General features: G+C 62.5%; 50 protein-coding genes, 1 tRNA gene and 2 pseudogenes (1 of these 53 only partly in view). 29 read left to right on the top strand and 24 right to left on the bottom strand.

Annotation, left to right across the window (positions count from 1 at the left end):
* Positions 1-574, bottom strand: partial view of a 4-hydroxyphenylpyruvate dioxygenase gene (hppD, locus tag NKH37_RS31210; RefSeq protein WP_353005560.1) — the 5' portion only. The gene continues 542 nt to the left of window position 1, outside the view; only the first 574 of its 1,116 coding nucleotides appear in the window; it begins with the start codon at positions 572-574; its stop codon lies beyond the left edge, outside the window.
* A 153-nt stretch (positions 575-727) separates the two neighbouring features.
* Here hppD and NKH37_RS31205 point away from each other — a divergent pair, with 153 nt between their 5' ends.
* Positions 728-1,195 carry an Lrp/AsnC family transcriptional regulator gene (locus tag NKH37_RS31205; protein ID WP_352816030.1) on the top strand — a complete coding sequence of 156 codons (468 nt, stop codon included), beginning with the start codon at positions 728-730 and terminating at the stop codon, positions 1,193-1,195.
* 12 nt (positions 1,196-1,207) lie between these two features.
* Here NKH37_RS31205 and NKH37_RS31200 read toward each other — a convergent pair whose 3' ends face one another.
* The 4 genes from NKH37_RS31200 to aztA form a co-directional block, all read right to left on the bottom strand.
* Positions 1,208-1,546 carry a protein tyrosine phosphatase family protein gene (locus NKH37_RS31200; RefSeq protein ID WP_023674411.1) on the bottom strand — a complete coding sequence of 113 codons (339 nt, stop codon included), beginning with the start codon at positions 1,544-1,546 and terminating at the stop codon, positions 1,208-1,210.
* A gap of 186 nt (positions 1,547-1,732) precedes the next feature.
* Positions 1,733-2,659: a zinc ABC transporter substrate-binding protein AztC gene (gene aztC / locus NKH37_RS31195; RefSeq protein ID WP_023717198.1), complete on the bottom strand. Its 927-nt coding sequence runs from the start codon at positions 2,657-2,659 to the stop codon at positions 1,733-1,735.
* A 22-nt stretch (positions 2,660-2,681) separates the two neighbouring features.
* On the bottom strand, positions 2,682-3,557 hold the full coding sequence (aztB, locus tag NKH37_RS31190; RefSeq protein WP_353005566.1) for a zinc ABC transporter permease AztB: 876 nt from the start codon (positions 3,555-3,557) through the stop codon (positions 2,682-2,684).
* The gene (aztA, locus tag NKH37_RS31185; protein WP_353005559.1) at positions 3,557-4,369 is read right to left on the bottom strand and encodes a zinc ABC transporter ATP-binding protein AztA; all 813 of its coding nucleotides are present in this window, start codon (positions 4,367-4,369) and stop codon (positions 3,557-3,559) included. Before aztA ends, aztB begins: the two co-directional genes overlap by 1 nt.
* 224 nt (positions 4,370-4,593) lie before the next feature.
* Between aztA and NKH37_RS31180 the strand changes: the two genes are divergently transcribed.
* Positions 4,594-4,938, top strand: a complete 345-nt coding sequence (locus NKH37_RS31180) for a RidA family protein (protein ID WP_352481272.1) — start codon at positions 4,594-4,596, stop codon at positions 4,936-4,938.
* 180 nt (positions 4,939-5,118) lie between these two features.
* Here NKH37_RS31180 and hutC read toward each other — a convergent pair whose 3' ends face one another.
* Positions 5,119-5,880, bottom strand: a complete 762-nt coding sequence (gene hutC / locus NKH37_RS31175; RefSeq protein WP_353005557.1) for a histidine utilization transcriptional repressor HutC — start codon at positions 5,878-5,880, stop codon at positions 5,119-5,121.
* Positions 5,877-7,229, bottom strand: a complete 1,353-nt coding sequence (locus tag NKH37_RS31170) for a formimidoylglutamate deiminase (protein ID WP_353005556.1) — start codon at positions 7,227-7,229, stop codon at positions 5,877-5,879. Before NKH37_RS31170 ends, hutC begins: the two co-directional genes overlap by 4 nt.
* A gap of 98 nt (positions 7,230-7,327) precedes the next feature.
* On the opposite strand from NKH37_RS31170, the gene hutI reads away from it, so the two are divergent.
* The 9 genes and pseudogenes from hutI to NKH37_RS31125 all read left to right on the top strand — a co-directional run bounded on the left by hutI (position 7,328) and on the right by NKH37_RS31125 (position 26,967).
* Complete coding sequence (gene hutI / locus NKH37_RS31165) at positions 7,328-8,578, top strand: imidazolonepropionase (protein ID WP_353005555.1); 1,251 nt, start codon at positions 7,328-7,330, stop codon at positions 8,576-8,578.
* On the top strand, positions 8,575-10,110 hold the full coding sequence (hutH, locus tag NKH37_RS31160; RefSeq protein ID WP_353005554.1) for a histidine ammonia-lyase: 1,536 nt from the start codon (positions 8,575-8,577) through the stop codon (positions 10,108-10,110). Before hutI ends, hutH begins: the two co-directional genes overlap by 4 nt.
* 490 nt (positions 10,111-10,600) lie before the next feature.
* Positions 10,601-11,410, top strand: a complete 810-nt coding sequence (gene hutG, locus NKH37_RS31155; RefSeq protein ID WP_352481267.1) for an N-formylglutamate deformylase — start codon at positions 10,601-10,603, stop codon at positions 11,408-11,410.
* A 32-nt stretch (positions 11,411-11,442) separates the two neighbouring features.
* Positions 11,443-13,113 (top strand): urocanate hydratase, encoded by a 1,671-nt coding sequence (gene hutU, locus NKH37_RS31150; RefSeq protein WP_352791652.1) that lies wholly within the window; start codon positions 11,443-11,445, stop codon positions 13,111-13,113.
* An 8-nt stretch (positions 13,114-13,121) separates the two neighbouring features.
* Entirely contained in the window at positions 13,122-13,709 is a 588-nt protein-coding gene (locus tag NKH37_RS31145) for a HutD/Ves family protein (RefSeq protein WP_352640025.1), read from the top strand.
* A 268-nt stretch (positions 13,710-13,977) separates the two neighbouring features.
* Positions 13,978-22,548 carry a glycoside hydrolase family 94 protein gene (locus NKH37_RS31140; RefSeq protein WP_353005553.1) on the top strand — a complete coding sequence of 2,857 codons (8,571 nt, stop codon included), beginning with the start codon at positions 13,978-13,980 and terminating at the stop codon, positions 22,546-22,548.
* A 364-nt stretch (positions 22,549-22,912) separates the two neighbouring features.
* Positions 22,913-24,682: a glucan ABC transporter ATP-binding protein/ permease gene (locus tag NKH37_RS31135; protein WP_023717211.1), complete on the top strand. Its 1,770-nt coding sequence runs from the start codon at positions 22,913-22,915 to the stop codon at positions 24,680-24,682.
* Positions 24,683-25,278: 596 nt separating this feature from the next.
* Positions 25,279-25,939 (top strand): annotated as a pseudogene (locus NKH37_RS31130) (glutathione S-transferase family protein).
* 263 nt (positions 25,940-26,202) lie between these two features.
* On the top strand, positions 26,203-26,967 hold the full coding sequence (locus NKH37_RS31125; RefSeq protein ID WP_352481263.1) for a heme ABC transporter permease: 765 nt from the start codon (positions 26,203-26,205) through the stop codon (positions 26,965-26,967).
* Between the two features lie 242 nt (positions 26,968-27,209).
* Here the strand turns inward: NKH37_RS31125 and NKH37_RS31120 are convergent, their stop codons facing one another.
* Positions 27,210-28,268 carry a D-TA family PLP-dependent enzyme gene (locus tag NKH37_RS31120; RefSeq protein ID WP_352587891.1) on the bottom strand — a complete coding sequence of 353 codons (1,059 nt, stop codon included), beginning with the start codon at positions 28,266-28,268 and terminating at the stop codon, positions 27,210-27,212.
* A gap of 145 nt (positions 28,269-28,413) precedes the next feature.
* Here NKH37_RS31120 and NKH37_RS31115 point away from each other — a divergent pair, with 145 nt between their 5' ends.
* The gene (locus NKH37_RS31115; protein ID WP_352750459.1) at positions 28,414-29,100 is read left to right on the top strand and encodes a D-lyxose/D-mannose family sugar isomerase; all 687 of its coding nucleotides are present in this window, start codon (positions 28,414-28,416) and stop codon (positions 29,098-29,100) included.
* Positions 29,101-29,843: 743 nt separating this feature from the next.
* On the opposite strand, the gene NKH37_RS31110 is transcribed toward NKH37_RS31115, so the two are convergent.
* From NKH37_RS31110 to NKH37_RS31085, 6 genes are read right to left on the bottom strand one after another with little or no spacing between them, the layout of a single operon-like run.
* Positions 29,844-30,710, bottom strand: coding sequence for an RDD family protein (locus NKH37_RS31110; protein WP_353005552.1), 867 nt, complete (start codon positions 30,708-30,710; stop codon positions 29,844-29,846).
* Entirely contained in the window at positions 30,697-31,728 is a 1,032-nt protein-coding gene (locus NKH37_RS31105) for a stage II sporulation protein M (protein WP_352999645.1), read from the bottom strand. Before NKH37_RS31105 ends, NKH37_RS31110 begins: the two co-directional genes overlap by 14 nt.
* Positions 31,725-33,035 carry a DUF58 domain-containing protein gene (locus tag NKH37_RS31100; RefSeq protein ID WP_353005551.1) on the bottom strand — a complete coding sequence of 437 codons (1,311 nt, stop codon included), beginning with the start codon at positions 33,033-33,035 and terminating at the stop codon, positions 31,725-31,727. Before NKH37_RS31100 ends, NKH37_RS31105 begins: the two co-directional genes overlap by 4 nt.
* Entirely contained in the window at positions 33,032-33,988 is a 957-nt protein-coding gene (locus tag NKH37_RS31095) for an AAA family ATPase (protein WP_352816007.1), read from the bottom strand. The genes NKH37_RS31100 and NKH37_RS31095 overlap by 4 nt, the downstream gene beginning before the upstream one ends.
* Complete coding sequence (locus NKH37_RS31090; protein WP_352789671.1) at positions 33,975-35,174, bottom strand: DUF4350 domain-containing protein; 1,200 nt, start codon at positions 35,172-35,174, stop codon at positions 33,975-33,977. Before NKH37_RS31090 ends, NKH37_RS31095 begins: the two co-directional genes overlap by 14 nt.
* Positions 35,171-35,797 (bottom strand): DUF4129 domain-containing protein, encoded by a 627-nt coding sequence (locus tag NKH37_RS31085; protein WP_352789668.1) that lies wholly within the window; start codon positions 35,795-35,797, stop codon positions 35,171-35,173. The genes NKH37_RS31090 and NKH37_RS31085 overlap by 4 nt, the downstream gene beginning before the upstream one ends.
* A 149-nt stretch (positions 35,798-35,946) precedes the next feature.
* On the opposite strand from NKH37_RS31085, the gene NKH37_RS31080 reads away from it, so the two are divergent.
* Positions 35,947-36,729, top strand: coding sequence for a hypothetical protein (locus NKH37_RS31080; protein WP_352816005.1), 783 nt, complete (start codon positions 35,947-35,949; stop codon positions 36,727-36,729).
* Positions 36,730-36,789: 60 nt separating this feature from the next.
* On the opposite strand, the gene NKH37_RS31075 is transcribed toward NKH37_RS31080, so the two are convergent.
* Genes NKH37_RS31075 through NKH37_RS31065 form a run of 3 tightly spaced genes read right to left on the bottom strand, consistent with a single transcriptional unit; the run spans position 36,790 to position 39,526 of the window.
* Entirely contained in the window at positions 36,790-37,563 is a 774-nt protein-coding gene (locus NKH37_RS31075) for an N-formylglutamate amidohydrolase (protein WP_353005549.1), read from the bottom strand.
* Entirely contained in the window at positions 37,563-38,882 is a 1,320-nt protein-coding gene (locus NKH37_RS31070; protein WP_353005548.1) for a type I glutamate--ammonia ligase, read from the bottom strand. The genes NKH37_RS31075 and NKH37_RS31070 overlap by 1 nt, the downstream gene beginning before the upstream one ends.
* A complete protein-coding gene (locus NKH37_RS31065) occupies positions 38,879-39,526 on the bottom strand; it encodes a cysteine hydrolase family protein (protein WP_353005547.1) in 648 nt (215 codons plus the stop codon). The genes NKH37_RS31070 and NKH37_RS31065 overlap by 4 nt, the downstream gene beginning before the upstream one ends.
* Before the next feature lie 152 nt (positions 39,527-39,678).
* Here NKH37_RS31065 and NKH37_RS31060 point away from each other — a divergent pair, with 152 nt between their 5' ends.
* The 4 genes and pseudogenes from NKH37_RS31060 to NKH37_RS31045 all read left to right on the top strand — a co-directional run.
* Positions 39,679-40,401 (top strand): LuxR family transcriptional regulator, encoded by a 723-nt coding sequence (locus NKH37_RS31060; RefSeq protein ID WP_352938641.1) that lies wholly within the window; start codon positions 39,679-39,681, stop codon positions 40,399-40,401.
* 86 nt (positions 40,402-40,487) lie between these two features.
* Positions 40,488-41,183, top strand: a complete 696-nt coding sequence (locus tag NKH37_RS31055; RefSeq protein ID WP_353005545.1) for an acyl-homoserine-lactone synthase — start codon at positions 40,488-40,490, stop codon at positions 41,181-41,183.
* A 383-nt stretch (positions 41,184-41,566) separates the two neighbouring features.
* Positions 41,567-42,187 (top strand): hypothetical protein, encoded by a 621-nt coding sequence (locus tag NKH37_RS31050; protein WP_353005544.1) that lies wholly within the window; start codon positions 41,567-41,569, stop codon positions 42,185-42,187.
* Between the two features lie 610 nt (positions 42,188-42,797).
* Positions 42,798-43,043: pseudogene (locus NKH37_RS31045) on the top strand (DUF2971 domain-containing protein); the annotation flags it as partial.
* Positions 43,044-43,208: 165 nt separating this feature from the next.
* Here the strand turns inward: NKH37_RS31045 and NKH37_RS31040 are convergent.
* From NKH37_RS31040 to NKH37_RS31030, 3 genes are all read right to left on the bottom strand, one after another.
* Positions 43,209-43,430 (bottom strand): hypothetical protein, encoded by a 222-nt coding sequence (locus tag NKH37_RS31040; RefSeq protein WP_353005567.1) that lies wholly within the window; start codon positions 43,428-43,430, stop codon positions 43,209-43,211.
* Between the two features lie 320 nt (positions 43,431-43,750).
* Positions 43,751-44,890: a tyrosine-type recombinase/integrase gene (locus NKH37_RS31035; RefSeq protein ID WP_353042219.1), complete on the bottom strand. Its 1,140-nt coding sequence runs from the start codon at positions 44,888-44,890 to the stop codon at positions 43,751-43,753.
* A complete protein-coding gene (locus NKH37_RS31030) occupies positions 44,890-45,501 on the bottom strand; it encodes a hypothetical protein (RefSeq protein ID WP_353042217.1) in 612 nt (203 codons plus the stop codon). Before NKH37_RS31030 ends, NKH37_RS31035 begins: the two co-directional genes overlap by 1 nt.
* A gap of 189 nt (positions 45,502-45,690) precedes the next feature.
* Between NKH37_RS31030 and NKH37_RS31025 the strand changes: the two genes are divergently transcribed.
* The 10 genes from NKH37_RS31025 (at position 45,691) to NKH37_RS30980 (ending at position 54,118) form a co-directional block, all read left to right on the top strand.
* The gene (locus NKH37_RS31025; protein WP_352777752.1) at positions 45,691-45,885 is read left to right on the top strand and encodes a helix-turn-helix domain-containing protein; all 195 of its coding nucleotides are present in this window, start codon (positions 45,691-45,693) and stop codon (positions 45,883-45,885) included.
* A gap of 21 nt (positions 45,886-45,906) precedes the next feature.
* On the top strand, positions 45,907-46,218 hold the full coding sequence (locus tag NKH37_RS31020) for a hypothetical protein (protein ID WP_353042214.1): 312 nt from the start codon (positions 45,907-45,909) through the stop codon (positions 46,216-46,218).
* A 24-nt stretch (positions 46,219-46,242) separates the two neighbouring features.
* Positions 46,243-47,829 carry a DNA primase family protein gene (locus tag NKH37_RS31015; protein WP_353042212.1) on the top strand — a complete coding sequence of 529 codons (1,587 nt, stop codon included), beginning with the start codon at positions 46,243-46,245 and terminating at the stop codon, positions 47,827-47,829.
* 799 nt (positions 47,830-48,628) lie between these two features.
* Complete coding sequence (locus tag NKH37_RS31010; RefSeq protein ID WP_353042210.1) at positions 48,629-50,413, top strand: phage tail tape measure protein; 1,785 nt, start codon at positions 48,629-48,631, stop codon at positions 50,411-50,413.
* A gap of 83 nt (positions 50,414-50,496) precedes the next feature.
* The gene (locus tag NKH37_RS31005) at positions 50,497-50,631 is read left to right on the top strand and encodes a hypothetical protein (RefSeq protein WP_353042208.1); all 135 of its coding nucleotides are present in this window, start codon (positions 50,497-50,499) and stop codon (positions 50,629-50,631) included.
* A gap of 376 nt (positions 50,632-51,007) precedes the next feature.
* Positions 51,008-51,394, top strand: a complete 387-nt coding sequence (locus tag NKH37_RS31000) for a hypothetical protein (RefSeq protein ID WP_353042206.1) — start codon at positions 51,008-51,010, stop codon at positions 51,392-51,394.
* Between the two features lie 186 nt (positions 51,395-51,580).
* Positions 51,581-51,985: a hypothetical protein gene (locus tag NKH37_RS30995; RefSeq protein WP_353042204.1), complete on the top strand. Its 405-nt coding sequence runs from the start codon at positions 51,581-51,583 to the stop codon at positions 51,983-51,985.
* Positions 51,982-52,542: a hypothetical protein gene (locus NKH37_RS30990; RefSeq protein WP_353042202.1), complete on the top strand. Its 561-nt coding sequence runs from the start codon at positions 51,982-51,984 to the stop codon at positions 52,540-52,542. The genes NKH37_RS30995 and NKH37_RS30990 overlap by 4 nt, the downstream gene beginning before the upstream one ends.
* A 26-nt stretch (positions 52,543-52,568) precedes the next feature.
* On the top strand, positions 52,569-52,964 hold the full coding sequence (locus tag NKH37_RS30985) for a hypothetical protein (protein ID WP_353042200.1): 396 nt from the start codon (positions 52,569-52,571) through the stop codon (positions 52,962-52,964).
* 161 nt (positions 52,965-53,125) lie between these two features.
* Entirely contained in the window at positions 53,126-54,118 is a 993-nt protein-coding gene (locus NKH37_RS30980; protein ID WP_353042198.1) for a hypothetical protein, read from the top strand.
* A 52-nt stretch (positions 54,119-54,170) separates the two neighbouring features.
* On the opposite strand, the gene NKH37_RS30975 is transcribed toward NKH37_RS30980, so the two are convergent.
* Genes NKH37_RS30975 through NKH37_RS30965 form a run of 3 tightly spaced genes read right to left on the bottom strand, consistent with a single transcriptional unit; the run spans position 54,171 to position 55,346 of the window.
* Positions 54,171-54,545 (bottom strand): hypothetical protein, encoded by a 375-nt coding sequence (locus NKH37_RS30975; protein ID WP_353042196.1) that lies wholly within the window; start codon positions 54,543-54,545, stop codon positions 54,171-54,173.
* 55 nt (positions 54,546-54,600) lie between these two features.
* Positions 54,601-55,113 (bottom strand): hypothetical protein, encoded by a 513-nt coding sequence (locus tag NKH37_RS30970; RefSeq protein WP_353042194.1) that lies wholly within the window; start codon positions 55,111-55,113, stop codon positions 54,601-54,603.
* Positions 55,110-55,346, bottom strand: a complete 237-nt coding sequence (locus NKH37_RS30965) for a helix-turn-helix domain-containing protein (protein WP_353042192.1) — start codon at positions 55,344-55,346, stop codon at positions 55,110-55,112. The genes NKH37_RS30970 and NKH37_RS30965 overlap by 4 nt, the downstream gene beginning before the upstream one ends.
* A 94-nt stretch (positions 55,347-55,440) precedes the next feature.
* Here NKH37_RS30965 and NKH37_RS30960 point away from each other — a divergent pair, with 94 nt between their 5' ends.
* Positions 55,441-56,100 carry a hypothetical protein gene (locus tag NKH37_RS30960; RefSeq protein ID WP_353042190.1) on the top strand — a complete coding sequence of 220 codons (660 nt, stop codon included), beginning with the start codon at positions 55,441-55,443 and terminating at the stop codon, positions 56,098-56,100.
* Positions 56,100-56,477 carry a hypothetical protein gene (locus NKH37_RS30955; RefSeq protein ID WP_353042188.1) on the top strand — a complete coding sequence of 126 codons (378 nt, stop codon included), beginning with the start codon at positions 56,100-56,102 and terminating at the stop codon, positions 56,475-56,477. The genes NKH37_RS30960 and NKH37_RS30955 overlap by 1 nt, the downstream gene beginning before the upstream one ends.
* A 240-nt stretch (positions 56,478-56,717) precedes the next feature.
* Here the strand turns inward: NKH37_RS30955 and NKH37_RS30950 are convergent.
* Positions 56,718-56,791, bottom strand: a tRNA-Gln gene (locus tag NKH37_RS30950).
* Positions 56,792-57,057: the final 266 nt, after the last annotated feature.

Raw genomic sequence — 57,057 nt, 5'->3', positions numbered from 1 at the left:
CGAACAGGTCGCGGTAGAAATCCCACCATTTGTCCATCTGGCCGCGATAGACATTGTGGGTCAGGTGGTCGAGATAATAGAAGCCGACGCCTTCCGGCCTGGGATCGCGCTCGCCCAGCCAGTCGAACTCGGCGTCGTAAGCCGAGCCCTTCTCGCCATAGGTTTCGATGAAATAGAGCAGCGATCCGCCGATACCGACGATTGCCGGCACGTCGAGCGACTTGCCGGCGCCTTCATAGGGCGTCGCGCCCTTGGCAACGGCATGATCGAACGCATGCTTGGCATCGACCACACGCCAAGCCATCGAGGCGGCGCAAGGGCCGTGCTTGTCGACGAATTTCATTGCATGCGAGCCGGGCTCGGCATTGACGACATAATTGATGTCGCCCTGCCGCCAGACGGTGATGTCCTTGCTGCGGTGCTTGGCCACGGGCACGTAGCCCATGCGGGTGAAAAGCTCGGCGAGCTTTTCCGGCTCGGCATGCGCGAATTCGACGAATTCGAAGCCGTCGGTGCCGGCGGGATTGGTTTTGCTGATCTTGGCGGGCGGTGCGTCGTGCGGGAAGGGACCCATGGCATTGCTCCGAAATCTGGCCCGAAATCTGGCATTGGCCGCGTCGGCCATATCTGAGCGCAATCATAGCGCGGAGCGAGTGCAAATTGCTTGCATTCAAACGCTTGAAATGGTCTTATCATGCGCGAGTTGTGCACTGCGGAGCGGATATTCATGGATGACGCGCGCATCGACCAGTTTGACCGCAAGATAATGGCTCTGCTGCAGGGCGATGCACGGCTGACCAACAACGATTTGTCGGAACGGGTGAACCTGTCCGCGTCGCAATGCTCGCGCCGTCGCCAGCGGCTGGAGGAAGACGGTTATATCAAGGGCTACCGGGCGGTGCTCGACCGCGACAAGCTCGGCTTTTCCCTGGTCAACGTCATTTCGGTGACGCTCGCCACCCACAACCGCGACAATGCGCGGCGTTTCGGCGAACTAGTGGCGCGGCTGCCGCAAGTGCAGGAAGCGCACGCGCTGACCGGCGAGATGGATTATATATTGAAAGTGGTGACGCCGGACCTGAAGTCGCTGTCGGAATTCGTCAACAGCGTGCTTCTCCCGCACGAATCGGTGCAGCATGTGAAGACGGCGATCGTGCTGGAGACGTTGAAGGAGACCGGCGCGCTGCCGATCTGAGGGCGCGAACGTTCACCCCTTCGACTGCTGGATCAGCCCATAGAGATTGGTGCAGCGGGCGCCGGACCGGCAATAGGCGAACACCGGGCCTTCGAGTTCGTCGAGCGCCTCAGCCTGGTCCTCGACATTCTCGGCCGTGATCTGGCCGCTGATGACGGGGATGTAGCGGAAGGCGAGCCCGGCGCCCTCGACCGCCGCCTTGACGGTGTCGGCCGATGGCTGGCCGGGCTGCTCGTCGTCCGGCCGGTTGCAGATCACGCTCTTGAAGCCGGCGGCCTTGATGGTCGCGACATCCTCGGGCTGGATCTGGCCCGAGACCGAATAGTCCTCGCTGATCTGACGGTATTCCATGGCTGGGGTCCTCGCAATCTGGTTAGCGGCAGTCTTGCCACTCCCTGACCCGGTCGGCAATCCGCGCGAAAAGAAATCCATCCGCGCAGATAGAGATTTCGATGCCGGAAATCCAGCCGGGCTAACGCCGCATGTCGCCAGGACGCATCATGCGCCAGCCCGGCTGGATGAACCGGATCGGTCGGCTCAGCTGCCGAGGATCGCGCCTTTGATCTGGGCGATGTTGTTGTGCATCAGGTCGATATAGGTCGAGGCCGGGCCGTCGGGCTGTGAGAGCGCATCGGAATAGAGCGTGCCGCCCACCTTGATGCCGGTCTCGCTGGCGATCTGCTCGATCAGCCGCGGATTGGTGATGTTCTCGACGAAGATCGCCGCCGCCTTGTCCTGTTTCACCTGGCTGACCAGCTTGGCGACGTCGGCGGCGGAGGGCTCCGACTCGGTCGACACGCCTTCCGGGGCCAGGAACGTCAAGCCGTAGGCCTGCTCGAAATAGCCGAAGGCATCATGCGAGGTGATGACGACGCGCTTCTCTTGCGGGATCGACTGGATCGCTGCCTGTACCTCGCCCTCGAGCGCATCGAGCTTTTGCGTATAGGCGGCTGCATTGGCCTTGTAGCTGTCGCAACCCGCAGCGTCGGCCGTGCAGAAGGCGTCGGCGATGTTCTTCACATAGATCTTGGCATTGGCGATCGACTGGAAGGCGTGCGGATCGGTTGCCGTCTCACCATCGGCGTGGGCGTCGGCCTCGGCGAATTCGGGCTTGAAATTGATCGGCGTGACGCCCTTGGTCAGCACGGCGACGGTCGCCTTGGTTGCGCTGGCGTCGACCAGGCGCTGCAGAAAACCTTCGAAATGCAGGCCGTTGACCAGCACGATGTCGGCCTTGGCCATCGCCACCGCATCGGCTGGGCTCGGCTCGTAGACATGCGCATCCCCGTTCGGCCCGACGATGGTGGTCAGATCGATCCGGTCGCCGCCGACATTCTTGGCGAAGTCTCCGATGATGGTGAAACTGGCGACCACTTTCAACGGCTCCGCGAAAGCCGAAGATGCGCCAAAGGCGGTTAATGTTATAACGCTCACGGCCAAAGCGGCGCGGATCGATTTCAGCATGGACAAGTCTCCTTCGTTGGGATCAGGCAGTTCTGTGGCGGTGATGGATGATGCGGGCGCGCAGGATGCCGCGCGTCCCGAACAGGATCGAGGCGAAATAGACGACGCCGGCGGACAGGATGATGGCCGGGCCGGAGGGCAGCGACGCATGATAGGACAACAGCAGCCCGGCAATGCAAGAGGCAAAGCCGATCACTGTCGCCAGCACGCACATCGGCTCGACGCGCGAGGTCCAGAAGCGGGCCGCCGCTGCCGGCAGCATCATCAGCCCGACCGACAGCAAGGTGCCGAGCGCCTGGAAGCCGCCGACGAGGTTGAGCACGACGAGGCCGAGAAAGATGAAATGCACCGGGCTGCCCAGCCGGCTGACCGAGCGCAGGAACAATGGGTCGAGGCATTCGGCGACCAGCGCCCGCCAGAAGATGGCGAGGCTGGCCAGCGTCACCACAACGATGCCGCCGATCAGCGTCAGCGCCTCGTTGTTGAGCGCCAGCACGGTGCCGAACAGCACATGCATAAGATCGACGCTGGAGCCGCGGATCGACACCATCAGCACGCCGATGGCCAGTGAAATCAGATAGAAGGCCGCCATCGAGGCGTCCTCGCGCTGGATGGTGAAGCGCGAGACGGCACCGGCGCCGAGCGCCACGATGATGCCGGCGATCAACCCGCCGACGGTCATCGGCAGGATCTCCAGCCCATAGAACAGGAAGCCGGCGGCAGCACCGGGCAGGATGGCATGGGCCATGGCGTCGCCGGACAGGCTCATGCGCCGCAGCATCAGGAACACGCCGACCGGGCAGGCGCCGAGCGACAGCATCAGCGAGCCGGCGAGCGCCCGCTGCATGAAGGCGTAGTCGGCGAAAGGAGCTACGAAAAGACCGTAAAGCACGTCCATCATGCCGCCCTCGGCCCGGAGCCGTGATGATGGTCGTGGTCATGGCTGTGCTCGTGGCCACTGTGCTCGTGGTCATGCTCGCCAGGCTCACACCATGGCGCGTTGTCCTCCCAGGCTTCGTGGAAGCGGCGCGCGCGCAACAAATTCTCCGGCCGCAGCGTCTCTCTGGTCTCGCCCCAGGCGACCGGCTGGCGCGCCAGGAGCAGTGTTTCGGGGAAATTCTGCCGCACTAGGTCGAGATCGTGGACGACCACCATGATCGTACGCTCCTCGCCATGCCAGCGCTTGATCAGTGCGATCAGGTCGCCGACGGTCTTCGTGTCGACGGCATTGAACGGCTCATCGAGCAGGATGAGCTCGGCATCCTGCAACAGCACGCGGGCAAACAGCGTGCGCTGCAGCTGGCCGCCCGACAACGTGTCGATCGGCCGCTTCTCGAAACCGCCGAGGCCGACGGCCATCAGCGCCTTGCTGACCGAGTCGCGATCTTCCCTGGTATAGCGGCCGAGCATGCCACGCCGCGGCCACAGGCCAAGCGAAACCAGGTCGACGACCCGGGCCGGAAAGGAGCGGTCGAGCTCGGACTGCTGCGGCAGGTAGGCGGCGCGCACGCCGGGCGCCCGGATCACCGCGCCGGCCATCGGCTTCAGGACGCCAACGATGCCCTTCATCAGCGTCGACTTGCCGGAGCCGTTGGCGCCGACGACCGCCGTCAAGGACCCCTTGCGGATCGTACCATTGAGGTGGTGGATCGCAGGATGGCTGTTATAGCCCAGCGTCAGGTCGCGGAAGGTCAGGCAGGTTTGGCTCATGTGACGATCCATGGGGCGACGATCGGTGCTGCAGGGGCGGATTCGATATGTGATGTTATTACATTAGTCAACAAGCCAATCGGGCGGAATTGCGGCCGGGCCGTCATGTTGTCCGCTTTGGCTTGGCTCAAGAGGTTCCGCTCGAGCGGCCTTGCTCGAAGCCAGCAGCGATCCTAAACAGGCGCAGCCGACAAGAGAAAGCCGGACAAGAGAAGGAATATCCAATGAGCATTCGTCGCATCGATGTGGGCCCGCGCATGAGCCAGATCGTCATCCACGGCAACACCGTCTATCTGGCCGGTCAGGTCGGCAAGCCGGGTGGAAACGTCGGCGCCCAGACAAAAGACATTCTGGCGGCGATCGACGAATTGCTGGCCAAGGCCGGCACCGACAAGACCAAGATCCTGCAGGCGATCATCTGGCTGGCCGACATGAGCACCTTTGCCGAGATGAACGCCGAGTGGGACAAATGGGTACCGCAGGGCAACACGCCGGCCCGCGCCACCGGCGAGGCCAAGCTTGCCGGACCGGAATATCTGGTCGAGATCATTGTCACCGCGGCGATTTGAGCAGCTCCGTAGGTTCCCCCTCATCCGGCCGCTTCGCGGCCACCTTCTCCCCGAGGGAGAAGAGACTGCGCTGGCACCAGCGATCTCCTCTCCCCTCGGGGAGAGGTCGGATTGCCCCGAATGCTCTTCGCAATTCGGTCGGCAATCCGGGTGAGGGGGTCTGACCCTCAGTTGAAATGCTCACCCCTGCGATGGCGTGAACCGCGCCACCAGCGTGTGGCTCTCGGCCGCGTAGGTGAACCGGACATGGGTGACGGGGTGCTCGGCGCTGCATGTTCGCCGCTCGATCACCAGGCACGGCGCGCCGGTCGCGATGTCGAGAGCCGCCGCGATATGCTTGTCGGCTGCAACCGCGCGGATGCGATGCTCGGCCGCACTCCATGGCACACGGCCGATCAGCCACGGACCGGGCGCCGTGTCGAAAAACGCCTCTTCGGCGGCCTCCGGCACGGCAGCCAGGTTGATCAGCCGCTGCTCGTGGGCGAACGGCCGGTTGCCGGCAAAATGCCGGCATTCCAGCGCCAGCACCGGCCCGGCGACGTCGAGTTCCAGCAGGGCGCGATCGTCGGCACTGCTGCGCCTTCTGCTTCCCGCCACGCGCTCGTAGCGGTAGGGCAGGCCAAGTGCCTCGACCTCGATTCGGATGTCGTGGATTTCGAGAACGGCCGCCTGCGATTGCGGCCGGCGGACAAAACTGCCGGAGCGACGCCGGCGCTCGATCAGCCCGGCCTTGGCCAATTGCGACAGCGCCTTGTTCACCGTCATGCGCGAACATCTGTATTCTTCCGTCAGTTCATGCTCGAACGGAATGCGGTGGCCGGGCGCCCAGGCGCCGGACAGGATCCGTTCGCTAATGTCCGACAGGATGCGCTGGTGTAGCGAAAGGGCCTCGCCGCCGTCCGCGCTTCCAGAATCCGCGCTTATCGCCTCGATCATGCTCATGCCGAAAGCGCCGTCATCACCTTGCGGAAGCGCTCGGCAATGGCATCGCGTCTTGCATGCCTGCCGTCGCTGACCAGTTTCCTGCCATGCACCCAGACGCAATCGATCTTGGTGCCGTTGGCAAAAATCCAGGCGTCGAGGATCGCATCACCTGCCTTGCCCGCCAACGATGGATGCTTGCCGTCGAGCGAGACGAGATCGGCCGAGGCACCGGCAGTGATCCGCGAGGCGCCGGCGCCCAACGCGGAACTGCCACCCTCGAGCGCCGCATCGAACAACGCGCGACCGGTCGATCCGCCGGCCACCGCCAGCACGTTGCGGGCGCGGTGGGCGAGGCGCTGCGAATATTCGAGCTGGCGCAACTCGTCCGGCAGGCCGATCAGCAAGTTGGAATCCGAGCCGATGCCGAAGCGGCCGCCATGCTGCATAAAAAGGGGCGCGGCAAAGGTGCCGTCGCCGAGATTGGCCTCGGTGATCGGGCAGAGGCCGGCAACGGTGCCGCTTTTCGCCATCTGGATCGTCTCGGCTTCGCTCATGTGGGTAGCATGGATCAGGCACCAGCGCTGGTCGACCTTGGCATTGGCAAGCAGCCATTCGACCGGCCGCGCCCCGGACCAGGCAAGGCAGTCCTCGACCTCCTTCATCTGCTCGGCGATGTGGATGTGGATCGGCCCCTCCGGCGCCATCGCCGTGATGTTTTCCAGTTCCTCGGGTGTCACGGCACGCAGGCTGTGTGGGGCCACGCCGACGACAGCCTGAGTCAACGCGCGAAGGGATTCGCGGCTTTTCTCAACAAGCCGCGAGAACTGGTTCACATCGTTGATGAATCGCCGCTGGCCTTCATTTGGCGCAGCGCCGCCGAAAGAGGAATGCGCGTAGAACACCGGCAGCAAAGTCAGCCCGATGCCTGTCTCGGACGCTGCAGCAATGATACGCTCCGCCATCTCGGCGATGTTGGCATAGGGCCGGCCGTCGCGGTCGTGGTGGAGATAGTGAAACTCGCCGACGCGCGAGAACCCGGCCTCCAGCATCTCGACATAGAGCTGCGCTGCGACCGCCTCGACCTGGTCCGGCGTCATCGACAGCGCAAAGCGGTACATCACCTCGCGCCAGCTCCAGAAACTGTCGGCGGAAGGGCCGCGCAATTCGGCAAGGCCGGCCATGCCGCGCTGGAAGGCATGGCTGTGCAGGTTCGGCATGCCGGACAAAAGGACAGAATGGCGCTCGTCGCCAGGCAGAGGCGAGGTATTCGCCTCGGCCGTTGCGATCTTGCCGTCGGAGATTACGATCCGCACATCGCTGCGCCAGCCGTCGGGCAGAAGTGCCTGTTCCGCAAAAATCGCCGTCACGTCTTTCTCCAAATCCCGGTTGGCCATGTGATGATAGCGCTTGCAGTGCCTTTTGATATGTATATACATAATAACTCCCGATTGAAACGGAAAAGATGATGGCTGGAGAGAGCAAAAACCGGGCAGGGGAGCTTCGCCTCTGGCGCAATGCGCGCCTCGCGACCATGGCCGATAGCAGCGCCGGGTTAGGCGTCGTCGAGCACGGCGCCATCGCGGTGCGCAGCGGCCGGATCGTCTATGCCGGGCCGGAAGCCGACATGCCGGCAGCGCTCCGCCCCAGAGCACTTGGCAAAGACGCCGAGGCGACCGACTGCGAAGGCCGCTGGATCACCCCTGGCTTGATCGACTGCCACACCCATCTGGTCCATGCCGGCAACCGTGCCAATGAATTCGAGATGCGGCTGGCCGGCGCCACCTATGAGGAGGTCGCCAAGGCCGGCGGCGGTATCGTTTCCTCGGTCAAGGCTCTGCGCGCCGCGAGCGAGGACGAGCTGGTCGCCCAGTCGCTGCCACGCCTCGACGCGCTGATCGCCGAAGGCGTCACCACCATCGAGATCAAGTCGGGCTACGGTCTCGACCTCGAAAACGAGAAGAAATCGCTGCGCGCCGCGCGACGGCTGGGCGGTGGGCGGCCGGTGACGGTCAGAACCACTTTCCTCGGCGCTCATGCGCTGCCGCCCGAAGCAAAAGGCGACAAGGACGCCTTTATCGATCTTGTCGCCAACGAGATTTTGCCGGCCGTCGCTGCCGACGGGCTTGCCGATGCCGTCGACGGTTTTTGCGAGGGCATTGCCTTTTGGCCCGAGCAGATCGCACGCGTGTTCGATGCGGCCAAGGCGGCGGGCCTGCCGGTCAAGCTTCATGCGGACCAGCTGTCCAATCTGCACGGCGCGGAACTTGCGGCGCGCTATGGTGCGCTATCGGCCGACCACCTCGAATACGCCGACGAGGCAGGTGCGGTGGCAATGGCGAAGGCAGGAACCGTGGCGACCATCTTGCCCGGCGCCTACTACTTTATCCGCGAGACCAAGAAGCCGCCGATCGCCCTGTTTCGCCAGCATGGCGTCAGGATGGCCGTTGCCACCGATAACAATCCGGGCACCTCGCCGCTGACCTCGCTGCTGCTGACCATGAACATGGCGGCGACATTGTTCGGCCTGACCGTCGATGAATGCCTTGCCGGCGTTACGCGCGAGGCTGCCCGCGCGCTCGGGCTGCTTGGACAGACCGGCACGCTGGAAGCCGGAAAATCCGCCGATCTGGCGATCTGGGACGTCGAGCGCCCGGCCGAACTCATCTACCGCATGGGCTTCAATCCGCTGCATGCCCGCATCTGGAGGGGACAATGACCGAACTCAAGCTAAGGCCAGGCAATGCCACGCTGGCCGATTGGCGCGCCATCTATCGCGGCGCCGCACTGAGGCTCGACGATGCCTGCCGGTCGAAGATCAAGGCCAGCGCCGAGGCCGTCGCCAGGATCGTTGCCAAGGGCGAGCCGGTCTATGGCATCAACACCGGCTTCGGCAAGCTGGCCAGCGTGCGCATCCCCGCCGCCGACCTCGAGACGCTGCAGCGAAACATCGTGCTGTCACATGCCGCCGGCGTCGGCGAGCCGATGCCGGTGGCAATTTGCCGGCTGATGATGGCGCTGAAGCTGGCCAGCCTGGCCCAGGGCGCCTCCGGCGTGCGGCCGCAGACGATCGAGCTGCTCGAGGCGATGCTGGCCAACGACGTTATTCCCGTGGTGCCGGCGCAAGGCTCGGTTGGAGCTTCCGGCGACCTCGCGCCGCTGTCGCACATGACCGCGGTGATGATCGGCGTCGGCGAATGTTTTACCCCGCATGGTCGCTTTCCCGCCAAGGTCGCCTTCGTTTCGCACGGCCTGGAGCCGGTGACATTGGGCGCCAAGGAAGGCCTGGCGCTGCTCAACGGCACCCAGTTTTCGACCGCCTATACGCTGGCAGCTTTGTTCGAGGCGGAAGTGCTCTACCAGTCGGCACTGGTCGCCGGCGCGCTGTCGACCGATGCCGCCAAGGGCTCCGACGCGCCCTTCGATCCACGCATCCATCTGCTCAGGAAACATCGCGGCCAGATCGAGACGGCCGAGGCGTTGCGTAATTTGATGGCCGGCAGCGCCATCCGTGAATCGCACCGCGTCGGCGACGAGCGCGTGCAGGACCCATACTGCCTGCGCTGCCAGCCGCAGGTGATGGGCGCAGCACTCAGCGTGCTGCGTCAGGCCGCCGATACGCTCGGCACCGAGGCCAATGGCGTCACCGACAATCCGCTGATCTTTGCCGAGGACGACACAGCGCTTTCTGGCGGAAATTTCCACGCCGAGCCGGTGGCCTTCGCCGCCGACATGATCGCGCTCGCCGTCTGCGAGATCGGCTCGCTGTCGGAACGGCGCATCGCCATGCTGGTCGACCCGGCGCTGTCGGGCATGCCGGCCTTTCTGACGCCCAAGCCGGGTCTGAATTCCGGTTTCATGATCCCGCAAGTGACAGCCGCGGCGCTCGTCTCGGAAAACAAACAAAAAGCGTATCCGGCCAGCGTCGATTCGATCCCGACCTCGGCCAACCAGGAAGACCACGTCTCGATGGCGGCACATGGCGCGCGCCGGCTCATCGGCATGGTCGAGAATGCGACGGCCGTCATCGGCATCGAATTGCTGGCCGCGGCGCAAGGCTGCGATTTCCATGCCCCGCTGGCCTCGAGCGCGGCACTGGAGGCGGTGCGCCGGCTGGTCAGGGCAGAGGTGCCGCATCTCGACAACGACCGGCACTTCCATCCCGACATGGAGAAGGCCATCGCCATGGTACGCAGCGGCGCGGCGGTGGAAGCGGCAAGCGCGGTAAAGCTGCCGGGAGTGACGTCGTGAGACTGTACGCCGCCACAGGTCGGACGTTGGCGAAACCCTCGACGCCAGCTGATCTCCCCCCAAGTGGGGGAGATGTCCGGCAGGACAGGGGGCGGCGCTGTCCCGCCAACCTCAGCCCGGCAATACCGAAATTTTCAAAGTCAGAAACAAAAAACCCGCCTCGAGGGCGGGTCGTCGGTGACAATCATCACCATACCCATATTAGTAGCATAGCTGCCGGCACAAAGCAAGAACAAAATACGACACGGCCGGCAAAAAGCGAGGTCGGTGTTCACGGACAATTGCAAGGTCGCGTTCTGCCGCGCCCCCCTCTGCCCTGCCGGGCATCTCCCCCACGAGTGGGGAGATTGGCCGTTACACTGGCTTTCGCCAATCTCCAACGTTGCAGGACTGAGCGAGGCGCCGCAGCTGCCAATCTCCCCTCTTGTGGGGGAGATGCCCGGCAGGGCAGAGGGGGGCGCCGTAGAGCTCCAACGCGCGGAGACTTCTCATGACTTGGCTCACCGTCACCCGAGGCACGGCACCCCTGCTGGTTTCGATCCCGCATACCGGCATCGATCTGGCCGGCCTCGACAACCGACTTATCTCGCCCTGGCTCGGCCGCCGTGACGCCGACTGGTGGATCGACAAGCTTTATGATTTCGCCGAGAGCCTTGGCGCGACGGTGGTGCATACGGCGATCTCGCGCACCGTCATCGACGTCAACCGCGATCCGTCTGGCGTTTCGCTCTATCCCGGCCAGACGACGACTGGGCTCTGCCCGACCGAGACCTTCGACGGCGATCCGCTCTACCGCGAAGGCGAGGAGCCGGGGCCGTCTGAGATCGACGAACGCCGCGAAAAATTCTTCGTGCCCTATCATGCCGCGTTGCAGGCCGAGATCGACAGGCTGCGCGCTTTGCACGGGAAGATCGTCGTCTATGACTGCCACTCGATCCGTTCGGTGCTGCCGCGCCTGTTCGAAGGCAAATTGCCGGTCTTCAATCTCGGCACCAATGACGGCAAGAGCGCCGATCCGGCGTTGCAGGAGAAAGTCACGCAGATTGTCGCAGAAACCGGCGAGAGCTTTGTCGTCAACGGCCGCTTCAAGGGCGGCTGGATCACGCGTCATTTCGGCCAGCCGCAAGCCGGCGTCCACGCGCTGCAGATGGAGCTCTCCAACCGTGGCTATCTGCGCGAGCCCGAAGGCAAGGGCGAACCGGATAACTGGCCGGTGCCTTACGACGCCGAATTCGCGGCGCCGATCCGCGTCACGCTGAGAAAGATCCTGGAAACCGCGATCGCCTGGGCCGAACGCTGACGCGCGGTGCACCTCACTCGAAAGGGACAATCATGACCGATCCTCGCCACAATATCCGTGAAGTGCGCAGCCCGCGCGGCAGCGAGCTCAACGCCCGCACCTGGCTGACGGAAGCGCCGTTGCGCATGCTGATGAACAATCTCGACCCGGACGTTGCCGAAAATCCCAACGAACTGGTCGTCTATGGCGGCATCGGCCGGGCGGCGCGCACCTGGAACGATTTCGACCGCATCGTTGCCTCGCTGAAGACGCTTGGCGACGACGAGACACTGTTGGTGCAATCCGGCAAGCCGGTCGGCGTGTTCCGCACCCATGCCGATGCGCCGCGCGTGCTGATCGCCAATTCGAACCTCGTGCCGCACTGGGCGACATGGGAGAAGTTCAACGAGCTCGATAGAAAAGGCCTTATGATGTACGGCCAGATGACGGCCGGCTCATGGATCTACATCGGCACGCAAGGCATCGTGCAGGGCACCTACGAGACCTTCGTCGAGGCAGGCCGTCAGCACTATGGCGGCAATCTCAAAGGCAAATGGATCCTGACCGGCGGCCTCGGCGGCATGGGCGGTGCCCAGCCGCTCGCAGCAGTCATGGCCGGCGCCTGCTGCCTGGCGGTCGAATGCGATCCCGACCGCATCGATTTCCGGCTGCGCACCCGTTATGTCGACGAGCGCGCCGACACCCTCGACGAGGCGCTGGAGAAGATCGAGCGCTGGACCAAAGCCGGTGAGGCGAAATCGGTCGGCCTGGTCGGCAACACCGCCGACATCGTGCCGGAACTGGTGCGGCGCGGCGTACGCCCCGACATCGTCACCGACCAGACCTCGGCGCATGATCCGCTCAACGGCTATCTGCCCAAGGGCTGGTCGCTGGCCGAATGGCGCGAGAAGCGCACCAGCGACCCGAAGGCGGTCGAAAAGGCTGCCCGCGCGTCGATGCGCGAGCATGTCGAGGCGATGGTGGCGTTCTGGAACGCCGGCGTGCCGACGCTCGACTACGGCAACAACATCCGCCAGGTGGCGAAGGAGGAGGGGTTTGAGAATGCCTTTGCCTTCCCGGGTTTCGTGCCGGCTTATATCCGTCCGCTGTTTTGCCGCGGCATCGGCCCGTTCCGCTGGGCAGCACTTTCCGGCGATCCCGAGGATATCTACAGAACCGACGCCAAGGTGCGCGAGCTGACTCCTGGTAACACCCATCTGCACAACTGGCTCGACATGGCGCGTGAGCGCATCGCCTTCCAAGGGTTGCCGGCCCGCATCTGCTGGGTTGGCCTTGGCGACCGCCACCGGCTCGGCCTCGCCTTCAACGAGATGGTCGCCAGCGGCGAACTGAAGGCACCGGTGGTCATCGGCCGCGACCACCTCGATTCCGGCTCGGTCGCCTCGCCGAACCGCGAGACGGAGGCGATGAAGGACGGCTCCGATGCCGTCTCCGACTGGCCGCTGCTCAACGCCTTGCTCAACACCGCGTCCGGTGCCACCTGGGTGTCGCTGCACCATGGCGGCGGCGTCGGCATGGGCTTTTCGCAGCATGCCGGCATGGTTATCGTCGCCGACGGCACGCGTGAGGCGGCCAAGCGCCTTGAGCGGGTTCTGTGGAACGATCCGGCGACGGGCGTCATGCGTCACGCCGACGCCGGCTACGACATCGCGATCGAGTGCGCCAGGGAGAACCAGCTCAACCTGCCCGGCATATTGGGCTGAGCCGCGCCTTGCGCATCCTTCGGGCCTCGGAATACCGGTCGATGCCGTGGAAGAACGGCGGCGGCGTGACGACGGAGATTGCCGTCTCGCCGGCAGGTGCTGGGCTCGACGATTTCGACTGGCGCGTCTCGATGGCGCTGGTCGAGGGCGGCGGCCCGTTTTCCGGCTTTCCCGGCGTCGACCGGACTTTGGCCTTGCTGGAAGGCGAGGGCATGGTCCTCGATATCGCCGGCCGGCCGCCGGTCGAAATCACCAAGGCTTCCGCACCGCTTGCCTTTCCGGCCGACGTGCCAACGCAAGCGACGCTGATCGCCGGTCCGATCACCGACCTCAACGTCATGATCCGCCGGACCCGGGCGATCCACCAGGTCGAGCGCCTGTTGATTTCGGCTCCGACGAAAATCCGGTTTGGAGCCGATGAAACACTCATCCTGTCCCTCGACGGCGAGCTTAGGGTGGCCGGCGCCGCGCCCGTGCAACTGGGGCCGCTCGATGCGCTGTTGCTCGGGCCGCAAGCGCCGGAACTGCGCCTTGATCCCGTCCGGCCGGCGATGCTGTTCGTGATCCGCATCGATCGCATTGCCGGCAACGATTAACGCCTGTTTCCAAACATGATCGAGACGCCGGTCAAATATTGCGTAAGCTGGTCCCTGCATCACGAAAAAGCCTGAATCTTCCGCCGATCAGAAGCCGAAACGATGCTCGGAGGCGCTCGCCTGGAAGTTGTCGAAAGACGACACCTTGTCGTGGTGCGGAAACAAACATTCGGCCAAGTGTTGCGATGCAACCAATTGCATTTGGACCGGTTTTAGGGACATTGCCGTGGCGGTGACGCCGCACTGCGTCCCCAACACGGAACCTTAGATGAATATCCAGACCAATCTCGCACAGATCGAAAAGACGAGCGCCAGCTTCCCGGCTGTCACCGACGAGCCGATACGCTCCCATTTCCTGACGGAAGATCGGCTGCGCGCGTTGGGCGCAGCCCTTGCCAATGGCGATGCCAAGGATTTGTTCGGGCTGACGCCTTTCGATTTTCAGGCGCGCATCCGCGACAGCGCCAGGAAGATTCTCGATGTCTACCGTTCCACCAACGCTGCCCAGGCGAGGGGCGAAACGATCACGCCCGCGGCACAGTGGCTGCTCGACAACAACTACCTGGTCGAGGAGACCATTTTCCAGGTCAAGCGCGACCTGCCGCGCCGCTTCTATCGCCAGTTGCCGACGCTGAAACTGTCCGACGGATCCAGCGTGCCGCGCGCGTTGGCGGTCGCATGGACCTATGTCGCGCATTCCGACAGTTCCGTCTCGTCGGCCATGTTCAAGGCGATCGTCGAAGGCTTCCAGTCCGTCGAGCCGCTGAAGATCGGCGAACTATGGGCGCTGCCGTCGCTGCTGCGCTTTGTCCTGATCGAGAATCTTCGCCGGATCGCGGTGCGCGTCAATCGCACGCGGGAGTTGCGCCAGATCGCCAACGAGGTCGCCGACCGTGTGCTGGCGACGGACGACAGCGCCGACCGGCAGACGATACTTTCCGGCTACAGCGCCCATGCGCAGGACACCACCTTCGCAACCCAGTTGCTCTACCGGCTGCGCGACGGCTCGCAAAATGCCGGCAGGGCGCTGGAATGGCTGGAGGGCGAGCTGGAAAGGACGGGCTCCGACGCCGAGGAAATCATCCTCAGCGAGCACCGCACGCTGTCCAGCGGCAATGTGACCACCGGCAACATCATCCGCGGCCTGCGCCTCATCAATGACATCGACTGGACGGTGTGGTTCGAGGGCGTCAGCCGCATCGACACTTTGCTGCGCGAGCGCACCGATTTCGCGGCGCTCGATTTCTTTTCGCGCGACCAATACCGGACTGCGATCGAGGAACTGGCACGCCGTTCCGATCTTTCCGAATTTCGCGTTGCCGAACGGGCGATTGAACTCGCCGGCCATGCTGCCGATGCGCCGGGCTCCGAAACCGGTCCGATCGCTCACACCGACGTCGGCTTCTTTCTGGTCGGTCCGCGCCGGATGGAACTGGAGCGGTCGATCGGCTACCGGCCTACCATCGGCAAGACGATCAACCGGACGTTCCGCAAGACCGGATGGCTGGGCATCGTCGTGCCGGTGTTTGCGCTGACGGTCCTGCTTCTGGTCGTCTCCGGCAATGCGCTCGCCAATCTCGGCCTGTCAGTGCCGTCGATCGTCCTGATGCTGGCCCTGTTCGCGGTGCCGGCCAGCGAAGGCGCGCTCGCATTCTTCAACACCGTCGTCTCGCTGTTTTTGAAGCCGACGCGTCTCATCGGCTATGATTTCAGGCATGGTGTACCGCCCGAGGCACGGACGCTGGTGGTGGTGCCGTCGCTGATCGGCTCGCGCGACGACGTTGAGGAGAACATCCGCAACATCGAAGTGCATCACCTCGCCAACACGGCGGGCGAGATCCATTTCGCGCTGCTTTCCGACTGGCCGGACTCGAAGACCGAGATCGATACGGCGGATGTCGAAATCCTCGAATTCGCCCGCGCCGAAATCGCCCGACTGAACGCCCGCTATCCCTCGGATGGCGCGCCGCGCTTTTATCTGCTGCATCGGCGCCGGCTCTACAACGCCTCGCAAGGCGTCTGGATGGGCTGGGAGCGCAAGCGCGGCAAGCTGCACGAATTGAACCTCTTGCTGCGCGGCGACAGCGACACCACCTTCCTGCCGTTGGAAGTGCCCTTGCCGGAGAGCGTCGTCCACGTCATGACGCTGGACGCCGACACCCGCACAACCCGCGACGCCGTCGCTGCGCTGGCCGGCAAGCTTTGCCACCCGCTCAACCGTCCGCATTTCGACGCGGCCCGGCGCGAGGTCACGGCCGGCTATTCCATCCTGCAGCCGCGCATCACCGCGTCGCTGACCAGCGGCGACGAGGCGTCGTTCTTCCAGCGTGTCTTTTCCGCCAATCGCGGGCTCGATCCGTACGTCTTTGCCGTGTCGGACCTCTACCAGGACATCTTCGGCGACGGTTCCTTCACCGGCAAGGGTCTCTACCATGTCGATGCCTTCGAGGCGGCGCTGAAGGGCCGTATCGAGGAAAACACCATCCTCAGCCACGACCTGCTCGAAGGCGCGCTGGCGCGATCGGCCTTGGTCACTGACGTCGAACTGGTCGAGGACTATCCGACCCGCTATTCGGTCGACGCATCGCGCCACCATCGCTGGGCACGCGGCGACTGGCAGCTTCTGGGCTTCATCCTCGGCCCGCGCTCAAACGTGCCGGCGCTGTCGCGTTGGAAGATGGTGGACAATCTGCGCCGCTCGGTGACGCCGATCTTCTGGGTGATGGCCGCGATCGCCGGCTGGACGCTGCTGCCATTCACGCAGGCGGCGCAATGGCAGGCGCTGCTGATCCTCACGCTGTTCATGGCGCCCACTTTCGACATCGTCAACGCCATCCTGCCGAAGAGCGGCGACCAGACGCCGCGCGGCCATTTCTCGGCATTGGCGCGCGACGTTGCCTTCGGTACCGCCTTGGTGGCGCTGAAGATCGTGCTGATGGCGCATCTTGCCTGGATGATGGGCGACGCGACCATCCGCACGCTCTACCGCCTGTTCGTCAGCCGCCAGAACCTGCTCGAATGGCGCACCGCCTCGCAGGCACACAAGGGCGGCGACAACGATCTCGGCTCCTATTACAGCATCATGTACGGCGCGGTGATCATCGGCGTCGTCGGCCTCGCTGTGCCGGTGCTGGCCGATTCCACCGGCGCCTTCGTCGCCTTCTTCTTTGCCTTGTTCTGGATCGGCTCGCCCGCCATCGCCTGCTGGATCAGCCGTTCGGCCGAAACCGAGGATCGCCTGCGCATATCGGCCGCCGATATCCACGCGCTGCGCACCGTGGCGCGGCGAACGTGGCACTATTTCGAGACCTTCGTGACGGCCGAGCATCACCATCTGCCGCCGGACAATTTCCAGGAAAGCCCGGCCCCCGTGGTGGCGCCCCGCACCTCGCCGACCAATATCGGCGTCTACCTGCTGTCCGTGATTTCGGCACGCGATTTCGGCTGGATCAGCCTCTCCGACGCCGTCAACCGCATCGACGCGACCATGTCGACCATCGAGAGCATGCCGCGCGATCGCGGCCATCTCTTCAACTGGTACGACACCACGACGTTGAAGCCGCTCTATCCGCTGTACATTTCTGCCGTCGACAGCGGCAATCTCGCCGGCCATCTGGTGGCCGTGGCCGCTGCCTGCGCCGAATGGGCGGAAGCGCCGTCGGTGCATGTGCAGGGCGACTTCGAAGGCATCCTCGACACCGTCACCATCCTCGACGAAAGCCTTGAGGAGTTGCCCGACGACCGCCGTCAATTGCGGCCCTTGCGCCAGCGGCTCGCCGACCGTCTCGACGGCATGCGGCGGGCGGTGGAATTGATCAAGGCGCAGCCGGAGATGGCGTCGATCCGTACTATCAACCTGGCCGTCCTGGCCGGCGAGATACGCAAGCTCGCGACTGCCATCCACACCGAGGCCGCATCGACCCAGAGCGACACCATCGCCGATTGGGCGGCCAGGCTCGAAGCCACCTGCGAGGCGCATGTCCACGACGCGCACAGCGACGAAAACGCCGTCGCGGCATTGCGGGCCAAGCTTCTGACCTTGCGCGAGCGCACGCGCCGTTTCGCCTTCGAGATGGATTTCTCGTTCCTGATGCGGCCCGAACGCAAGCTCTTGTCGATCGGTTACCGGGTCGAAGAGCATCAGCTCGACGAAAGCTGCTACGACCTTTTGGCCTCCGAAGCGCGGCTGACCAGCCTGTTCGCCATCGCCAAGGGCGATTTGCCGACCGAGCACTGGTTCCGGCTCGGCCGGCCGATCGTCGAGATCGGCTTCCAGGGCGCGCTGATGTCCTGGTCCGGCTCGATGTTCGAGTATCTGATGCCGCCGTTGGTGATGAAGGAGCCGCAAGGCAGCATTCTCAACCAGACCAGCAAGCTCATCATCAAGCGCCAGATCCAGTATGGCCGGTCGAAGAACGTTCCCTGGGGGATTTCGGAAGCGGCCTACAACGCCCGCGACCGCGAACTGACCTATCAGTACACCAATTTCGGCGTGCCCGGGCTCGGGCTGAAGCGCGGCCTTGGCCAAAACACGGTGATCGCGCCCTACGCGACCGTGCTGGCAGCGCAGTTCACGCCGCATGAATCCGTGCAGAACTTGGCCAGGCTGAGGCGGCTGGGCGCACTGGGCCGGCATGGCTTTTACGACGCGGTGGATTTCACGCCGCAACGCGTCCCCGAGGGTACCGACCACGCCGTCGTGCTGAACTACATGGCCCACCACTCGGGCATGTCGATCGCCGCCGTTGCCGATGCGATCTTCGAAGGGCGCCTGCGCGACCGCTTCCACAGCGATCCGGTGATCGAGTCGGCCGAATTGCTCTTGCAGGAAAGGGCGCCGCGCGACATCCCGACGGCGACCGTCAGGACCGAGGCCGACGAGCGCTCCAAGGACGAGACCGAACTCGAGAGCCCGGATACGCGTATCGTGCTCGATCCGCTCAGGGCGCTGCGCTCGACCAGTGTCATGTCCAACGGCCGCTACTCGGTCATGGCCACCGCCACCGGCTCGGGCTACAGCCGCTGGGGCGAACTTGCCGTCACGCGCTGGCAGCCGGATCCGACCGAGGACCGCCTTGGTTCCTACATTTTCCTGCGCGACGCCAGCAATGGCGACTGGTGGTCGGCCACCGCCGAGCCGAAGCGCGCCGCCGACGAGCGTGTGCAGACGCTGTTTTCCGACGACAAGGCGAGCTTCGTCAAATCGATTGGGTCGCTGCGTTCGGAGGTCGAGTGCATCGTCATCTCGGAAGGCAATGGCGAGGGCCGGCGAGTAACGCTCTACAATGACGGCGCCGCCGACCGGCACATCGAAGTGACTTCGTATGCCGAACTGGTGCTGGGCTCCGAGCCGTCGGACAATGCGCATCCGGCCTTTTCGAAGATGTTCGTGGAAACTGAGATCGCGCCGAACAACGGCGCGATCTTCGCCACCAGGCGCAAGCGCGAAAAGGACGAGCCCGATGTCACCATGGTGCATTTCGTCACCGATCCGTCTGGATCGGCGCGGGATGCCGAGGCGGAAACCGACAGGCGCGCCTTCATCGGCCGCGGCCGCACCATCACGGACGCGGCTGCCTTTGATCCCGGCGCCAAGCTTGGCGGCCATTCCGGCTTCACCCTGGATCCGATCGCCTCGCTTCGCCGGCAGGTGCGCGTGCCGGCCAACAAGAAGATTTCGCTGACGTTCTGGACCGTCGTCGGCGCCGATCGCGCCGAATTGGATGCCGCTATCGCACGGCTCGACCATCCCGAAAGCTTCTCCCGCCAGGCGATGCTCGCCTGGACGCGCTCGCAGGTGCAGACCCGTCACCTCGGCCTCAGCCTGTCCGACGCCGCCAATGTGCAGAAGCTGGCGCGCTACCTGATCTATCCCGATCCGTTCCTGCGCCTGCCCGGCGAATCCATCGCCTCCGGGCTCGGCAGGCAGTCCAGCCTGTGGCCGACCAGCATATCCGGCGATTTTCCGATTTTCCTGGTCAGGATCGCCGATGTCGCCGATCTGGAGATCGTCGCCCAGGCGCTTCGCTTCCAGGAATACATGCGCGCCCGCGGCATGATGATCGATTTTGTTGTCGTCAACGAGCAGGCTTCGTCATACGTGCAGGACTTGCAGCGCGCGGTCGAGACGCTGTGCGAAAACAGCCGGTTGCGCGGCAAGGAGCTTGGACCCCGCCAGCACATCTTCGCGGTGCGCCGCGATCTGATGGAGGAAACGACCTACAGGACTTTGCTCGCCGTCGCCCGGGTGGTGCTGCATACGCGTAACGGCACCATCTTCGACCAGATCGAGCGCGCCGAGGCCGCGGCACTGCAGGCGCGAGACGCCGCCCTCCAGCCGGCAGACCTTGCAGCGCTTCGCGAGCCGTCCTTGCCGGTGCCGACGGCGCAAGCGTTTGCCGCCCAGGCACTGGTCGAGGCCCGCGTCGACGGCAGCGGGCTCGACCAATGGAACGGTTTCGGCGGCTTCGACGGCGGCGGACGCCACTACGTCGTGCGTCTTGCCGGCCGGCGCACGACGCCGCAACCGTGGATCAACGTCATCTCCAACCCATCGTTCGGTTTCCACATATCGGCTGAAGGCGCTGCCTTCACCTGGAGCCGCAACAGCCGCGACTATCAGTTGACGCCATGGTCGAACGATCCGGTCACCAACCGGCCGGGCGAGGCTATCTATATCTACGATCATGCCAGTGGCAAAGCGTTCTCGCCGCTGGCTGCCGTGGTGCGTGACCCGACAATGACCTACGAAACCTGGCACGGGCAGGGTTTTTCGACGTTCCGTTCAAAGCGCGGGCCGCTGTCGATGGACCTGACCCATGTCGTCGATCCCGTCGATCCGGTGAAGATATCGCGGCTGCGCATCCAGAATTCGGGTTCGGCGCCGATGCGGCTACGCGTCTACGCCTATGCCGAATGGGTTCTTGGCGGCCATCGTTCGCGCACCGCGGCAAGCATCGTTCCGTCCCGGGATGCCGCGACCGGCGCTCTGCTGGCGCAAAATCCCTATGGGCTCGATTTTGGCGAACGGATCGCCTTTCTGGCCGCCGACGGTGCGGTGCATTCGGTCACCGCCGACCGCGGCGAATTCATCGGCAGGCTGGGCTCCAGCGAGTTTCCGCATGCCGTGCTGAGCGGCGCCGGCCTGTCGGGCCGTGTCGAGGCCGGCGACGATCCCTGCGCGGCCATCGCACGCGACATCGACATCGCTGCCGGTGGCGACGTCACGCTGCTCTGGCTGCTCGGCGACGCGGCCTCGCCCGAGGAGGCCAGCGCGCTGGTGCAGACCCATCGCTCCAGGGATTTCGATCAGCGGCTGGCCGACAACGAGCGCACATGGCGCGGCTTTCTTGACACCATCCAGGTCGAGACGCCGGACAAGGCACTCGACGCCATGGTCAATCACTGGCTGCCCTATCAGAGCCTGGCCTGCCGCATCCGTGCCCGCTCTGCGTTCTATCAGGCAAGCGGTGCCTTCGGCTTCCGCGATCAGCTGCAGGACACCTTGGCCTTGCTGGCGCATGACCCCAAGTTGGCGCGTGACCAGATCCTCAATGCGGCGCGGCGGCAATTTCCCGAAGGCGACGTGCAGCATTGGTGGCTGCCGCGCACAGAGGCAGGCGTTCGCACCATGATCTCGGACGACGTGGTCTGGCTGGCCCACGCCACGGCGCGTTACCTGCTGGTGACGGGCGATACCGCGATCCTGAAGGAGCAATTGCCCTTCATCGAGGGGCAGGCGCTGGGCGAAGGCGAGCACGATGCTTTCTTCATCCCGGAAATCTCGAAGAAGACAGCCTCGCTCTATGACCATTGCGCGCGGGCGCTCGATCTTGCCGTCAAGCGCAGCAGCCCAGCCGGGCTGCCGCTGATCCTCGGCGGCGACTGGAACGACGGCATGAACCGCGTCGGCGAGCACGGCAAGGGCGAGAGCGTGTGGCTGGGCTGGTTCCTGCTGAAGACGCTGGGCGACTTTGCCGCTGTCGCCAAGGCGCAGAGCGATGCCAAGCGCGCGCAGGCCTGGACAAAGCACGCCGAGATGCTGAAGCGGGCGCTGGAAAGCACCGCCTGGGATGGCGAGTGGTATCGGCGCGGCAGCTTCGACGACGGCACGCCGCTCGGCTCGCGCAAATCGGACGAGTGCAAGATCGACTCGATCGCCCAGTCCTGGAGCGTGCTTTCGGGCGAGGGCGACCCGGCGCGGTCGACGACGGCAATGGGGCAGGCGCTGAAAACGCTCGTCGACGACGAGCTCAAGATCGTCAAGCTGTTCACCCCGCCGTTCTCGAGGACGGAAAAGGACCCGGGCTACATCAAGAGCTATCCGCCGGGGGTCCGTGAAAACGGCGGCCAATACACCCACGCGGCGACATGGTTCGTCATTGCGCTCGCCGAGATGGGTCGCACCGACGATGCCTACCGTTGCCTTTCGATGCTCAATCCAGTCAACCATGCACTCGATGAAGCCGCGGCAGAGCGCTACCGGGTGGAACCCTACGTCGTCGCGGCCGACGTTTATTCCGGGCAGGACAAGGGCGGCCGCGGCGGCTGGACCTGGTATACCGGGTCGGCGGGCTGGCTTTATCGCGCGGCGGTCGAGAGCATTCTCGGCATCGAGCGTCGCGGACAGCGCATTCAATTCACGCCGAGACTTCCCAGCCATTGGGACGGTTATTCGGCGACCCTGAAGATGCTGGGCGCCGAGATCAAGGTACGCGTCGTCCGCGACAAAAAGGCTCGGGCCATCTCACTTGAAGTGAATGGCACGAAGACCAAATCTTCGTCCTTCGAGCCAAAAGCCGGAGACAACGCCGAGGTGATCGTCAGAATACCGGCCTAGATTCAAGGGCTTGGAGCGTCCCTTGCGCTTCCCCAGGGAACGCACGGGCACTCCAAGTGCCTCTACCGGTTATATTTGCGTTTGACCTTGCTGAATGCCTGCACACGACTTTAGACGTCGTGCCCGGGGTCTTGCTGATTAAAATTGTGGCAGTGCTTTCCAGCTGCCATGATTTTGCCGCAACGCTGACATTTCACCTTTTATCTCAAACTGTTAGACGATCACGGCAAATTTCGAAGCGTCGTCATCTTTTGTTCGCGGAATGGGAACGGAAGAGGTAGACGAGCATTGTTTTGCGACGCGTCAACCGATACGAGTCAAAAAATGACGCACTGCACCATAAATAATTGGCGGAGTAGCTGAAGTGTCACTTCTGCAAATCTACTGGCGAGCCCTTGGTTATCTCGCTGCCGACAGGAAACGCGTTGCGTTTATCTGCGGGGCGAATGTCGCGCTTGCCATTATCGCCATTCTCGAGCCGATCATGTTCGGCCGGGTGATCGACGCCATTTCGGACCGCGGCTCGGTATTCTCGACGCTGGCGATGTGGGCCGGCCTCGGCGCGTTCAACATCATCGCCTTCGTGCTGGTGGCGCGCGGCGCCGACCGCTTTGCCCACCAGCGGCGCAGCGAGGTTCTTTGCCAGTCGTTCGAGCGCGTTATCACCATGCCGCTAGCCTGGCATCATCAGCGCGGCACCTCCAATTCCCTGCACACGCTCCTGCGCGCGGTCGAGACCCTGTTCAGCCTCTGGCTCGAATTCATGCGGCAGCATCTGTCGACCGCGGTCGCGCTGGTTCTGCTGGTGCCCACGGCGCTCAGCATGGATATCCGCATGTCGATGGTGCTGCTGGCGCTTGGCGCGCTCTATGTTGGCATCGGACGGCTGGTGATGCGGCGCACCAAGGAAGGCCAGGCGGCCGTCGAGCGGCATTACCACAAGGTGTTTGCGCATGTGACCGACTCGGTCAGCAACGTCGCTGTCCTGCAGAGCTACAACCGCATCGGCCACGAGACCGAGGCGCTCAAGCGCTACGTCAAGAACCTGCTCGATGCACAGAATCCGGTGCTCGACTGGTGGGCGATGGCCAACGCGCTGCACCGGCTGTCGTCGACGATTTCGATGATGGTGGTGCTCTTGATTGGCGCCTATCTGGTGACGCACGGCCAGTTGCGCATCGGCGACGTCATCGCCTTTACCGGCTTTGCCACGCTGCTGATTGCCCGGCTCGACCAGATGTCGGCTTTCGCCAACCAGATTTCCGAGGCACGCGCCAAGCTCGAGGAATTCTATCATCTCGAGGACTCCGCTTCCGATGCCGCCGAGCCCGACGGGCTGCGCGACCTCGTCAACGTCACGGGTCATGTGCGTTTCGAGAATGTCTGCTTCGAGTTCGGCAATTCCGGGCAGGGCGTCGACGACGCGTCGTTCGAGGTCCAGGCCGGCCAGACCGTCGCCATCGTCGGCCCGACGGGCGCCGGCAAGACGACGCTCATCAACCTCCTGCAGCGCGTCTTCACGCCGTCCGGCGGCCGTATCCTGATCGATGGCATCGACACCCGCACGGTGACCCGCAAGTCGCTGCGCCATTCGATCGCCACCGTGTTCCAGGATGCCGGCCTGCTCAACCGCTCGATCGAGGACAACATCCGCGTCGGCCGTGCGGAGGCGACCTATGACGAGGTCCATGCCGCTGCCAACGCCGCCGCCGCGCAGGATTTCATCCTGTCGAAGAGCGAAGGCTACGACACGGTCGTCGGCGAACGCGGCGGACAGCTGTCCGGTGGCGAGCGCCAGCGCATCGCGATTGCCCGCGCCGTGCTGAAGGACGCGCCCATCCTGGTTCTCGACGAGGCGACCAGCGCGCTCGACGTCGAGACGGAAGACCGCGTCAAGGACGCCATCGACGAATTGCGGCGCGGCCGCACCACCTTCATCATCGCCCACCGCCTGACCACCGTTCGCGATGCCGATCTGGTCGTGTTCATGGACAAGGGCCGGGTGGTCGAGATGGGCGGGTTCACCGAACTGTCGCTGCGCAACGGCCGCTTCGCCAGCCTGCTGCGTGCTGGCGGCCTGCTCAACGACGAGGAGGTTCGCCGCCTCAGCCATCCGGTGAACGAAGCCGCCTGAGTGGCACGGTTCACCTTCTCCCCTTGTTGTGGGAGAAGGTGTCACCGTAGGCGACGGATGAGGTGCGCTCCAGCTCGGCGCACACCTTCATCCAAAATCCAGACTGCGGCGCACCGAGTAGCGCCTTACTCCGTCCAGCATCCCTCATCCGTCTCGGCGCTGCGCGCCAATCCACCTTCTCCCACAGGGGAGAAGGGGAGACCGCGTCACCGCCACGGCTGCAAGCTCTCATCGCGGACCTAGGCGATAATTGTGTCGCAGACGGCGTTCAGATCCCGCAACTCCAGCTTGGCGCAAAATCTTCATCCAAAAATGGAGATGTAAGCGCACTGCAGATCAGGATGTGAACCCGTAAATCGGGATTGACCGGAAGGGCCTCGGTCTGCGTTCAGGGCGCAAGCTCGCAAAAGCGGTCGATGGAACAAGGCAGCCCCTACGCGCAGCCTCGCCGAATTGGCCCATCGCGCTATCACGACCTCTGATCGGAAGCGGCGCCCTGCAATGAAATAGGTCAAGACCGATGTCGATTTCGGGGAGGCTCATTCGTCTCACGATAGGAAGCCGAAGAAATTTGCCCAAGCAAAGAAACGGATCCGATGACAATCACTATCACATTTTGAACGATCACCCGATGGCGGCAAGGGACTGGCGCGCGATACGCGCGTTCGCTGGGCGCTCGAAGAAGTGGGTCAGCCTTATGAGGTTCGTCTTGTTTCCTTCGCAGGGATGAAGGCGCCTGACCATCTGGCAATCCATCCTTTCGGCCAGATCCCCACCTATGAGGAAGGTTCTCTCTCGCTGTTCGAGACCGGCTCGATCGTCTTTCATCTTGCCGAGCAGCATGCGGGCCTGCTGCCGAAGGATCGCGATGCCCGCGCACGCGCGATCACGTGGATGTTTGCCGCACTAAACACCGTCGAGCCGCCGATCCTGGAATTAACGACGGCAAGAATATTCGAAGGTGACAAGCCTTGGAGCGAGGAGCGCTTGCCGTTGGTAAAGGACCGTGTTCGCGCTCGGCTGGACAAACTCTCGGCTCACTTGGGCGTCGCCGACTGGCTCGATGATGCGTTCAGCGCGGGCGACCTATTGATGGTATCAGTGCTGCTGCGACTAGGAATGTCAGGCATTTTGGACGAATATCAAAACTTGGCTGCCTATGTAGCGCGCGGGGAAGCACGGCCCGCCTATATCCGGGCTTTCGCCGCGCAATTTGCGATCAACGCCCCATCAACCAACTGCCGACAGCAGGTTTGAAGTCTGCCGCCGAGCGTTTGACCAATGCTCGACGCTTCCAGCTTGACCGCTTTTGGCGTCGACTTCGGCGCGATCAAACGCCCCGATTGGGTTGTTTACCGACTGGCGGCTTTCATATTGCGATGAGTTCTGATTCAGGCTCGACATGAGCCGTCATCCGGCTCGGAGCCACGCGCCGATCCACCTTCTCCCACAAAGGAGAGAAGGAGAGACCGCCGGCTCCGTGGTTGCCGCAACTCCGCCGGCGGTCTATGTAAAGCCGCATGAGCGACACGACTTCACGCCTCTCCGGCTGGATGGACCTTGCCAACCCGACGCAGTTCGTCGGGCTGGTCGACAAGGTCGTGCCGTGGTTGGCGAGCGTGGCCGCCATCATCCTCGCTGTCGGTCTCTATATGAGCTTCACGGCGCCTGAGGATTTCCAGCAAGGCATCACCGTGCGCATCATGTATATCCACGTGCCTTTCGCCTGGCTTGCCATGATGTGCTACACGCTGATGGCGATCTCGGCGCTGGGCACGCTGGTCTGGCGCCATCCGCTGGCCGACCTGGCGCTGAAATCGGCGGCGCCCATTGGTGCCGTCTTCACCGCCCTTGCGCTGATCACCGGTTCAATCTGGGGCAAGCCGATGTGGGGCACCTGGTGGGTGTGGGACGCGCGGCTGACCTCGGTCTTCATCCTGTTCCTGATGTATCTCGGCATTATCGCGCTGACGCGCGCGCTCGACGATGCCGGGCGTGCCGCCTGGGCTGCGGCAATCATCACCCTGGTCGGCTTCATCAACATCCCGATCATCAAGTTTTCGGTCGACTGGTGGAACACGCTGCACCAGCCGGCTTCGGTGTTCCGGCTTGGCGGGCCGACCATCGATCCAAGCCTGTTGTGGCCGTTGTTGGTGATGGCGCTCGGCTTCACCGTGCTGTTCTTCGCGCTGCATCTGATGGCGATGCGCACCGAGATCCGCCGCCGCCGCGTCATTTCGATGCGCCGGGTCGCGGCAAGGCAAGCTGAACGGCAACCCGGCTGATCTTATCCGTCGAGTTTCTTCCCACCCCCCTCTGTCCTGCCGGACATCTCCCCCGCAAGGGGGGAGATCGGATGCTGCTTCTGCTTTCGCCAATTACCAACGTATCAAAGTGGGTGCGGGCGGCGGAGCTGCCAATCTCCCCCCTTGCGGGGGAGATGTCCGGCAGGACAGAGGGGGGTGCTGTCCCTCCGGCGTCCGGAAAATTCTATACATTAAAGCCTCCGCACGCGCTCCGGCCTGGTTCATCCCATCCGTCCTCGCGCCTTGACCGGCAAAGTCTCGATCACCTTGTCGCCTTCGATCAGATGCACCTCGTCGAACAGATTGGTGACGACGCAGCAATGGTCGGGCACGACGCGCACGCGCTCGCCGATGCGAAGCTCGGCGTCGCCTGACAGCGTGACGTTGCCGTGCTCTTCGCTGAGGCTGGTCACCCTTGCGCCTGAAATGCCCAGCAGCTCGCCGAAATCGGCGAGCCCCAGCGTGTCGCTGGACAGCGCCTTGCTGCCGGCGTCGAGGATGGCGCGTGTCGGCGTTGGACGGCTGACCACCGTCGACAGCACCGTCAGCGCGCAATCGTCGAGGCTGCCGACGCCTTTGGCGACTTGGTAGCGGTCGAGATAGATGTAGGTGCCAGGCCGGTATTCGGTAACGACGGAATGCTCGCCCGAGCGCCACATGTCGGGCGTGCCGCCGCTGGAGATACGCTCGCAGGCAAGGCCGGATGCGGCAAGTGCTTGCTGCGCATCGGCGAGCCACGCCTCGGTCTCTGCGGCGCGGCCCGCCCCCGGGTAGGTCATCAAGCCGCCGAAGACGAGCCCCCGGACCTTGTCGATCTCGCTCGCCAGCGCGACTGCCTCGCCGGCCGACTGCACACCGCAGCGGCCCATGCCGGTGTCGCATTCGACCAGCACCGGCAGGCGGTGGCCGGGATCGGTAAAGGTGGCGGCAAGTCCCATCAGCGTGTCCATGCTGTCCGTTGTCACCGACAGTGTTACGCGGCCGTGCAGCGCCTTGAGGCGCTCCAGCTTCGCCCGCCCGAGGATATTGTAGGGCAGAAAGATGTCGGTCAGGCCGGCGTCGGCCATGATTTCGGCCTCGCCGATCTTCTGGCAAGTGATGCCGACGGCGCCGGCCGCGATCTGCTTTTTTGCCCAGTAGGGCAGCTTGTGGGTCTTGATGTGCGGCCGGAGTTTCAGCCCGTGCCGGTCGGCATGGGCCTGCGCCCGCGCGATGTTGGCTTCGGCGCGGCCGGCATCGATCAGGATCGCCGGCGTATCGAGGTCGTCTATGCTGCGCATGGTCTCACCATCGGAAAATTGGTTGACCTTATGGCCCTGATCGGACCGCATGTCATGGGGCCAGCGACAGCAGTTTGCATCGACACCGAATTGACGTTCGGCTATTGCGTTAGCGCTCGCAAAGCGACGGGAAGGAACCACGATCATGAAACGCTCCGCCATCAACGACATCATCCGCGACGCCGACGCCTTCATCCGCTCGTTCGGCTACATCATGCCGCCCTTCGCCTACTGGAGCCCCGAAGAGATGAAGGCGCGCCGGCAGGATTCGTCGGCGATCTTCTCCTCCCGGCTCGGCTGGGACATCACCGATTATGGCCAGGAGAAGTTCGACGAGCTCGGCCTGTTCCTGTTCACCGTCCGCAACGGCCGCTACGAAGACATGAAGAAGGGCATGGGCATGCTCTATGCCGAGAAGATCATGATCTCGCGCAAGGACCAGCTGTCGCCGATGCATCGCCACAACATCAAGGCCGAAGACATCATCAACCGTGGCGGCGGCAAGCTGGTGCTGGAGCTGTTCATGCATGACCGCGATGGCGGCATCGACCCGAAGGCCGAAGTAACGGTGCCTGTCGACGGAACCATCCACAGGCTGCCTGCGGGTGGGCTGCTGAAGCTCGACCCAGGCCAGAGCGTGACGCTGCTGCCGGGCGTCTGGCACGCCTTCTGGGCCGAAGGCAAGGACGTGCTGATCGGCGAGGTTTCGACGGTCAACGACGATCTCACCGACAATGTCTTTCGCGAACCAATCGGCCGCTTCGCAGACATCGACGAGGACACAGCACCGCTGCACCTGTTGGTGTCCGACTACGAGAAGTGGGTGGGATAGGGCAGGGTGGCGAGGAACACTTACGCTCGAGAGTGAAGGTCCTCGGCAATCAGCCGCTTCTGTCGCAAGTCGACCCGAGTCGTTGTGCACAGCTGATCCAGCGGCATTTTGACGTGGGCCTCGTCAAGCGGGATTAGCGCGTAGTAATTGCCCTCGCCGGGCTGTGGGATTGGCGCCGGGGCCGACTTGTCATCGTCAGGATCGACTCGTGAGGCGGCAATGATGACGCCGCGGGAATCGTATACCGCGTGAAGCACTGTTGGCATGTCTTGGCTCCTCAGGGAGAACTTATCGCCGCGAATCTTATTTGCATATCGTCTGATACGTTCGTCTGTATCACCTCGGTCTGGCCTGTCTCGTCGATGTAGGTATACAGGCTTTCCCAGCGCAAAGTGGCCGTGCGAAGGACGACCGCCGCACGTACCGAGTACCCCCAGTAGGCATCGCCTGTTCCGAGTTTCCAAAACCACACCATTTGGCTGCCAGCTCGTTGGAAAGTGGATTGAGTGACGAAAGTGGCCAAGGAAGTCTCCTTGCAGCTTGATTTCCGTAGAACCTGGAACTCTCGAGGAGTTTTCTTGCAACATCCGCTTGCGACTGCGAGGGAACACGAGCACCCTCGGACGGATAGGCATTTCAACCCCGCGAGACTGAATTTGCGGGAGAAGATGGCACCGGTCAAGCATCAATCTTCGGTGGCAATGGGCTGCTGCGCACGCTTTTCGTGCATTCCCACGCCTGATCTAACGCTGGTGCTTGTTTTCCCTGCGGTTGCCCAGCAGGAGCTTGCGTTCGAGATGTGCCCGCAACTCCCCGTAGTAGGCCGTCAGGAACGCGCGCGCGTCATGGGCTTGGGGTGCCGCGCCGATCTTGCGTCCGATCGTCTCGGCAACCGTCCGCAGGGCGAAATAGTCGTCGCGGCGCAACACCTCCTCCAGCTTGTGGAGTTCGGCAATTCCGTAGGCGTCGAGCTGGGCGTGGCTGAACCGGAACGCGCCAGCGCCGGCATCCTGCCGGGCCGACAGATCTTCCAGCAAGGCGCGCTTCGGTGCCTCGACCACCCAGGTCCCCGCCAACAGGTCGCCGATCCGCATGCGGTCTCGATTGAAGAGCGGGAACAAGGCAAACAGCAGCGTCCACACCAGTCCGAACACCGTCGTCAGCGTGTCGGCAAGGTCGGTCCCGCTGCGTCCGACGATGATCGACAGCGGCAGGAACACCTCGATCTCGCGCATCAGGTTGCGGGCGATGACCTGGTCGATGGACAGGCCGTCTCCGCTGCGCGATGCGACCCGGATGCCGACGATCCGCTTGCCGGGCGTCGCCGCGCGCCGGCCCGCTTCGAAGACGATGAAGTAGGCGTTGCGCAGAAAGAAGATCAGGATGATCCAGACGACGAAGAGCGGCTGAAACCCCTCGCTGCCAAGGCCTCCCACCCCGAACAGTGCGACGATCGTGATCACGATTGCAGCCACCGCGATGAACACGATGTCGAGGAGGAAGGCGGCAGCCCGCGTGCCGGCGTCGGCCAGCTTTATCCGAAGATCGACGCCCTCGGGCGTGATCAGCGGCCGTATAGCCGCAAAGGCGGCGCGTCTACCGATCGCCATGCCGCACCATCCGGAACAGGTAGAAGTAAGCGATCCACAGCGCCAGCATGCCACCGCCAATGGCGTAGCGCGTGACGTCGCTGGTGATGGTCTGCCTGCCAATGCCCTCGAGCAGCCCGGCAAACAGCAGCATGACCGAGACCCCGACCATAGCATTCGCGGCGATGCGTCCGGCACGAGCCGCTGCCGCCATGCGTGTCAATTCGCCGGGAAAGGCGATGCTGGTGCCGATGCGCATGCCGGCCGCGCCGGCCAAAGCGATCGCGAACAATTCGGTGGTGCCGTGGATGGCCAGCCAGCCGCCGAGCTCCATGCCAAGTCCCTTGGACCAGTACACTTGGAACAACGCGCCGATCATGCAGCCGTTGAACAGCATCAGCAACACCGTCGGCACGGCGAAGGCAAAGCCGAGGGCGAAGGCCAGGATCGCGACCTGGACGTTGTGCGTGAACAGATAGGCGGCAAAGCCTGAGAGAAAGCCATTGTCGCCATCATAAAGCATGTTGCGCAGCAGTTCGGCCGAGGCATCGGGACCGCGGCCCCCCGCCAGGCTGGACGGGATGATCGCGTCGAACCAGCTCTTGTCGGATGCCACCAGCCAGGCGCCTGCACCAATGCCGATCACCATCAGCGCGACCGAAACCAATGTCTCGCGCCACAGATCGCGAATGGCTTCGGGCCAGTCGTGCAGGAAGAAATCGGCAAGGCGCTGCCGCAGCCCGCGACGTGCGCCATAGAGATAGAAATAACCGCGCAGCGACAGCGCTTCGAGATAGGCGACCAGCGCGTTGTCGAGCGAGGTCGCCCGTGCCACGGAAAGAGAAGACAGCGCCGATCGATAGAGCAGCGGCAGCGACAGCAGCTCCTCTTCGGAAAGCGTGCGCGGCGCACGCTTTTCGACACGCGCGAGAAGCGCCTCGAATGCTCTCCAGTCGGCCTCGCGCTCGCGGCGGAAGCTGGCCAGCGACTGGCGCACAGCATCGCCGCGTACCGCATTGCCGGCGACTGGCGCCGTCACAGCAGATCCTCCTGCTTGAACTGCAGATAACGCTCGACCAGCGCGGGACCCAGCCGGTTGTGGTTGGCTTCGACGACATGCGCCCCGAGCAGCCGCAGCCGGCCGATGACGACCTGCCTTTCGCGCAAGAGCCCTCCGGCAACGACCGCGCGGGCAACGTCCTCGCCGGAGCGTGGCGGCAGGTCGGCCAGGCCCTCCAGTTCGGTGTCCTTCATCAGCATGAACAGCACGAGATGCCGTTCGGTGAGCTGGCCCACCGTGCGCAGCATCAATTCCGCGCTGATCGGGTCGACGAAATCGGTGAAAATGATGACCAGCGAACGGCGGTCGAGCCGTGCCGAAAGCGTGGTCAGCGCAAGGGTGAAATTGGTCTCCTCGCTGGAATAGTCGATCTCGGCTGCCCGTTTCTGGATCATCGCGAAGCTGGCGGAGCCGCGCACGGCGCCGCTCGAAACGCGCGGCCTTGCATCGAAGCCGAACAGGCTGACCATGTCGCCGCCCTTCAGCGCGATGAATGCCGACAGCAAGGCGGCCGTCACCGCCCGGTCCACCTTCGGCACACCGTCGACCGGCTCGCACATCAGGCGTCCGCTATCGATGGCCAGCACGACATTGTTGTTCTCCTCGATGCGGAACTCGCGCGCCAAAAGCTTGCCGTGGCGGGCGCTGCGCTTCCAGTCGATCATCCGCCGGCCCATGCCCGGCTGGTAATCCTTGAGCGCGTCGAACTCGCGGCCTTGACCGGCGCGGCGCTGCGCATGGCCTTCGGCAAGCGCCGCATGTTGCAGCAGGGTGATCGCCTCGCCGCGGGCGCTGCTGACGTCGGGCAGCACCGCAACCTTGCTTTCCACCGGCAGCACCACCTGGTTCCAGACCAGCCCGAACGGCCCGCGCCAGCGCACCCAGAGACGGTCGAAGCTGGCGACGCCGCGTCGCAGCGCCTGGAAGCGAAGGTCGAGCGACCCGCCTCCGGCCGTCGGCCGCAAAGTCCCACCGCTGCCGTCCACCGGCGCCAGCCGCGCATCGTGGCCGACGCGAGCCTCCGCGGCGCGCGGCCGGCCCGAATGACGGGCTGCAATTTGCACGCTGAACTCGCCGCCGACACCGACCTGCTGCGGCGCATCGATGCTGGCATTCAGCGATGCCCGTCCGCGTCCGGCCGCGGCATCCACCGCCAGGAAGGCAAGCAGCAGGCAACTCCACAGCAATCCCAGATACCAGAATGACGGCAGCGCCAGCGCGACCAGGAAGGCCGGCACCGCGCCGGCCGCTGCTGCCCACACCGCTCGGCCGCTGGGATAGATCAACGTGGTGCTTCCGTCTGGTCGACCAGGTCGGAGACGATCTGCTCGACCAGGCGGCCATCGATCTGGGCGGCAGGCGAAAGGATGACGCGGTGGCGCAGCGCCGGTATCGCCAGCGCCTTGACGTCGTCGGGGATCACATAGGCGCGTCCGTCCAGCGCCGCCCGGGCACGAGCCGCCCGCGCCAGCATGGCGCCCGCGCGCGGGCTGGCCCCCACTTCCAGATCGGCATTTTCGCGCGTAGCCCGAACCAGCGCCGCTATATAGCCGACGACATCGTCGACGAGGGTGACGGAGCCGACGGTTGCAAGTGCCTCCTGCAGCGTCTCGCGGTCCGTCTGCGCCTCGATGCCATATTGCGCGATGTCGTGCGAGGCGGAGCCGCCGCCGTGATGGACGATGATGGCTCGTTCTTCCTCGGGGCCGGGATAGCTGACGCGGTGCTTGAACAGGAAGCGGTCGAGCTGCGCCTCGGGCAGGGGGTAGACGCCCTGGTGCTCGATCGGATTCTGGGTCGCGACGACCATGAAGTTGCGGCCGAGCGAATGCGTGGTGCCGTCGAACGTGACCGCATGTTCCTGCATCGCCTCGAGCAGTGCGGCTTGCGTCTTGGGTGGCGTGCGGTTGATTTCGTCGGCAAGCAGGAGATCGCAGAAGATCGGGCCGCGCGTCAGCGTGAACTGCCCGGTCTGGAAGTTGTAGATGTTCGACCCGACGATGTCGCCGGGCATCAGGTCCGGTGTGAACTGGATCCGCCCGTAGGCGACCCCAAGCGCTTGGGCGAAGCAGCGCGCGGTCATTGTCTTGGCCGTGCCGGGAGGGCCTTCGAGCAGGATATGCCCGCCTGCAAACAAGGCGGTCAGCATCAGGTCGACCGTATCGTGCTGCCCGCTAATCGCCTTGGCCACTTCTTCCCTGATCCGTGTCGCCAGGGCCTTCACATCATCGACGTTCACCGAGCCTCCTTGCTGTCCAGTCGTGCAGCCGCTCAGCTGCCTGTTGCATCTGCGCCAAGTTCTTGGCCTCGCCGGCGGCTTGCGAGCGCATCGTGAAGCCGCCAGCTTGCTCCTTATCGCGAGAGTCGAGCCAGTGGTCGAGCGCTGTGCCTTGCAACCCTTGCGGTGCCCCGAGCAGCGCGCCGGCGCGCACCCGCATCAAGGCCGCATAGCGGCTTCCCAGCTCGTCCAGCCGGCCGGCACGCCGCATGAGCATCGCCGTCGTATCGACCAGCGCACGCTTGCCGAAAGCAATTGCACGCTGGTCGGCACGCGGCGGGCCGAATCGGCCGAGGCCATGCAGGAACGCCAGCGCCGCAGCGACCAGGATCGTCAGTGTCAGCGCCAGGAAGGGCGGCTCGACCAGAAGCTTGGCCAGATCATACTTCCGCCCCGCGCCGTGCAGCGTCAGATCGAACATCACCGGCCCGTCGTCCGGCTGGAGCAAGGCGATCAGCCCGAGCGCCGCTGCCGCCTTGTCGGGATCCTTGAGGGCGGCGTTGTTGATCAGGTCGGGGTCGGTCAGGATATAGAACGGCTTGTTCTCCACTTGCGTCAGGACGGCCTGGCCTTTGCCGGCTGCAATGACCGGGTGTTCGTCCGCTACCCACTGCAATTCGTCCGGGGTGTTGACGAGCTGGCCCTCGATGTCGAGTTGCTTTGGCGTACTCTGGCCAGCACCGATCTTTGCATCGGCGATCCGGCCAAGCCATTCGTTCACCACCGAACCGGGCAATCGCCCGAATTTCATATTCCAGCCTTCGTGCTCCTGCAGCGGCAGGATCTGCCATTTGGGCAGCACGAAGAGCGTGTTCTGGTCCTGACGAAGGTTGAGGATGTGGTCGAGAGCCTCCGGATCGCTGTCGGGCGAGATGGTGACGATCAGCAGCATGTCGGTGCCGAGATCGTCCTCGGTCCGCGCCATGAAGGGCGGTTCGCCGGTCAGCTTCTGCCATTCCGCCAGACCGGCGTAGCCGACGCCGCTTTTCGACAGCGGCGTGGCGCCGCCATTGCCGGGTTGCCGGAAATCGGGGGCATAGGTGGACAGCAGGAAGAAACCGGCAGCCGCAAGCAGGCTGGCGAAAATCCCCCAAAACAGTGTCTTTCGATTGAACGGCTCCTGCGCCTCGACCGCCGGTGCGCTCACGTCCAGGCATCCCGGAAGGCGAAACGTTCATAGGCGCCGCGTGCTTGCCGCCAGCCTTCCGCGCCGACCGGCCGGCGCGCGAACAGCGCCGCCTCGACAATGCGGGCGATCTCGGTAAACGCATGGCGTGCCCTTCCCGGCAGGGAAGGGGCATTGGCGATGTCGCGCGCGGTGAGCGACGGGCGGAGGAAGTCCGGCAGCCGGCCGGCAATATCGGCGACGCTGCGCCGAAGCAGCAAGTGAACCGCCTCGTCATAGTCGCCGCGCGCGGCCAGCGTGTCGGCTTCCGACAGCAGGACCTGCGCGGCGCCGGCGTCGGGGCGCCAGGTCTCTTCGGCCTCGGCCTCGGGCCGCGCGCGCTGCCACGGCAGGCGCCAGGCGATGCCTTTCACCTCGAGGAAGACCACAAGCAGGATGATTGCGGCGCCTGATATCACCGCCCCCCAGAACAGATAGATCATGTAGGGACCGAGCGATGACAAAAGATCCAGCAGCGGCTTCAGCCAGTCGGGCGGCTGGGGCGGCACATAGGCCGGCAGGTCGAACTGGATCGACTCATCGGCGATCAGCTGCTTGTGCAGATTGGTCAGCCATTCGGCTTCCGCTGTGCCTGGCTGTGCCACCGTCACCCGCTCCCCTGCAACCTGCAGTTCCCAGCCGACACTGACAATGCAGCACAAGAATTGCAAGTGGGCTGGACGCCCACGGTTAATCTTGGCAGAATTGCTATTAGGGCGCCGTGATACTGTTACGGCGAAACACGGGGGGAATCATGGCTTCAACGACACTGGAACGGCCTGAGAAATTCGAGATCGGCAGAGTGTTCAACAACAGCTTCGCCGTGATCGGCCGCAACATCGGCTTATGCCTTGGGCTCGCGCTGCTGTTTTCAGGCTTGCCGGCGATTATTCTTCGGCTGTGGAGCCAACCGCAACTAGATGCGGTTCTGCAGGGCGACCCCGGCGCCGCGGCCGATCCCTCGATGATGTTTCGGAATTCATGGATTACGGTTATTGCGGGATTGCTATCCTTCGTTTTCGCGCTGCTGCTCCAGTCGGCGCTGGTGCGGGCAACGATCGAGGACTTGAACGGCAAGCGGCCGACCTTTGGCGACTGTATTCAGATAGCCATCCGCAATTTGCTGCCGACCCTTGGTATTGGCCTGCTCGTCGGCCTGGGTGCGGGCCTGGCGTCGATAGCCTTGCTGGTTCCCGGCATCATCTTATGGCTCGGATGGTGCGTGGCGGTGCCGGTTCTGATCCAGGAGCGGCTTGGCGTGTTCGGTTCGATGTCGCGCAGCCGTGTCCTGACCAAGGGCAACCGCTGGCCGCTATTTGGCCTCTTCTTGATCCTGATGGTCATCGCCATGGTCATCCAGTGGGTGATGCTGGCAGTCATCGTCATGTTTGGCGGGATCATTGCCGATGTGGCGGCAGCCTTGGTGTCGACCGTGCTGTCGATGGTGCTGTCGGTCGCCACGGCGGTCAGCTATGTCGAGCTGCGGCAGGTCAAGGAAGGCACCAGCGTCGAAGAACTGTCGCAAATCTTCTCCTGAGGACGGTGGAGGCTTTTCACCGGCTGGCATCTTGCGTTGCGGTCGAGCAGCCGAGCTCGGTCACAACGCCTTTGTCTGTGCCGGCAACGCTGCTGCCAGGCGGTGCGCCCATTCCTCGATGCCGGAGCGGCCCGCCAGCAAATCCTGCCTGATCTCGATGAGGACGGCGGGAATGCCGCGATCGTCGCCATGGACCGGTATGGCGTAGTCGCCGTCGCGGCTGATCACATAGGGCTCGTTTGCCGCGACGTTAAGCCCGCTGCCGCGCAGGCCGGCAAGCACTGCCTGGCCGAAATCGACTGCCCGGTCGTAAAGCACACCGGCGTGCCAGGGCCTGCCAACACCGAGGTAGACCGGCGTGAAGGAGTGGATCGTCGCGATCCGCGTCGGTCTGCCCTGCTTCGCCCGGCCGTCGAGATGGGCGGCGACGCGGTCATGAAACGGCGCGAACATGATTTCGGCACGCCGGCTTCGTTCCCCCAGATCGAGGCCGACATTGCCGGGAATGCCGGTGTCCTCCGACAGCACCGGAATGCTGCCGCTGGAACCCAGCGGCCGGTTGAGATCGATCAAAAGCCGCGAATAGGAGCTGAGGAAAGCCGGAGCATCGAGCAGCTTCGACAGAGCGCGGGTCACTTCGGCGGCGCCGATGTCCCAGGCGATATGGCGCTGCAAATGGCTGCTGTCGAGACCGAGCCGCGCATACTCGGCCGGGATGTGATTGGACGCGTGCTCGCATATCAGAACGATATCGGAACGCCCCGTTTCGTTTATCGCTTCGACCGCGGGTGGCCAACCCTGAGGCTGGATGGCGTTGGCAAGCGGCTCAGCCATCAATAGAGCGTCCGGTAGAGATCGCAGACCGCCACTGGATCGAGACCGGCGAGGCGCCCGGTCTCATGCCGCTTGAGGCCGACAAAGGTCTCGACGAACACCGGCGCGAACCATCCGGTGACCGTCTTGTCGGCAACGAGCGCGTCGAGTGCCGCCGGCAGCGTTTCCGGCAGCCGTACGAGGCCAAGCTTCTTGCGTTCGGCGGCGCTCATCTGCGTCGGGTCGCCGGTGACCAGCGGCGGCGCCGGCAGCTTGGCCTTCAGCCCTTCCAGCCCGGCGCGCACGATCGCCGCCAGCGACAAATAGGGATTGCCGGTGGCGTCGGCTGCCCGGTATTCGATGTTGTACTGCCGCGCCGGATCGCGCCCGCCGATGGTCACCGTCGGGCAGATGCGTAAGGACGCCTCGCGGTCGCGATCGGCAAGCCAGGTGTAGGACGAACTCCAGCTATGCGGCTTCAGCCGGTAGTAGGACGACACACTCGCCGCCGTCATGGCGGTGATCGCGGGCAGGTGGCGCAGCACGCCGGCGCAGAACGAAGCGGTCCGGCTGGAAAGACCGCCCGGCTGGGCCGGATCGTAGGTCGCCGGCTTGCCGGCCTCGTCGACGAAACTGAAATGGATGTGGACGCCGTTGCCGACGGCATCCGGCGCGATCTTGGGCGCGAAGCTCGCCCGCCAGCCGGCACATCGCGCGACTTCGCGCGTGATCTCACGGATGGCGACCGCGCGATCGGCCGCGGCGACCGCATCGGCTGGCTCGCATGTCACCTCGAATTGGTCGGTGCCGAATTCGGCGATCACCACTTCGGGCGCGACGCCGGCTTCCGCTAGCGCCGCCATCAGATTGGCGGCAAACGGATCGGCGCGGCGCAATGCGGCCAACGACATCGAATGAGCCGGCCCAAAGTCGCCCTCGATATGGAATTCATGCTCGAACGCGGCGATGACGGAAAGCCCGGTCGCCGCCTTCAACTCCGCCAGCGCATCGCTCAGCATGGTCCGCGTACAGCCGACCCACGGGCTGCCGTCCAGTTCGACGATGTTGCCGGCGACCATGTCGAACGGTGTCGGCGATCCGGTCAGCGCCGTGCGAAACCGCGCGTTGAGATCGGGAATGAGCCGCACATCGCCGGACGAGCCCCAGGGATTGGGGTCGACGATGGAATTGAAGGGCGTCAGCGACAGATTGGCCTGCAGCCAGCCGACGCCGGTCGCGGCGATCTTCTGCAGCTTGCTTTCGACGACGGAGCGGCCGCGCGTGATCGCCGAAAGGTCGGTGGTGACGACGGCAACGAGCGGTTCGACGGTCGATGTCATGTAGCTTTTCCCAAGGCTTCGAAACGGGCAGTAATGATGGCGGTGTCGGCGATCCAGCAATAGCCGCCGAACGCCTCGAGCGCGCCATCATGGCGCTCCTGCGAGGCGGCGGCGCAAGCGTCCGATACGCAGGTGACGAGGTAGCCGCGATCGGCGGCATCGCGCACCGCCATGTCGACGCACTGGTCGGTCATAATGCCGGCGACGATCAGGTAACGCACGCCGAGGTTTTTCAGGACATAGTCGATGTTGGTTGAGTTGAAGACGCCCGACGATGTCTTCGGCAGCATGATCTCGTCGCCGACCGGCGCCAGCGACGGCACCGGCAGGCCCTCCGGCCGGCTCGGCGCGATATGGATCGGCGTCAGCTTGTGGTCGAGCGAGCGGTCGCGGCCGTCTTGGGTCAGGCTCTGGATGATGGTGTGGATCACCTCGACGCCGTTGGCCCGCGCCGCCGCCAGCAGGCGCTCCTGGTTGGGGATCGTTTGCGACGCCGTCTGCCGGTAGAAATAGTGATCGGGGCCGCGCTCCGGATGGGCCGGATCGGCGCCGGGCTCCAGCCAGACGCGCTGCATGTCGACTAGCAGCAGCGCGGTTTCGCCGGCCCGGAACGGCTCGTTTCGTTTCGGCAATGCTTGCGTCATGCTTTCTGGTCCTGCTTCGCTGATCAAAGTCTGGCTGATTTAGCTGATTTTGGTCCAGGCGTCCTGCGTGGCGGACGCGCTTATTGGGATATTCGAAGTCGCTAATTTAAGGTAAGCTTTGTTTTCGGGCGTGGAGACGGGGGGTCTCTGTCATGATCGATTCAGACGTGTTCGACTTTGTCGAACGTTGCAGGAAACACACAGCTACCGGGCCGCTGCTGGGCGACCTGCTCGAAACCGTGCGAAATCTCGGCTTCGAGCACCTGATCCTGAGCGGGGTGCCGCTCGGTGGCCAGAAGCTTGCACCCATGGTTGAACTGAATGGCTGGCCGGCCGGCTGGTTCGAACGCTATGTCGAGGCCGAGCATGCCGCCGTCGACGGCGTTTGCATTTACTCGGCAAAGACCCTGAAGCCGTTCCTTTGGTCGGAAGTCCCGGCAAAGTGGTCGAATACGGAGGGCTCACGACGCGTCGCCGGCGAGGCGACGGAGTTCGGCATCTGTAGCGGCTTCGCTGTGCCGATGCTCAGCGTTCATCACTGGCAATCCGTGCTTTCGTTTGCGTCTTCCGCGAAGTGCTGCGCCCTCTCGCCGCGCCATCAGGTGCAACTGGTGACCATGGCGGTATACGCGGGCATGTCGATCCAGGCGTTGTCGAATGACAATGACGACGATGAAGGCGTGCTGACCGACCGCGAAAAAGAGGTGCTGCTCTGGGCTGCGGCCGGCAAGACCTCGTCGGAAACATCCCAAATCCTCGGGCTGACCGAGCGAACGGTCAAATGGCATTCGACAAGAGCCCGCGAGGCTTTTGGCGTCGCCACGACCACGCAAGCGGTCGTCGAAGCAGTGCGCCGGCGCCTGATCCATCCCTAAAAACGCGTCAACTGTCCCATCGGACAGGTGACGTATATTAGCGCGACTGCAAATATCCCTGCGAGAAACGATCGGGGGATCGCGCCATGATAACGGCCCACGTAGTCAATGCGCATAACAAGCATCTCTATGAAAACGAATTCGACGAGTTTCTGCGCCGCCGGCACGACTTCTTCGTGCACCAGAAACATTGGCGCCCTCCGAGCCCGGACGGTCGCGAGCTAGACCAATTCGATACCGACGCGGCGACTTACCTGCTTGGTATTGAAGACGGTCGCGTGGTGACCTCGGCTCGATTGATCCCAACGAGCGAGCCGCACATGGTCTCGGAGGTCTTTTCTCACATGTGCGAAAAATCGGGTGTGCCCAGGCGACCCGATTGGGCCGAATGGACCCGCACATTCGTCGTTCCCGACAAACGCACTGCTGGACTGAGGGGCACGCTGACGCAGCTGTGCTGCGCGGTGATGGAATACGCTCTCGACGAGGGCCTCAGCGCCGTCGGCGGCATCCAGGAAACCTACTTCATGCCGCACCATGGCGCTCTCAAATGGCGGGCCGAGCCGATGGGGATGGCCAGGGAAGAAAACGGCGAATGGTACATCGTCGCGTATATCGATGTGAATGAGGCGGCGCTGGCGAGTGTTCGGAGGATACTTGGGATCGAGCATTCGTTGCTGGTTCGGCGGGGGACGCAATTGCCGTTCCTCCAGAAAACCTACGATATCGCTGAGTTGCTCACCGGACGCTTGAGTGGCCAGAGATATGGAGAGCGCACCTGAAAGAGGGACAATAGCGCTAGTCAAGTATTGGATTCTGAACGCTAAGTGGAGGAAACAAATGAGGTATTTACTTGCAACGGCGGCTATTTTGGTGGCTATGCCGGCTCAAGCTGACATCAGAACATTCATGGATAACTGGGTTCGCCTCGAACGACTTGAGATACGACAGGGAAATAACAGCGACTGCGGGGCGAATGATCTGAAGTATGATACCGGGGTTGACCGGGGTTGGGAAAAGACTTGGCCGGGAACGGGGACCACCGGCGATAGCATTTGTTACCGCCGCGGACGTGAGCCGGACAATCCGACATCGCCGTGGGGGGCTTGGGTGGTTTGCACAGTCGATGGTGACTGCGAAATAGAATGAACTCTGGGAGGAAGAGATGTTGTTGCGAGTTTTCGCTGCGCCGACCTTGCTACTTTTGCTCAGCAGTTTGGCCTGGGCGGAGGGATCGGCGATCAAGTCCGATGGCGAGTTTGTCATAAAGGATCCTGCAAATCCAAACGGAAAGCCCTTGCCCGACACGCCGGACACGACAGGAGAATTCGGCCAAGGAGGTATGTTCCTCAGTTCGACACCTCCGGCCTACGTCAAAACCACCAATTTGGTTTACGAGCGCCGGCTTGGCAGTTGGACCGACCCGCTAACATTGCCGCACAGTCGAGCGGTCTGCGTAAAATGGGCAAAAGGCAACTGGCCGTGGGGCGGTTCATGGAAAACCTGCGTTGGCTGGAAAACTCAGTTTCAATTTATGCAGGTTACATTGAATCTCCGGGTATCTGTAGAATATCCGGATATTACGCTGGAGAGCATCCGCAATGCTTCGAATGAGTGTCTTGCTACCGGCGCGGTAGCTGCTGCGCTGTCGGCTTACTATTCCGGAGGCACAGCGGCCAGCGGCGCGTTTGTGGAAACCTACAGGATTTGCATGGAGGTCCACTTCACAAACGCAACCATACGAGTGGAGACGCCAACCTCCGCTCGCTGGGGCAACTGGACCTGAAGGACGAAACTGGAAGAACGAGCCTGGCTTTTAGCGGCCGGGCTCTCGGCCCCCGGGTGCATCGAAAAACGCGACATCGGCGACGCGGCAATACTCGATGAGCAGTTCTTGTGGAACACATAGTCTTCGGACGTGAAAACACTTTGGCTTGCTGGGGATGCGGCAGACCGGGAACGCGGGCAAGGTGCCCATGCGGCCGGGGGCGACATGGTAAAAGTGCACTGTCACCGTAATTCAAAAGTGACGACGAGTGGTCGCAGACGACGCGTTGGAAATTGTAGCGCCCTGTTTCTCACGGAATTAAATTGCAGACGAGACTCGCGTCTCGCTATATCGATCCAGCCGACAAACTGAGGCAGTAAAATGAGCGAAGAACTGAAGCCATATATATAAATATGTATCACATAGTAACGTAGACAATGTCTTCGCTGATGCGGAGAAGGCCACACTGAAATTCTCGCTGCCAAGTGAGTTCAATGACCCATACGAATTATTTTTAACTATTGATTTCAATCGTGATCCGGAAGAACTTGCATTCTATTTGGATCTAATTGGAGAAAATTTACAACATCCTACTACCTGTTTTTCAATATCGCCTATTGTTGTTCCCATGTGGGCGCACTATACGCAGAATCATAGTGGCTTTGTAATCGATTTTTCGGAGAAAAAGTTAAAAGATTTGTTCCCTGAGGCGCGCTTTGGAAGCGTCGAATACTCGGATACGCCGAATCACGATCTGTCTGATCTGCTCATGAGAGCTCATCAGATCAAGAAATTCCGATATAATATATGGTTAATGAGTGCAGTATTCTCCTCGGCTTACTTCACGAAAACCTTGTGTTGGAGCTATGAGCAAGAGCGTAGAATGATTGTCGACAAGTCAGATACCCGAGCTGCCGGCGATCTTATGCTCTTAGATGTTCCTCGCGAGGCGATTACGAGTATCATCTGCGGAGCAAGGGCGACTGACGAGACTAAGGCAAAGCTTAAAGAGATAGCTAGAGATATCGAATGTAGATACTTAGAGCTTCGCATTGGCAGGAGTTCGGCGATACCCTTTATGGTCGATCAAAGCGGACATCCCTTCGGGTTCGACGAGGGCCAAATCCATGCGATCGAATATTTTTGCGAAGAATGCCAGGAACCAACTGCCAAGGGCGTCCTCCGCTGCTCGTGGTGTGACATCGATGATGATGTAAGACAACGTGCCGCGATGAGCAATTCGTTTAGAATACTCGATCATTATGGACTGCTCGAATCTTATCTTAAGAGCGCACCATAACCGGCCGCCGGGGCGTCAATCCGGCGGTCTACAAGCTTGGCGGGCCGCAGACAACGACGCTCCCGGCATCCTGCCACGGTCAAATGCCATGTGGATCATCCGGTTGAGTGTAACACTTAGCATTTTCTAAAGTGCGCTAAGTATCTAAAAAATATGAAAAAAGAGACGATGGCTGGGGAACCTGGATTCGAACCAGGACTAACGGAGTCAGAGGCAGAGTTTGCCGCTGTTTTTACTGCGTAATTCGGGCTCGTGTTGCAGACGTGTTGCAAGCGGGCCGGTTACTGCATAAGCCGGGCTTCGATCTCCGCCACCGCGACCTGGTCTGCGTCGGCGTCATCGAAAAGGTGCCCGTAGGTGTCGAATGTGACGGTGATCGAGCTATGCCCCATGATCGCCTGGACGCGTTTCGGCGAGAGCTTTTGCTCAATGAACAGGCTGGCAGCCGCGTGACGCAGAGCGTGGAAATTGTACTTTCCGATCGGGACCGGATTGCCGTCCTCGTCGCGTTTCGTGCGATGGAACTTGACCAGGCCGGCGGCGATCAGCAGAGGTGTCCACACGCGATTGAGAATGTTCTTGTGGTCAAGTGGCGTCCCCTCATCGGAAGGGAAGACGAGACCGTCCGGCCCGTTCGCGATGGCCAGCCTTTGTTGCTTGAGCGCGGTGACAGCCATAGGCGCCAAGGGAACGTCGCGTTCGCCGGCCGACGTCTTTGGTAGGCCGAATTCTCCCCAGGCGTCGACGCGGCCCTTGACCGACAGCACGCCGCCTTTTAGGTCCACGCAATTCCATCGCAGCCCGCGCAGCTCGGAAGCGCGCAGTCCGCTAAAGAGGGCGGTCACGATCAGCGCTCGGTGCTTGCCTTGCGCGGCCGAGAGGATGGCGCGCAGTTCTGCTTTGGTGGGAATGTCTGGCCGCTTCGATTTGCGGCGGTCGCCGACCTTGATCTTGGCGTCGGCAACCGGATTGGTGTTAACCAGGCCGCGGCGGCGTGCCTCGACGAAGATGGCACCGAGCGATCGCACGATGCGCTTCACCATTGCGGCCGAACGCGTGAGCTTCAACTCGTCGGCAAAGGCGTGAACAGACGGCGTGGTCATTTGCGACAACTTCTTGGCGCCGATCAGCGGCACGATGTGAAGGTCGACGTGTTGGCGATAGGCGTCGCGGGTCGATCGCTCGAGGCCGGCATCGGCGCATTTGGAAAGCCAGTCCTTAGCGGCTTCGCGCACCGTGATCGACGCGCTGTCGGCTACGTGGAGGCCGAGCTGCAGATCTCTTCTGACGCGGACGAGATAGGCATCCGCATCCTTGCGCTTTTCGAACTGTTTAGACCGTCGTTCGCCTGAGCCGTCGACGTAATCGGCCAGCCAGCGGATCTCGCCGGAGGGAAGGATGCGCTTACGAACCTTAGCCATCAGAGTGGTTCCTTTTCATCAAAAAAGTGCTTGCCCTCTGCGATCATCGCTGTCGCGATTTCTCTCTCAGCTTGTGCAAATAGCGCGCCTTGAGCTTTGCCAAATTCCATCCAAGCTTGCTCGTCCGAACCGAGGGGAGGTCTGTCAAGTTGGGCCATCAATTCACGGTAGCGAAGGCGCAGCCTCTCTTCGAATTCGGCGCGGTGCACGTCGGCTCGCGGAAAAATATCTTCCAGATCGTTTCGAATATGGCGTAGCCGATCCAGGGGGGCTGATGCCTCATGAACTGATAGCCACAGGTCGGCAGCCACTTTTCTGGCGGTCGCATACTGCGCAGACATATTCCTTGGTCCATCGTTGTTTGATGGAGGCCGCGCCCGCTCTAAGAATTGCTGGATGTTCTCCAATGCTTGGTCAAATGTGCTTGCGTCGTCTAGCCACGAGCTGCCCGTTGCCTGTTCCGCCCGTTCGATCGCAAAGCTGACGAGCTGCAACATGCGGTAGTTTTTCTGACTACCGAACCGTCGGTCGATCTCGCGCTCTTCGGAAAGGCTCTGATCTAGACGCCCGTTGATTATCTTCGAAATTGGCTTTCCGGCTTGAAGGGCCAATCGGTCAAGTTCCTCGCGAATTGCGGGGTCCAAACGGACTGACAGCACCTGCGCGCCGCTTGCTCTAGGTCCACGTTTTCCCAAAATCTGCCCTCCAAAAACTCGTACTACGTTTGTGGTCGATAATTCTTCCGCGGTCAATCGTATTCGCGTACAAATCAGGACAAATCGCAACGCAAGGAGATTGCCATGCATAAGCCGATCACCACGCATCCTGATGCGCTCGTCCTCACGATCCGCGAGGCTGGGCTGAAGCTCGGGCTGTCCAAAAGTGCCGCATACGCAGCGGCCGCCAAGGGCGAGATTCCTACGGTTCGAATCGGCACCCGAATTCGGGTTCCGAAAGACGCGCTAAACCGGATGCTAAGCCGAGAGACTGCCTGATCCTCGCCGGAAAGCGTCGTTATGCAGCCATATCTCGAATGCCAGGCAGACCTTTTTGGTTTCTCGCCTCCTGGAAACCCAAGAAGTCATCGGCACCGAAATCGTGGTGATGCCGGCCATCCCGCGGCGTCGATCGATGATTTCCGAAGCGTTGTGGACGATGCGCTGCAGGATCTCGGCAGACAAATTGACAGAGCCGTCGAGACGCTGAGAGACGCCCTTGGTGCTGTTGAAGACAACGAAACCCGAGAAGCAATCACAGAAGCCATCGAAGAGCTCGACACCGAACTGACGTCGGTCCTGGACCTAGCGAAAATCGAGATCGGGCTCTGAAGCGTGGCGAGGCGGGGAAAGACGATGCCGGCCGAAGTTGCCGCCATGCTTGAGGAGGCGGCCCGCCAAGCCGCGGTGGTATCCAGGACGCCACTGGACGTACAAGGCCATGAGAAGTCGTTCCTGCCTGTCGAGGATGCACCTGCCGATGACTTCGACCTGGCGCAGCTGCCTCAAACCGACCTTGGCAATGCCGAGCGCTTCGCACGGCGGTTCAAGCAAAAGTTCCTGCACAATTCGGCTCTCGGCTGGCTTGATTGGGACGGCACGCGATGGCGGCGGGAGGATGCCGACAACGCCGTCAGCCTGGCCGTCCACAGGACCGTCCGCCTCATACAGGTCGAAGCGAAGGTGCTGCGTGAAAGCGACGAGGATCATGTCGTCGAGACCAAACGCGACGGCAGAGTTATCCGACGGTCCGACAGGCTGGCCGGCTGGGGCAGGGCGTCTGAAGCCTCGCCGAAGATGAGCGCTATTCCCAAGCATGGCGCGCCTTACCTGGCCGTCGCGACGGACGATCTGGATTCTGACCCGTGGAAAATCAACGTGGCCAATGGCACGCTGGTCGTCAGGCGGGACGCCGGCGACGAGGATCCTATCGTCTTTCGTCCGCACGATCCGCATGATCGCATCACCAAGCGCTCCCCCGTGTTCTATGACCCGCACGCCAGCTGTCCGATCTACGATCGGTTTCTCGACCAGGTGCAGCATGATCCACAGATGCGGGCCTTTCTGCATCGCTGGTTTGGGTACAGTCTTACTGGCGACACATCCGAGCAGAAACTCGTATTCTTCTACGGCAAGGGCAAGAACGGCAAATCGACCCTTGTCGATGTGTGGGGCCATGTCGCCGGTGACTATGGCGAAATATCGCCAATCGAGACGTTTCTCGACCAGGGCAAAGGGCGCAATGCGGGAGCTGCAACACCTGATGTAGCAATTCTCCAGAGCGTCCGGATGTTACGCACTTCGGAGCCCGAGAAGAACGCCAAGCTGGGCGAATCTTTCATCAAACTGGTGACCGGTGGCGAGCCGATTCAGGCGAGGCATCTCAACAAGGACTATTTTCGCTTTCGGCCGGCCTTCAAGCTTACCATGCAAGGGAACTATCGGCCGCAGATCAGCGGCACCGACGAGGGCATCTGGCGCCGGGTCGTGCTCGTACCTTGGCTGGTGACAGTGGACAAGCCCGATGGGGACCTGCCAGCCAAGCTCGCGGCCGAGGCGAGTGGCATTCTCAATCGTGCGTTGGACGGGCTGCGGAGCTATCTCGAGGACGGCCTGAAACTGCCGGAGCCCGTCACGGACGCGACCGCGAAATATCGCGCAGATTCCGATCCGCTCGGCCGCTTCCTCGCCGAAGCCGTCGTCGGAGAGGTTGGAGCCCGGGAGCAATCCTCCACGTTCCACAGGGTGTTCGTCGCATGGGCAAAGGCTTCCGGTGAGCGTGAGTGGAGCCCGAAAGGCCTTGGCAATGCAATGAAGGAGCGAGGCTATCAGTCCATGAGGTCTGACGGAATGTGGTGGATTGATATCCGTCTTCGCCTCCACGAAGCGGACTTCTCGTCGGCCTCCCCGCACCCCTCGCAGGGGGCAGACGACGATGAGTAGAAGGCCTCTTATCCTTCCGATTGGAAGCTTGCGAAAACGATCCTTCCGCCTTCAGACCCTTGGAACACAAGGGGTCGGAAGCTTTTGGAAGCTTGGAAGGGACGTCTATATACACATATGTGGGTGCGCAGGCGTGCATACATGCACGAGAAATAACCTTCCAATCCTTCCAAAACCTTCCGATCTATTCGTTTACAAGAGCTTAGCTCTGGAACGAAGGGTGTTTAGCATCCTTCCGCACGGAAGGATGGCCCGGGCGGCGCCGTTCCGCGTTGCATTTTTCTGCAAACCGGATGCGCGGTGGCCACAACGGCGGGATTCTGTCGGCAATAACGCGACACAATCGGGCGGGGCGCGCAGCACGGAGACAGGACGATGAGTGATCGATTTGAGCGGTCAGTGTCCGGCCGGGTCATCGGCACGAGGAGGCTGAGACAGAGCCTCTGGTTGGAGGAGCCTGACTTCGCGAAGGATCCTACGCGGATCATCCGGCTGCGTCTCGCCTTACAGGCTGAGGCTGTCCGTCTATTGGTGTCAGAACGCGGATGGAGCGTAGATGATCTGGCGTCCTGCCTTGGTGTTCGAGCCAAGAAGGTTCGTGAGTTGATGCGATATTTCCCGCCCGCGATCCGCGATCGGGTCACCCCACCCCCCGGCATAGGGACCGTATCGGGCGCCTCTGACTGTACGGGCCCGGGGGAGCCCGGGATTTTTCTAGTAGGCGCGTCGGAAAGCGGTACACGCATGAATGTGTGTGCACGCGTGCCGCACGCATCACGCAACCTAAAGGAGAACCGTAATGGCTAACAACACGATCGAGGCGATACTGCGCCTGTCGGCGAAGCTCGGCCCGATGGGCGCCTTCGGCCAGTTGTCGAGCAAGCTCAACCAGGTCAACCAGAAGGCGCAAGCATTCAACAAGACGCAAGGTGTCATGGCGCGCAACAGCATGCTTGCCGCGAACGCCGTGCGCGGGCTTGTTGCCTATGGTCTGGTGCGCGGCGCCGGCCAGATGGTGACCAACTTCGCCGATGCCGAACGTCGGCTGACTAGGATCGCTGTCAACGCCGATGCCGGAAAGGACAAGCTTGGTGAGATGTTCCGAACGGTCGACCGCGCCGCGCTCGATTATTCGATGACGCAGGACGGCATCACGGACGGCCTCGAAGCGCTTGTCGCTTCCGGCCGCAGCCTCGACGATGCGCTTTCCTTCCTGCCGGCTGTCTCTGCCACGGCGCAGGCCGCCGGCGCCGATATTGCCGACATCGCCACTACGGCGGATGCGATCGGCAGCTCGTTCAAGTTTACCGGCGACAACATGCAGCGGGCCTTCGACATCCTGGTGACGTCGGGCAAGCAGGGAAAATTCGAACTGAAGGACATGGCCCAATACCTGCCGTCGCTGGCGCCGGCCATGGCCGCGCTCGGCTACGAGGGCGAGAAGGGCTTGGGCAAGCTGGCTTCGATGCTGCAGACGGTGCGCCTGCAAACCGGTGATGCCAGCTCGGCCGCGACCAATTTGCAGAACGTGCTGCAGAAGATGGAATCGAACGAGACGGCGAAGAGCTTTTCGAAGTTCGGCGTCGACCTGCGCAAGGAAATGGCCAAGGCGCGCAAGGAAGGCCGCGACCTGCTCGACGTTTTTATCGAACTGACCGAGCGGGCGCTCAAGGGCGACCTGTCGAAGATCCCGCAGCTGTTCACCGATGCCCAGTTCATGCAAGGCATGCGCGCCCTGCTGCAAGGCCGCGACGCCATGGAGGGTTACCAGAAGGCGCTCGAAAATGTCGACGGTTCGACGATGCGCGATCTCGGTGTGATCCTCGACGGGAACAAGTCGAAGATCGATCGAATGGCCGCTTCATGGGAACGGATGAGCAGAGCCATCGGCGGTGTCGTGGCACCGCCGGCGACAGCCGCAATGGATTTCGTCAGCTCCAACATGAACAAGGCGCAGTTCATCAATGCCGAGCTCGACAAGCAAGGCATGGGCTTCTGGGAAAAGCGCATGTGGTGGCTGCGCAACGGCTTTGACAACCAGGACCAGGGGCTGACCGCATTCAAGGGCGGATGGCGGTCGCCAGAAGGGCTGATCGCCGCTAAGGGGCCGATGAGCGCCAGCCCGGAACTGCCGTCAAGGCGCCAAGACCAGCCGGGACGCATTCCGGTACCGACCGCGCGCCCGGTGGCTCCAAGCAGGGCCGAGCAATACCGGCTCTACGGTCGCGGGCACGCCGCCGCCGTTCGCAACAGCGTTCAGGTCGAGAAGCCGGCCGCCGGCTATTTTGGCAACGAAATCGATTTCAGCGCGATGGACCGGGCCACAGCGGCTGCTGCCGCGGATCTCAAGGGAGCCTTCGACGACGGCGGCCGGTCGATCACCGATTCCGCGCGGTCGATCAATGAGGCCGCCAGAGAAGGCGGCAGTACATTCGCTTCGATGTTGGCGGGTGTTGGCAAGCAGCTCGGCGTTGACGCCGCTGCCGCGTTCAACGCGAATGTGCGGCCGGTGCCGATCTCTCAGCCGTCCGTCAGGGCAAACACCGGCCGGTCTGACGCCGGCCGCATGATGGGGCCGCGTTAGTGGGTATCGACGGCGAATTTCTATCTCAGCGGTTTAAGCATCTCGGCGATGAGCACACAGAGCTGGTCAGGATCGCTTGCGCCATGGCCGAGATCGACGACCGGGATGACCGGCTGTTTCGCCGGCTGATGATCGCCGAAGCAAGCAATCGCATCGCCGACCTGTGGCAGGAAATCGCCGCTCACGTAGCGAACGGAGGTGCGGGGATCGATGCGTAAGAAGACTATCTCATTGGCCGGCCGCGCCTCACCGTCGTTTCAGTGCTCTTCCCGTGAAACAGTCCCGTCGTTTCACGCTCGCGCCACACCCTTGCTGCCGGCGTTGAGCCTCGCCACGGCACAAGCCGCTGCTACGCGGCGAGCCACGGCACGCGGCCATGCAATGGGCGCCTGGCGCGGTGAGAAGGGCGAATGGCGCTCGACTTGCAATCGATGCGGGGAATCTCTTGACCTGGCCATAGGCGCGCTCAGCGCGGCCGGCATAGCTGCCATCAGGGCGCAGAACGGCGTTGCCGGTGAATTGGATGGTGCGGTTATTTATGCGTTGGGCGCGGCGCTTGAGCCGTGCGCCGGCGGCGCTGGTGAGGATTGAGCGATGGGCGCGCCGCTCAAGGGTTCTTTCGAGGCTGCGGCAAGCTTCCGCCGCTTCAGTGACGTGATCGAAACCGGCGCGCCGCTCGACCTGAGTGAAGCGACGAGGCTGATGCTGACCCTGGCCGAACTGATCACGCCGCCCGCTTCAGATCGCTTGATCCTCCGCAAGGCAGTCTTACGGCGTATCCGCGCAAGTTTTTATCCCGGTTTGGCCTTTACTGCTGCCGCTCGGTTGATCGCGACGGAATGGCGGTCCGTTGCTGCTCACGACAGCCAAATACCGGGCAGCAAGTCGGACTATTTCGCGCGGCTTACGCGTGCCGGTGTCCGACCGATCGCATGGCGAACCATCGCCGAAGATCTCGACTATGAACTCGATCTCAACTGATCCCGCTACTGCAACTTTCTGCAAACTTGCTGCCGGCTCGTTTCATCCGGCGCACAGTGCGCTGGCATTCTCATCGCGTTTTGACGGGCCGCGGATGAGAATAGAGGCCTCCCCTGTCGTTTTTGTTTTGTGGAATTCTCAAAAACATCGGGGAGGCCTCGTCCCCACAAAAAGGAAAAGGTTCCGATGCAGAAATTTTCAGTTGATCCGGAAAGGCTGGCTGCAAGCATTGCAGCTGCGGAAGGCGCCAATGCGGCCTGTATTGCAGCAAGCAGGGACGAGATGGAAGCTCGATCAAAGTTGCAAAAAGTTCTGGCCAAGATTTCGGCAGGTGAGAGGTTCGGAGATCCCCGAAGGCACATGGATTCGCATGACGATCTCGCAAAAAATCAACAAAAAGAGGTCGCCGATTTGGAGACCGAAATTCAACGACTTAAGGTCAGGAAAGATATTTTGACGGAGAAGTGGATACACCTCGGCTCAATCGCTGAGCGGTGCCAGGAATATGCGACACGTCATCCATCCAGGCCCCTGATGGGCAGGGGACTACCAGGTCAACCGGTACAATTCCGGATTGGAGAATCCAAATGAAGGGTGCCATAAAAAATGCACTTGCGCTGCTCCAGCGCGCCAGTCGCACTGCTCGTTCCGATCTGGATGCGATCCGCGATCGGCTAGAGGATCTCCAGGCGGAGCGCAAACGCGTCGAGACAGCGCCGGACGATATTGCCACGATCGAAAGGCAAATTGACCGGCAGATTGAAGCAGCAATAAAGGCCGAGCCCCTACATTTCCCGATCTTGGTGCGCGGCAATCCAGTGCACCTGAGTGTTGCCGGCGATCTGAAACGGTCGATCGAGAGTAACCCTTTTGCAGTGCTCGCAGCGCTGGACCCGCCGCGCCTGAAGGCGGCTATGCTCGCCACGATGCCCAGAGACGGGCTGACGCCGGAAGTGCGTTCGGCGCGCCTGGCTCAAATTGATGCCGATATACTTTCGTCCGAAGTCGCTGAGGAAGTGGCTTGCCGTGAAGTGGAACGAGCACTGGGCACGGACCTACCTCGTCGCCCTGATGCCAACCCGGCAATCATCCTCGCCCCGGATGGGGAACTCGGCATAGCGGATAATCCCGACAGCGAGACTGACTGACACCAAAGCCGGAGGAAGTAGTAACAATGGCAAAAAGCATGTTAGCCGCGGTGCGAGAAGCAATGACGGCGCAAGACGAGAGCGCAGTCCACCACGAAGCTCTGAGTTCGCCCGATGGTGCCCGGATAATGGCCGCTTTCCGGCGCGCCGACAACAATTTGGCATTCGAGACTGCGCTTAAGGGCGGCTCCCGAGATGATCATGGCAGTCTTGCGCGCGCCGGAACGTCTCGGAGCGCGACTGCCGTTAAACCGTGGAAATTAGTCGCCGATGGCCTGAACGCAAACTTTGAAATGGATTCCTCGCCGCTGTCCGCCGGCAACAGCTCTGTCGATCGCGATGGGGCTTCCCCAGGCGCGGTCGCCGGTAAGCCTTGGAAAGCTGTCTCCGACCGCCTGAATGCGAATTTTGACGAGAAGTAGAGCGACAGCCTTCGATTTTTTTCACCCTCTCTCGCGGACCTTCAGCGGGGGGAAATCAGGATGGTCGCCCCCTTTCGTCATGGCAAGGGTAAAGTCGTCCTGCTGCCGTCATCGGCTTTATGTCGATGACATAGCTCCTCCCCGCCGACAATCTGTCGGCCATGTCGACCGACATCGCAAGTGCGGCCACCACCGATCTCGGTGATGCCACCGGGATCAATGTCCGCATCACCGGTGCCGACGCGATCTCGTCCTTCGGCTCGGCGCCATCCGGCGCCATCCGCCGCCTGACCTTTGCCGCAGCACTGACGCTGACCCATAACGCCACCAGCATGATCCTGATCGGCGGCGCTAATCTTGCGACCGAGGCCGGTGATACCGCATGGATGCAGTCGCTCGGCTCCGGCAACTGGCGCATGCTCGGCTTTTTCAGGGCCAGCGGCGCTTCTCTCAGCAGCATCCTACGGCAAGGCTCAAACCCGCTGCCGACCGCCGAAGGCGACGCGCGCTGGGATACCGACGACAACATCCTGGTCATCGGCGACGGCACCGGGCAAAGGCTGTTCCTGCCGGCGCCGGCTGGCCTGTTGGCGGGCGACGTGCTCTATGCGACGGCGCCGAAGGTACTGGCGCGCCTGCCCAAGGGCGCGGCCCGGCGCACGCTGCGCATGAATGCCGCCGCGACCGCGCCGGAATATGGGGGCGGCAACGGCCTGCCCGATGCCATCCTCGAGGACCAGAAGGCTTCCGGCGTCAGCGGCGGCTCTTCGGCGCCCGGCAATGGCGCCTGGGTGACGCACATCCTCAACACCAAGGTGCGCGACCCCTACAATCTGATGGCGCTGGCCAGCAATGTCTTCACGCCGGCGGCCGATGGCCAGGTCGAATGGCAGGTCGCTGCCTATGCGATCCCGTTGCAGGCGCGCCTGTTCAATGTGACCAATGGCGTCGAAGTCGCGACAGGCATCGGCGGCGTGGGCAACAGTTCCCCCAATACTGGCTGCATCGCAATCGGCGGCGGCCCGGTTGAGGCAGGCAAAGCCTACCGGCTGGAATATAGGACCACGGCAGGCGCTACTAACGGCCTCGGCCTCGCCTTCGGCTTCGGCTCAATCGAGGTCTACGCCCGCCTTAAGTATTGGGCAGACGGGTGAACGCGGAATTTAAAGGTTGGACCGGGGGTAATCGGAGAGGTTCGGCTAACCTTCAGGTAGCCGGAGTATCCTCGTCCTCTTTCCAATGGTAGTCACCCGCTATTTCATGCAGAGCCCGCTTCACGTTTCGGACAGCGGTCGTTTGCTTGGCTCCCCAGGGGATGTCTTTCTCGGCGTACTTGGCGCGGACCTTCGCCTCGATCGATTCGAGATCGATGCCGTCAAGCAATCCTTTCGCCCGAACCACTTCGAGTAGAAACATCTCGCGAATGTTCGACATGTTCGTTGATGCCGGATGAAGGAACTTCGCCAGCGTCTCAGTTTGGCTCTTCATCACTGGCAAATCGGCCCGTCGAATATCTGATTCTAGGTTTGACACGCGCTTTTCTAAGCCCGTCAAAAAACGCTGAAGATCGAGGTCTACCATGATTCTCTCCTGCCAAGCGGGCTGCATAAAAGCACTGTGCTTGATTCGAGTCTAATCATTGTCCCTTTGCCGCGCCCGGCCTCTGCCTAGGGCTTTTCACCGCTTTTCTAAGCCGGTGTTCCATTCTCATATAGGGGGAGAAAATGTCCGATCCCTCATAGTAGAACTGGGTGATCTCCATCGAAAAACGCGATTTCAGCTCTATCTGCCTTCTCCGCTCCTCGCCTTCTGTCCCTTCAATCATCGCGGACGCCGCGCCCAGCCTGACGAACCGTTCCCACATCTTATCGAGATAGTCGCGAACGTCTTGGCCGAATAGGAACTCCGCAGAATTCATGGCTCCGAGGAGATCAAATTCGGCCTCGCGGCTCGTCCTTCCATGGGTATTGACGAATGATACTGCCTTCCTCGTCTGTTCGTAGACAGCGAGGCGCTTTTCAAAAAGGTCGAGTACCAATCGGCTGTGAGCGGTGCGCCATTGCCGATACGCAATGAACCCTACTGCCAAAGCGATCACTGGAGTTAGCAGCGCCTGAAGAATTTGGGCCCATTGCGGCCAATTAGTCATCGCGCTTTCCTCAATCTCACACCTGGGCCTTCGCCGTTCTCGTCGACGAAGATCACGCCAGCCACCTCGAGGGCTGCTCTGACATCCTCCAACGTGCGATCGTAGGGGGTGCGTTTCCCACGCTCGAAATCCGCAAGGGTTTTAGTGGCGACCTTCGCCGCATCCGCGAGCTGCGCTTGCGACCAGTCTACTAGACCTCTCGCCGCGCGGCATTGCGCCGGGGTAAGTGACATGTTTTTGGAAACCTTACATAAAATGAGTTGACTTTAAACCGGTAACATTACATGAAATGGGTTATCGCACAATGCGAACCTAGGAGCAAATGCAATGCCGAACGCACTCGTTGCGGCAGCCACCGAAGGCTTGCCGTCAATCAACCGCCGCCAGGTCCTTCATAGCCTGGCAGCATCGTCAGCCGCCGCCGCTGTCTTGGTATCGGCTATTCCGGCCGCGCCTGCCGCCGAGCATCCTGACATTGACCTGTTCTGGCTTGATCAGGAAATGGCGGAAGCCGAGACCCAGATGAAGTTGGCGAACAAGGCCTGCTGCCGGGCCGGCAAGATCGCCGACAAGCTCTATCCGCCGCAGCCTGCCGCATGGGCGGAACCGCGCATGCCGGACGACGTCCACGAAATGGTTGCATCCATGCTTGTTCGGGACCTTGCAATTCCGGAGAAACAGCCGGCGCCTTTGCGTGATTTCCACAGGTCTCGTGATGAGCAGCGGGCCGCGCAAAGGGCCCTGCAGGATGCCTTCCTCGACAGGGTGGACGAGATAAATCGCGAGGCCGGCGTTGATGCCGCAGAAGCCGCCTACCGCGCGCGCTCGGCCGAGTTTTACAAGGTCGGCGACCGCATTTTGGCAACGCCGGCCAACACGTTGCAGGGGATCATCGTCAAGCTCCGGGCGGCCGACAAAATTGACGCCAAGAGCGAGGCCTTGATTTCGATCGCCGCCGATATCAGGCGCCTGGCAGGTGGGGCGTGATGGGAAAAGCCGCCACGCGCAGCCCAGACGCCAGGCTCCTCCGGCTCGAGGCTAAATTCAACGCCGCGAGCGATCGATGGAACGCGGCGACGGATCGAACGGCGAAGCTCGAGGAGGAGCTCGAAGAGCGCCTCAGGTCGCTCAGGTCGCGTCTCATGTCGCGCATCGCGAAGGCGGAAAAGAAGGAGGAGAATAGGGCCGCAGCTTTCAGCCGCGCGCTCGATAAGGTCATGAAGACGCGGGCCAAAACTATCGAGGGCCTCGCCGCTAAGGTGCGAGTTCGCGAGCGCGACTACTGTGACGACGAGGATCTGGAAATCACCATACTCCGAAGCTTGGTCGACGATATCAAGGCGATGGCCGACGGCGCCGGCTGAATTGGGATAAAGGCTAGGGCGAAGGGTGGGCGGGCAGAAATGCTCGCCATTTTTTTGCCGGAACATTAGTGGCACAAACCGCTCGATCCGTGTTGCAACGGTGTTGCATAGACTTAACGGGACCAGACCGGAAAGCCTTGGAAAATAAGGACTTGGACCGGAATACACCGGAAACGGCCTGCAACACGGTTTTAGAGAGGTGTTGGGCTTGTAAGCTGTTGTTTCTTAAGAGAAAATCGTTGGCTGGGGAACCTGGATTCGAACCAGGACTAACGGAGTCAGAGTCCGTGGGTCTACCGTTAACCTATTCCCCAGCAGGCGCGGCAGTTGAAAAACCGCGCGGGCAGGGCGGCGATGTCGCCGCGCGTGCCTTGTAGCCGCCGCCGGAAAATAGTCAACCCTGCCGTAGGCATTTCAATCGGCGCGGTTGCTTCAGATTTGCCCTGTCGTCACTCCTGCCGCCGTTTGCGCTGCCCCTCACCCTTACCCTCTCCCCGTTGTGGGGGGGGGGGGGGGGGGGGCGCGGGGGGGGGGCGACCCGAAACCCCCCCGGTCAAGGGGGGGGACTGACGGGGTGGGA

Source organism: Mesorhizobium sp. M1217 (assembly GCF_040318275.1).
Taxonomy (GTDB): Bacteria; Pseudomonadota; Alphaproteobacteria; order Rhizobiales; family Rhizobiaceae; genus Mesorhizobium.
This window is presented reverse-complemented; position numbering and strand designations above follow the sequence as displayed.

What these genes read in the sequence shown, in the direction of transcription:
- hutU (WP_352791652.1), top strand. Translation starts at nt 11,443, where the DNA reads ATGACCGATCCTCGCCACAATATCCGTGAAGTGCGCAGCCCGCGCGGC.
- hutH (WP_353005554.1), top strand. Translation starts at nt 8,575, where the DNA reads ATGACCGAACTCAAGCTAAGGCCAGGCAATGCCACGCTGGCCGATTGG.
- NKH37_RS31065 (WP_353005547.1), bottom strand. Translation starts at nt 39,526, where the DNA reads ATGACGCAAGCATTGCCGAAACGAAACGAGCCGTTCCGGGCCGGCGAA.
- NKH37_RS30995 (WP_353042204.1), top strand. Translation starts at nt 51,581, where the DNA reads ATGCAGAAATTTTCAGTTGATCCGGAAAGGCTGGCTGCAAGCATTGCA.
- NKH37_RS31200 (WP_023674411.1), bottom strand. Translation starts at nt 1,546, where the DNA reads ATGGAATACCGTCAGATCAGCGAGGACTATTCGGTCTCGGGCCAGATC.
- aztC (WP_023717198.1), bottom strand. Translation starts at nt 2,659, where the DNA reads ATGCTGAAATCGATCCGCGCCGCTTTGGCCGTGAGCGTTATAACATTA.
- hutC (WP_353005557.1), bottom strand. Translation starts at nt 5,880, where the DNA reads ATGAGCATGATCGAGGCGATAAGCGCGGATTCTGGAAGCGCGGACGGC.
- NKH37_RS30955 (WP_353042188.1), top strand. Translation starts at nt 56,100, where the DNA reads ATGGGAAAAGCCGCCACGCGCAGCCCAGACGCCAGGCTCCTCCGGCTC.
- NKH37_RS31000 (WP_353042206.1), top strand. Translation starts at nt 51,008, where the DNA reads ATGGGCGCGCCGCTCAAGGGTTCTTTCGAGGCTGCGGCAAGCTTCCGC.
- NKH37_RS30960 (WP_353042190.1), top strand. Translation starts at nt 55,441, where the DNA reads ATGCCGAACGCACTCGTTGCGGCAGCCACCGAAGGCTTGCCGTCAATC.
- aztB (WP_353005566.1), bottom strand. Translation starts at nt 3,557, where the DNA reads ATGGACGTGCTTTACGGTCTTTTCGTAGCTCCTTTCGCCGACTACGCC.
- NKH37_RS31055 (WP_353005545.1), top strand. Translation starts at nt 40,488, where the DNA reads ATGATAACGGCCCACGTAGTCAATGCGCATAACAAGCATCTCTATGAA.
- NKH37_RS31025 (WP_352777752.1), top strand. Translation starts at nt 45,691, where the DNA reads ATGCATAAGCCGATCACCACGCATCCTGATGCGCTCGTCCTCACGATC.
- NKH37_RS31015 (WP_353042212.1), top strand. Translation starts at nt 46,243, where the DNA reads ATGCCGGCCGAAGTTGCCGCCATGCTTGAGGAGGCGGCCCGCCAAGCC.
- NKH37_RS31080 (WP_352816005.1), top strand. Translation starts at nt 35,947, where the DNA reads ATGGCTTCAACGACACTGGAACGGCCTGAGAAATTCGAGATCGGCAGA.
- NKH37_RS31180 (WP_352481272.1), top strand. Translation starts at nt 4,594, where the DNA reads ATGAGCATTCGTCGCATCGATGTGGGCCCGCGCATGAGCCAGATCGTC.
- NKH37_RS31070 (WP_353005548.1), bottom strand. Translation starts at nt 38,882, where the DNA reads ATGACATCGACCGTCGAACCGCTCGTTGCCGTCGTCACCACCGACCTT.
- hutI (WP_353005555.1), top strand. Translation starts at nt 7,328, where the DNA reads ATGGCTGGAGAGAGCAAAAACCGGGCAGGGGAGCTTCGCCTCTGGCGC.
- NKH37_RS30980 (WP_353042198.1), top strand. Translation starts at nt 53,126, where the DNA reads ATGTCGACCGACATCGCAAGTGCGGCCACCACCGATCTCGGTGATGCC.
- NKH37_RS30970 (WP_353042194.1), bottom strand. Translation starts at nt 55,113, where the DNA reads ATGACTAATTGGCCGCAATGGGCCCAAATTCTTCAGGCGCTGCTAACT.
- hutG (WP_352481267.1), top strand. Translation starts at nt 10,601, where the DNA reads ATGACTTGGCTCACCGTCACCCGAGGCACGGCACCCCTGCTGGTTTCG.
- NKH37_RS31125 (WP_352481263.1), top strand. Translation starts at nt 26,203, where the DNA reads ATGAGCGACACGACTTCACGCCTCTCCGGCTGGATGGACCTTGCCAAC.
- NKH37_RS31140 (WP_353005553.1), top strand. Translation starts at nt 13,978, where the DNA reads ATGAATATCCAGACCAATCTCGCACAGATCGAAAAGACGAGCGCCAGC.
- NKH37_RS31110 (WP_353005552.1), bottom strand. Translation starts at nt 30,710, where the DNA reads ATGGCGATCGGTAGACGCGCCGCCTTTGCGGCTATACGGCCGCTGATC.
- NKH37_RS31040 (WP_353005567.1), bottom strand. Translation starts at nt 43,430, where the DNA reads ATGATCGAGTATTCTAAACGAATTGCTCATCGCGGCACGTTGTCTTAC.
- aztA (WP_353005559.1), bottom strand. Translation starts at nt 4,369, where the DNA reads ATGAGCCAAACCTGCCTGACCTTCCGCGACCTGACGCTGGGCTATAAC.
- NKH37_RS30965 (WP_353042192.1), bottom strand. Translation starts at nt 55,346, where the DNA reads ATGTCACTTACCCCGGCGCAATGCCGCGCGGCGAGAGGTCTAGTAGAC.
- NKH37_RS31010 (WP_353042210.1), top strand. Translation starts at nt 48,629, where the DNA reads ATGGCTAACAACACGATCGAGGCGATACTGCGCCTGTCGGCGAAGCTC.
- NKH37_RS31050 (WP_353005544.1), top strand. Translation starts at nt 41,567, where the DNA reads ATGTTGTTGCGAGTTTTCGCTGCGCCGACCTTGCTACTTTTGCTCAGC.
- NKH37_RS31075 (WP_353005549.1), bottom strand. Translation starts at nt 37,563, where the DNA reads ATGGCTGAGCCGCTTGCCAACGCCATCCAGCCTCAGGGTTGGCCACCC.
- NKH37_RS30975 (WP_353042196.1), bottom strand. Translation starts at nt 54,545, where the DNA reads ATGGTAGACCTCGATCTTCAGCGTTTTTTGACGGGCTTAGAAAAGCGC.
- NKH37_RS31120 (WP_352587891.1), bottom strand. Translation starts at nt 28,268, where the DNA reads ATGCGCAGCATAGACGACCTCGATACGCCGGCGATCCTGATCGATGCC.
- NKH37_RS30990 (WP_353042202.1), top strand. Translation starts at nt 51,982, where the DNA reads ATGAAGGGTGCCATAAAAAATGCACTTGCGCTGCTCCAGCGCGCCAGT.
- NKH37_RS31035 (WP_353042219.1), bottom strand. Translation starts at nt 44,890, where the DNA reads ATGGCTAAGGTTCGTAAGCGCATCCTTCCCTCCGGCGAGATCCGCTGG.
- NKH37_RS31205 (WP_352816030.1), top strand. Translation starts at nt 728, where the DNA reads ATGGATGACGCGCGCATCGACCAGTTTGACCGCAAGATAATGGCTCTG.
- NKH37_RS31115 (WP_352750459.1), top strand. Translation starts at nt 28,414, where the DNA reads ATGAAACGCTCCGCCATCAACGACATCATCCGCGACGCCGACGCCTTC.
- NKH37_RS31005 (WP_353042208.1), top strand. Translation starts at nt 50,497, where the DNA reads ATGGCCGAGATCGACGACCGGGATGACCGGCTGTTTCGCCGGCTGATG.
- NKH37_RS30985 (WP_353042200.1), top strand. Translation starts at nt 52,569, where the DNA reads ATGGCAAAAAGCATGTTAGCCGCGGTGCGAGAAGCAATGACGGCGCAA.
- NKH37_RS31060 (WP_352938641.1), top strand. Translation starts at nt 39,679, where the DNA reads ATGATCGATTCAGACGTGTTCGACTTTGTCGAACGTTGCAGGAAACAC.
- NKH37_RS31020 (WP_353042214.1), top strand. Translation starts at nt 45,907, where the DNA reads ATGCAGCCATATCTCGAATGCCAGGCAGACCTTTTTGGTTTCTCGCCT.